The following is a 57,671-nucleotide window of genomic DNA, read 5'->3' on the forward strand; positions in this document are numbered from 1 at the left end:
CTGCCTCTTTGTAAAGCTTACTTGTCTCTTCTTGTAATTTTTGTCGACTTTCAACATCTTTGCCAGAATACTTTTTACGTAAAGCATCCATTTGTGGTTGCAACTGTTGTTGCTTACCCATGCTCTTAATTTGAAAAGCATTTAGTGGTAATAAAACGATTCGTACAATAACTGTAAAGATGATAATAGCCCATCCATAAGAATTATGTACTAAACTTGCAATCCACAAAATAAACTCAGAGACATAATACAAAACATAGCGGTCCCACCAGCCTCCACTATTATGAGAAATAGCATGAGCTTGTGAATTTGGACTAACTCCACAACCTGTAAGTGTTAGAGTTAATGCAACGAGACCTAATCCTAATATTAATCTCTTTACCTTTTTATTTGTTAAAAAGTCTTTCACCTTTAATTTTCCTCTGCTTCCGTCTTTCTGGTAGGTATCACATGTGCCAAGCTCAGCGCATGGATAAGATTTTTCCGTGTTTGAACCATATTAAAATTACGCGCATATGGCCTTGCAATAACTAAAAAATCTAAATCAGGGCTTACTTCGGCCTTTAACTCTGTCAAGGTAGCTCGAATATATCTTTTTAATCGATTTCGTGCAACAGCAGTATGCCCCACTTTTTTCCCCACAGAAATACCAACACGAAAGTGTTTTTGATCTTCTCTGGGTAACCAGTAAATTACAAAAGCTCGATTGGCCTTAGATTGCCCTTGTTTGAAAACTCTTTGAAAATCTTTTTCAGTTTTTACACGATAGGATTTTCTCAATTTGACTCATCCTAACTTAGATTAAAAAATCCACTGGGGCTCAGTGGATTAAGCAGATAAGACTTTTCTACCCTTTTTACGACGTCTTGCTAAAACTTTACGGCCGTTTGAAGTAGCCATACGCTTCATAAAACCGTGAACACGTGAACGGTGACGTTTCTTAGGTTGATAGGTTCTCTTTGTGGTCATATAGATTGCACCTCCATTTTTAATGCCTTCATGCACAATATTCTAAGTTAGAATACCATATTTATTACTAAAAACCAAGGCTTTCTCATAAAAAAAACCATTATTCTTTCTACACTTTTTAATGATAAACTTGTGTATAAGTTGTGCATAAGTCGTTTCTATAATTATTAAATTTACCTTTTCCACAATCTTTTCCACAATCTTTTCCACAATTAACAGGGTGTTATTAACTTTTTCCACACCCTGTGTAAAAGTGGCATTTAATTAATAAGATTATTGATATTAAAGCAATTATTATACACAGTACGCCTGTTGATAAGTTGCTTTTTATTTTTTAAAACTTTCTATTTTGTGGATAATTAAAAAAATATATTAACAAGCTGTTAATTTGTGGAAACTAGTTTTCAACAGGCTGTGGAAAACCAGCCTTTTTAATGCTAAAATTGTTATGACTTATTTTCTTTTTGGAGGAATTATACGTGGACTTAGAAAAATTTTGGCGTTTCTTCATCGAAGAGATGAAAAAAACTTATAATGAAGTCACCTATAATGCCTGGTTTAAAAATACGAAGCCTATTTCATTTGATCCTGAAACAAATGATATCGTTATCGGTGTAGAGTCATCCGTTTCAAAAGGATACTGGGAAAATAATCTAGGATCAGAATTAATTCAAGCAGCCTATGCTTATGCCAATATTGAACTTGTACCCCACTTTCAGGTCGTACAAGAACATTCTGAATTTGCTCCTCTTTCTTCCCAAAATCATCTACGCGAAAAACGTCCCCGTAGACGTCCAAATCCTTTTATGGACGGACTACCTTTAAACAATAAATATACTTTTGACACTTTTGTTCAAGGAGAGGGGAATAAGCTAGCAGCCGGTGCAGCTTTAGCTGCAGCTGATAATCCAGGGAGTTTCTATAACCCTTTATTTATTTTTGGGGGTGTAGGATTAGGTAAGACCCATTTGATGCAAGCTATTGGACACCATATGCTTGCCCGAAATCCTGACGCAAAGGTTCTCTACATTCAAAGTGAAACTTTTGTAAATGACTTTGTTAATTCGTTAAAAAATCAGACTCAAGCTGCTTTTAGAGAAAAGTATCGAACTTGCGATCTACTTTTAGTAGACGATGTCCAATTTTTTGCAAATAAAGAAGGGATTCAAGATGAATTTTTCCACACCTTTGAAACCCTTTATAATAATCAAAAGCAAATTGTAATGACAAGCGATCGGTTGCCTAATGAAATACCTGCACTTTCAGAACGTCTCTTGTCGAGATTTGCTTGGGGATTACAGGTTGAAATTACTCGACCAGATCTTGAAACACGAATTGCAATTTTACGAAAAAAAGCTGAAGCCGACGGCTTACTAATAGATGATCGCACTTTAAATTATATTGCGTCACATGTTAATACAAATATTCGTGAATTGGAGGGAGCGCTAGTAAAGGTACAAGCCCATGCAACTATTGAAAAAGCCGATATTAATATTCAATTAGCCCATGAAGCATTGGACGACCTAAAATTAAATCAACATCGAAGTGGACTGCAAATCTCTAAAATTCAAGAAGTGGTTGCCAATTATTTTCAACTTTCAACTGATGACCTTAAAGGTAAAAAACGAGTAAAATATATTGTGGTACCACGTCAAATTGCGATGTATCTTGCAAGAGAACTGACTGAAATCAGTCTACCGAAAATTGGAAGAGAATTTGGTGGAAAAGATCACACCACAGTTATGCATGCTTACGATAAAATTGAGCAAGGAATTCGATCTAATAATGAGCTTAAAAAGCAAGTCTCTGATCTCAAAACTATGCTGGAACACGCAAATCCTTAATTTTTATCCTCAAAGTTATCCACAACTTTTCCACAGGATATCCACAGACAATTTAGCTTAATACCAGCACATAGACCTACTTTTCCACAGAATCCACAAGACCTACTACTACTAAGTAATATATAATATAAATATATAAAAGATTTTCTCATCTAGGAGGACACAATGAAATTTACTATCAATCGAAATATGTTTTTAGAAAACTTAAATAATGCTATGCGAGCAATTTCTTCACGTACACCTCTTCCAATCTTAAATGGTATTAAATTAAATTTAACTTCCGAAGGCTTGGTATTAACTGGTAGCGATACTAACGTATCAATTGAAATTACAATTCCAGCTAATGAAGATTTGCAAATTGATACAGTTGGAGCAATTATTCTACCCGCACGTTTCTTTAGCGAAATTGTTAAAAAGTTACCTGGGAAAGAATTTACTCTTGAAGTTCAAGATGGGTTACAAACTAAAATCACATCTGAAAACACTGAATTTGTTATTAACGGTTTAGATGCAAGTGCTTATCCTACACTTCCAGAAATTCCTGAGGATAATTCGTTTGAAATCTCTGGCAAGCTTTTGCGTAATGTAATTAATGAAACTGTGTTTGCAGTTGCTTCGCAAGAAAACCGTCCAACCTTAAATGGAGTTAACTTTACTTTTAAAGATAACAAGATTAAAGCCGTGGCAACTGATAGCCACCGTCTTTCTCAGCGTGAAGTTGCTCTTAAAGATGATTCACAAGTAGATGCAACCCTTTTAATTCCTGGAACAAGTTTAGTAGAACTAGCTAGAATTATTGGGGAAAATAATCCACAAGTTCAAGTAACACCTGGGGATAACCAAGTACTTTTCACCGTGGGTAACCTTTCTTTTTACACTCGTTTACTTGAAGGTTCATATCCTGATACTGATCGTTTAATACCTACTAACTCTACAACTAGTGTGGAGTTCGATCTCTCAGAGTTAGCTAAGTCATTAGAACGTGCTAGTTTACTTACTCATGAAAGTCGCAACAATGTGGTTAAAATGTCACTTGATGTGGATAACCAAAGTGTAAAACTTCAAGGTGATTCACCAGAAATTGGTAATGTTGAAGAAGAGTTATCATTTAAGAATTTACAAGGTGATAACTTAGAAATTTCATTTAATCCTGATTATTTGCGTGATGCACTGCGCGCTTCTATTACTGAGGGTGTAGTAATGAACTTTACTCAACCATTGCGTCCATTTACTATTATCCCTGACAAGGAAGAAGTAAGTTTTGTTCAATTAATTACACCGGTAAGAACATATTAAATTCCAATCTTCATAAAAAGCCTTATTTTGAGTTATAAGGCTTTTTTATGTTTTTAGTATAAGGATATTAGGAAGAGGTAAAGCATGCTTAAAACAGGCTAAAATTGTGTTTTCTCTCAAAAAAAGTTATACTTATAGAGTATAATAGAGGTAAAATGGGGTGATGATTATCAAGAATTTTAGTGTAAAAGGTGAATATATTACTTTGGCGCAATTTTTAAAAGAAGAAAGTATCATTTCTTCTGGGGGACAGGCCAAATGGTACTTAAAAGATAATCCCGTCAAGTTGAATGATAAGTTAGAAGATCGGCGAGGAAAAAAGTTATACCCTGGTGATCGTCTAGTTGTGGAAAACCAAACATATAATTTTATTGCAGGCTAGAAGATGTACCTAGAAAATTTAGCACTGAAGAATTTTCGTAATTTTTCCCAGGAAATTGTTTCATTTAGCCCTGATGTGAACATTTTTTTAGGAGCAAATGCGCAAGGCAAAACTAACTTGCTAGAAGCAATTTATTTTTTGGGACTAACTCGGTCTCATCGCACAAGTAACGACAAGGAATTAATTAAATTTGATGAAAAATTTGCAGTACTAAATGGGAATCTCAGAAAAAATTCTGGCCAAATTTTGACAAATTTACGGCTTAATCTTTCCTCAAAAGGTAAGACAGCATTTATTAATCGCCTTGAACAAAAGAAGCTTTCGCGATATGTGGGAGAAATGAATGCAATTTTATTTTCTCCGGAAGACCTATCATTGGTAAAGGGCGGACCAGGGTTAAGACGCAAATTTATGGACTTAGAATTTAGTCAGATTAATCGCGAATACTTGTATTTTTCAACTCAGTATCAAAAAGTATTACATCAAAAAAATAATTACTTAAAACAGCTAGCTCTTGGGAAAACTAAAGATAAGGTTTTCCTCAATGTTTTATCAGAGCAATTAGCAACTATTGCCGGGGAAATAATTTGGCGCAGAATAAATTATTTGAAAAGGTTAAACAGTTATGCACAGGTTGCTCATCAGGCAATTAGTAATGCACAAGAAAAGCTAGAAATTGTCTATCAGCCATCAATTAATGAAATTTTAGATGATGATTCTGTGGAAAACATTGTGGATAAAGTAAAGGCTCAGTTTAAAAAGCTTGAACAAAGTGAACTAAAATCAGGTTTAACTCAAGTTGGTCCCCATCGTGATGATATTTATTTTTTGATAAATGGTAAAAATGCCCGTGAGTATGGGTCACAAGGGCAGCAAAGAACAGTTGCCTTAAGTTTAAAGTTGGCAGAAATCCAATTTATTTATGAACTAACAGGAGAATATCCAATTTTATTATTAGATGATGTAATGAGTGAGTTAGATCATACAAGGCAAAGTAAATTATTAAATTATATTCATGGTAAAACCCAAACTTTTATTACCACAACGGATTTAGAAGGTATTTCCTGGGAAAAGATAAAACAACCTCGAATTTTTAAACTTAACTCTGGAAAAATTAGTAAAGAGGAGAATTAAATGGCTGAAGAAACACATACTAATGAACAGGCTCAAGAATTTGAGAAGCGCGCTGATGCGTATGATGCTAGTCAAATTCAAGTATTAGGTGGTCTTGAAGCAGTTAGAAAAAGACCTGGAATGTACATTGGATCAACTAGTGCGCAAGGTCTTCACCACCTAGTTTGGGAAATTATTGATAACAGTATCGATGAACGTCTAGCAGGATTTGCGACTAAAATTGAAATTACTGTTAATGAAGATGGTAGTGTAACTGTGCAAGATGATGGACGCGGAATCCCAGTTGACATCCAAGAAAAAACTGGTCGTCCAGCTCTTGAGACTGTTTTTACTGTTTTACACGCAGGAGGAAAATTTGGCGGTGGCGGTTACAAAGTTTCTGGGGGTCTACACGGTGTAGGGGCTTCAGTTGTTAATGCACTTTCTACCAAACTTGATGCTACTGTTATGCGTGATGGTAAAAAATATAGAATTGCTTTTGATCATGGACGTGTAGTAGAGGAAATGCATGAAGTAGGAACTGTCGATTTAGGTGAACACGGAACTATCGTGCATTTTTACCCAGATGGAGATATTTTTACTGAAACAACTACCTTTGATGATAAAATTTTAAAAAACCGTATTCGTGAACTTGCCTTTTTAAATAAAGGCTTAAAACTGACTTTTACTGATAAGCGTAAGGAAACTGCAGAGACAGATGTTTACCACTACGAAGGTGGGATTAAGGAATATGTGGCTTACCTTGATCGTAACAGTGAAGTCTTATTTGATGAGCCAGTATATGTTGAAGGAGACTATGATGGGATTAATGTAGAAGTCTCTCTTCAATATACTAAAGGTTATAAAACTACATTAATGACTTTTGCTAATAATATTCACACTTATGAAGGTGGAAGTCATGAAGCAGGATTTAAGAGCGCTTTAACAAGAGTAGTAAATGACTATGCACGTCGTGCAAAAATTTTGAAAGACAATGACGACAATCTTTCTGGTGAAGATATCCGTGAAGGAATGACGGCAGTAATTTCTATTAAACACCCAACACCTCAGTTTGAAGGTCAAACTAAAACTAAGCTAGGTAATTCAGATGCAAGAGCAGCTGTGGATAAAGCTTTTTCTGAAACATTTAGTAAGTTTTTAATGGAAAATCCACAGGTTGGACGCAAAATTGTGGAAAAAGGGCAATTAGCTGCTCGAGCTCGCGTAGCTGCTAAGCGTGCACGTGAAGTTACCCGGAAAAAATCTGGATTAGAAATAGCAAACTTACCTGGGAAATTAGCTGATAATACAAGTAACGATCCAAGTATTTCGGAATTGTTTATTGTCGAAGGAAACTCAGCAGGTGGCTCAGCTAAGCAAGGACGTTCTCGTTTAACGCAAGCAATCTTACCAATTCGTGGGAAAATTTTAAATGTGGAAAAAGCCTCAATGGATAGAATTTTAGCCAATCAAGAAATTCGTTCATTATTTACTGCTTTAGGGACAGGATTTGGGTCAGACTTTGATGTTTCAAAGGCAAGATACCATAAGTTAATTATTATGACTGATGCGGATGTCGACGGGGCCCATATTAGAACTTTATTATTGACGCTCTTCTACAATTACATGCGCCCAATGATTGAAAAGGGATATGTATATATTGCTCGACCACCTTTGTATCAAGTGCGTCAAGGAAAAGTTGAAAAATACTTGGATACTGATGAAGAATTACGTGAATATTTAGGTACTCTTCAACCTAGTCCTAAGCCAGTTGTTCAACGTTACAAAGGACTTGGAGAAATGGATCCAGAACAGTTATGGGAAACAACTATGAATCCGGAAAATCGACGCTTAGATCGAGTAAGCCCTGAAATGGCAGAAGATGCAGATGAAGTTTTCCAATTGTTAATGGGTAATGAAGTTGGCCCAAGAAGAGATTTTATTGAAAAGAACGCTAAATACGTTGAAAACTTAGATGCATAGGAGGTTTAGATGGATAACGAGAATCAAACTCAAGATCGACGCATAAGGAATGTTGATCTTACACAAACCATGCGTAGCTCTTTCTTAGATTATGCAATGTCAGTTATTGTAGCTCGTGCATTACCAGATGTAAGAGATGGAATGAAGCCCGTACAACGACGTATTCTTTATGGAATGAATGAATTAGGTGTCTCACCAGATAAGCCTTACAAAAAGAGTGCGAGAATTGTTGGGGAAGTAATGGGTAAATTTCACCCCCACGGTGATTCTTCAATTTATTTAGCCATGGCGCATATGGCCCAGGACTTTAGTTATCGTTATCTTTTGGTAGATGGACACGGAAACTTTGGTTCTGTCGATGGTGATGAACCAGCTGCCATGCGTTATACGGAAGCTAGAATGAGTAAAATCGCCGTTGAAATGCTTCGTGATATTAACAAAGAAACCATTGATTGGCAACGTAACTATGATGACACTGAAAATGAACCAGTAGTTTTGCCAGCAAGAATTCCAAATTTATTAGTTAACGGTGCTAACGGAATTGCAGTAGGGATGACTACAAATATCCCTCCACATAATCTTTCCGAAGTTATTGCAGGATTACATATGTTAATGAAAAATCCAGATGTAACTACTAAGGATTTAATGCAGGCTATTCCTGGACCTGATTTTCCAACTGGTGGAATTGTAATGGGACGTAGTGGGATCTATCGTGCCTATGAAACTGGTAAAGGAAATATAATTGTTCGAGCAAAAACTAGTATTGAAGCACAAAAAAATGGTAAAGAACAAATTATCATTACTGAATTACCCTTTATGGTAAATAAAGCAGAACTTGTTAAAAAGATTGCTGATCTTGCACGTAACAAAGTGATTGATGGAATTACAGGTGTAAGGGATGAATCCGATCAAACAGGGATGCGGGTTACCATTGATGTTCGGCGTGATGCTAGTGCAAGTGTTGTCTTAAATAATCTTTTTAAAGAAACACAAATGCAAGCTAACTTTGGGATGAATATGGTAGCGATTGTAAATGGTGCGCCACACTTTTTGACATTAAAGCAAATGTTGCAGTACTACCTTGATCACCAAGAAGATGTAGTACGTAGGAGAGTTCAGTTTGATTTAAAGAAAGCTCAAAATCGTGCTCATATCCTTGAAGGATTAAGAATTGCGCTTGATCACATTGATGAAATCATTAAAATTATTCGTTCTTCAAAAACTAGTGACATTGCTAAAGCACAATTAATTCAAAATTACGGTTTAGATGATCGTCAATCACAAGCAATTTTGGATATGCGTTTAGTGCGTTTGACTGGATTAGAACGTGATAAGATTGAATCAGAATATAACGATTTACAAGCAAAGATTGCTGATTATAAAGATATTTTAGCCAAGCAAGAACGTTTAGATGATTTGATTTATAACGAATTAATCGAAATTCAAAAACGCTTTGGTGATGATAGAAGAACAGAAATTGCAGCTGGGGAAGTTGTTTCTATTGAAGATGAAGATCTTATTGAACAACAAGATGTACTATTAACTATTACTCATAATGGTTATGTAAAAAGAATGCCAGCTAGTGAATTTAAAGTACAAAATCGTGGTGGACGAGGAATTAAAGGAATGGGAATCCAAGATGACGACTTCATTAACCATTTAATTTTTACTAGCACCCATGATTACCTCTTATTCTTTACCAATAAGGGTAAGGTATATTCAAAGAAAGCTTATGAGATTCCTGAATTTGGCCGTAATGCTAAGGGACTTCCAATTATTAACCTTTTGCAACTAGAAAAAGGTGAAAACGTTCAAGCAGTAATTAATGTAGCAGCAGATGCAGATGATAATTATCTATTCTTTGTTACAAAATATGGTACAGTTAAGAGAACTAAAGTTAGTGAATTTGAAAACATTAGACGTAGTGGATTAATTGCTTTAACACTAAAAGATAACGATGAGTTAATCAATGTGTTAACTACTGATGGACAACAAAATATCTTAATTGGAACGCATTTAGGTTATGCAGTAACTTTTAATGAAAATGATGTCCGTGCTATGGGACGAAGTGCTGCTGGAGTTCGCGGAATTAATTTAAGAGAAAATGACTATGTCGTAGGAGCAGAAGTTTTACAACCAGATGATGAAGTTCTAGTAATTTCTGAAAAAGGGTATGGAAAGAGAACAGCTGCTAGCGAATATCCAGTAAAGGGACGTGGCGGAAAAGGTATTAAAACAGCTAATATCACTGAAAAGAACGGCCCACTTGCTGGAGTAACAGTAGTAAAAGGAAATGAAGATATCATGGCAATTACTGATGCAGGAGTCATGATTCGTTTCCAACTTTCTGATGTTTCTCAAACAGGACGTAGTACTTTGGGAGTAAGATTAATCAAGGTAGACGATGATGCAAAAGTTGCTAGTTTAACCAAAGTGATTGATCAAGATGACGAAGAAAATAGTGAAGAATAATTAAAAAAATTACCAAATATTTACGTAAGAAATTATGAAAAAATTTCAGGATCACGTGAATTTATTTGGTAATTTTTTATTTATTATGTTAAAATCAAACAATGTGAGTAATCCAATTACTCCTTGTTCTTGATTAAGACAAGAACCATTGAGTCCAAGAGGAGGTGCAATAATAATGGAAAAGACTAAGTACGAAGTTACTTACATCATCAAGCCTGATATTGATGAAGATTCAAAGAAAGCATTAATCGAACGTTTTGATAAGGTTGTTACCGATAACGGTGCAGAAAACCTTGAATCAAAAGATTGGGGTAAGAAACGTTTCGCTTATGAAATGGATAAATACCGTGAAGGTACTTACCACATCATGACTTTTGATGCAGAAAACGCAGATGCTGTGAACGAATTTGGTCGTCTTTCACGTATTGATAACCAAATTTTACGTTCAATGACTGTAAAATTAGACAAGTAATAATTTTTCGTGAATTAGGAAGGAGCAAACTGTATGATTAATAATGTTGTACTAGTTGGCCGATTAACACGTGACCCTGATTTACGTACTACTGGAAGTGGAATATCAGTAGCTACGTTTACTTTGGCTGTAGATAGAAATTATACTAATAGTCAGGGTGAACGCCAAACTGACTTTATCAACTGTGTTATTTGGCGTAAAGCAGCAGAAACTTTTGCTAACTTTACTTCAAAGGGTTCATTAGTTGGTGTTGAAGGTAGTATTCAAACTAGAAGTTATGATGATAAAGATGGAAAAAGAGTTTATGTTACTGAGGTAATTGTAAGTGATTTTTCATTCTTAGAATCACGCCGTGAACGTGAAAATCGTCAAGCAAATGGTGGTGGGTATCCACAACCAACTCCAAGCACAAACCAACCAAATACAAATAATTTTGGTGGTAATACTGCTCCGGGAACTGGAAATAATGGAGCATCGGCTCCACAACCACAAGATCCATTTGCTGATTCTAATGAATCTATTGATATTTCAGATAATGATCTTCCATTTTAATTTAAAAAGAAAGGATCTTTGATATGGCTCAACAAAGAAGAGGTGGCCGTCGTCGTCGTAAGGTTGACTACATTGCTGCTAACCACATCGATTACATCGACTACAAAGACGTAGATTTGTTGAAACGTTTTATCTCTGAAAGAGGTAAGATTTTACCACGTCGTGTCACTGGCACTAGCGCAAAGAATCAACGTAAGTTGACTGTTGCTATTAAGAGAGCTCGTGTAATGGGCTTATTGCCATTTGTCGCAGAAGACTAATAATCAACAAATAAAAAGCATTAATTTCACCTTGGAATTAATGCTTTTTTTGTCTTTAAGGTGTGTATAAAGAGAAATACAAGTCAGTTCAAGGGGGAAAAGCAGTGATTATTAAAGAAACTTTACCTGGTCAATATAATTTTGATTATCGTTGGTATGATATTTACAATTTAGATGAAAGAGATATTAAGGTATTGCAATCTCAATTTAAATTAACCAATGAGATTATTCAATATATTACTGACTTGCATGAACGTCCTCACTTTGATCATGATTATATTACCAATAGTGATTTGTTTGTTTATGATGTGCCGATTTGGCCAACTTCTGATGCAGACCATTTTACTACTTTGCCAATCAAATTTTTAATGGTGGATCATACGCTCTTTACTATCCATACGCCTGATACCACATATATGATTGAAGAGTTTCGCCAAAAAGGTGACGAGGATATTCATAGCCAAAAAGAACTAGTTTTTGCCATTATTTTTTCAGTGACAAAGTATTTTCAACGAGCATTAAATCAATTAAATAGCCAACGAATGGTATTGGATAATCATTTAAGTAAAGCAATTCATAATCGAGATTTACAAGAATTATCGCAGGTTGAAAAAAGTTTGGTATATCTTTCAAGTTCTATTAGAACAAACTTATTAATGCTTGAAAGCTTAAAGCACACAAAATCTGGCCTTCATATGAATAAAGCAGAAGAAGAAATGTGTGATGATATTATTATTGAAGTTCAACAATCTTCTCAAATGGTTAAGATTTATAACGAAGTTACGGAAGAGATTTCAAAAACTTCCAATAATATGTTGAATAACAATCTAAACAACACAATGCAATTTTTAACTGTTTGGTCGCTTCTTTTAACAGTGCCCACAATTGTAACAGGTTTTTTTGGAATGAATGTTGATTTACCTGTTTTTCACAATTCTTTTGATTGGGTCTTAATTATTGTCGGCTCGATTATCATCATGGCAATTCTGCTCTGGTATTTGAAAAAGCATAATATGATGTAGACACGAGGAAAACAATTCTGCGGTATAATAAAAGATAGATTGTTAGATGTTAATGTTTTGGAAAGGATCTTTATGAAAAATTGGTTTAGTAAGTTGGAATTGCCTGCTTTTATTAAAGATTCAAGATTGACAGCATCTGTTGTGATAATTAATGTTTTATCATTAATTGGTGCAATTATTGGTTTTATCTTAAGTCCGTTATATGGATTTGGAATGTTAGCACTATTTTTTTTGATAGCAGGTTTTTGTATCTATGGGACTGCTGTTTTAGCAAGAAATGCTAATAATTATGCAGCTAATCTTTCCTATCGAATTAAACGTGGTGAGCAAGAAGCCATGATTAAAATGCCCTTGGGAATTCTACTTTATGATAAAGATCGGCAAATTCAATGGGTTAATCCTTACTTACAACTTTATTTAAAGAATAAAGATGTCATTGGAATGTCCATTAAAGCGATTGATCCAGAATTAGCAGAATTAATCAATCAAGCCATTGAAAGTGATGCTAAGAAGAATCAAGTTGTAACTTGGGGTCATCATAAATTTGAAATGGTTGTTCAAAATAATCTTGGTGTCGTCTATCTTTTGGATATTACAAAATATGCTAATATCGAAGAAAAATATAAAGAACAACGCTTGGCAATTGGATTAATTTTTATTGATAATTATGATGAGCTGAGTCAATCCCTAGGGGATCAACGTGTAACTATGATGAATGGTTATATTCAAAATGCGTTGAGCGAATATACTAAAAAATACAATGTTTATTTAAAGCGGATTGATGAAGATCACTTCATCTGGTTGATGCACATGCAAGATCTAGATGAAATGGAAAAAGATAAATTCTCTATTTTGGATAAGATTCGAAAAGAAAGTAATCGTAACAATACTCCACTAACCCTATCAGTAGGAATTGCCTTTGGATCGGAAAGTTTAAATGAAATTGCCAAACAGGCTCAATCAAACTTGGACCTAGCTTTAGGGCGAGGAGGAGATCAAGTAGTAGTTAAGCAACCTGGTCAAGAAGCTCGTTTTTATGGTGGAAAATCTAATCCAATGGAAAAACGAACCCGTGTACGTGCTCGAATGGTTTCTCAGGCCCTTGAAGAGCTCTTTAAGGGGGTGGACCAGGTATTTATCCAGGGACACCGTAATCCTGATTTAGATGCAATTGGTTCTGCGATCGGTATTGCCAAAATTGCCCAAGTGCATGGCGTTAAAGCAAATGTGGTCTTAGAAGATAAAAATTTAAATTATGATGTCAAGAAGTTAATTGCTAAAATGAAAGAGGCACAAATCGATAAAGATTTATTTGTTACTCCAAGTCAAGCAATTGATCAGGCCACAAAGGATTCACTCTTGGTATTAACTGATCACTCAAAGTATTCCATTACTTATTCACCTGAAGTTTATGATGCCTTGAAAAATCGCTTAATTATTGTGGATCACCACCGGCGTGGAGAAGAATTTCCAGAAAATCCAATGTTGGTATATATTGAACCTTATGCCTCTTCAACCTGTGAGTTAGTTACTGAAATGATTGAGTATCAACCACAAGGAGGAGAAGGTGTGTTGAATCCTTTGGAAGCTTCTGCAATGTTAGCAGGGATTACGGTAGATTCAAAGGAATTTTCATTGCGAACAGGAACACGAACTTTTGATGCTGCAAGTTATTTGCGATCAATTGGAGCAGATACGAAAGTAGTTTCTGAGATCTTAAAAGAGAGTGTGGAGAGCTTTTTACAAAGAAGTCAATTGATTTCCACAATCGAAATGATAAAACCAGATATTGCCGTGATGACTGGTGCAAATGATCGAATTTATGATTCTATTGTCACTGCACAGGCAGCTGATACAGCTTTATCACTTGAAAATGTAGAAGCAAGTTTTGCAATTACGCGCAGAAGTAAAGATGTAGTGGGTATTTCGGCTCGTTCCACTGGTAACTTCAATGTACAAGTAATTATGGAAAAACTAGGTGGTGGAGGTCATTTATCTAATGCAGCTACACAATTAAATGATGTAACTGTTGAAGAAGCATTTGACAAAACGGTAGCAGCTATTGAAGAATATATTAAAGAGAATACAGAAGAGGAAGATTAATTATGAAAGTCATTTTTACAAAAGATATGAAGGGCAAAGGCAAGCGTGGACAAGTTAAAGAAGTTCCAACTGGTTATGCTCAAAACTTTTTAATAAAAAATGGATATGCAAAAGAAGCAACTAGCGCAAACTTAAATACCTTAAAACGTGTTGAAAAAGCAGAAAAAGATGCTTATGAAGCAGAAAAAGCTGAAGCTGAAAGAATTAAGGGAATTCTTGAAAAAGATGAAACTGTTGTTTCATTTAAGTCTAAAGCAGGAACTGACTCACGGTTGTTTGGCTCGATTTCAGGTAAAAAGATTGTTGAAGGTTTAGAAAAACAATATGGAATTAAAATCGACAAGCGAAAGCTTGAATTACCTGAGCCCATTAAATCACTTGGTTATACTAACGTTAAAGTCAAATTATTTAAAGGTGTAGAATCTACAATTAGTGTACATATTACGGAGCAAAATTAATATTTATGGATAATGTTGTATCACAACAAGTTCCTCACGATAGTGTAGCCGAAAAAGCGGTCCTTGGGGCCGCTTTTTTAGACCCTAGTACTTTAGGAGAAGTTAGTGGGATTATCTCAGCAGACGACTTCTATACAAGGGCAAATCAATTAGTTTTTGCAGCAATGCTTGAATTATTTGAAAATGGTGAGGGAATTGACCCGATTACTTTAAAAAATAAATTAGAACAAGAAGATCATTTAGAAGATATTGGTGGGATAAAGTATATCACGGATGTGTTAGTTACAAAGACTACCACAGTTCATAGTAACTACTATGCTAAAATTATTAAAAATAAATCCCTCCTGAGAAAGTTGATTGATACTAGCCAAACAATCATTCAAACTGCTATGGATGAAAAAGATGAAGTTGGAGATATTTTAGATGAGGCCGAAAGTTCAATCCTTAAAATATCCCAAGAAAAAAGTACCACTGACTTCAAAAAAATTGGTGAAGTAGTTAAAGAGACAATTACGCAAATTAATGAACTCTCAGAAGCAGAGGGAGGAGTAACAGGACTGCCAACTGGGTTTACAGAACTAGACAGAATGACGACAGGTTTTCATAATGATGAATTAATTATTTTGGCGGCTCGTCCAGGGGTAGGTAAAACTGCTTTTGCCTTAAATGTGGCCCAGTATGTTGGGTTGCATGCTAATAAGACAGTAGGGATGTTTTCGCTAGAAATGGGTGCTGATCAATTGGTGCAAAGAATGATTGCTTCAACTGGATTGATTGATTCCCAACATTTAAGAACTGGTAATTTATCTCAGGAAGAATATCAGAACTTTTTTTTGGCAACTGATAAATTAGCTCAAACGAACATCTACATTGATGATACTCCCGGTATAAAAATTAGTGAATTGAGTGCTAAAGCAAGAAATTTAGCTAATAAAAGTAAAGGGAACTTGGGCTTAATCGTCATTGACTATTTACAGTTAATTGAGGGTCCAAGAAGTGAAAGCCGTCAGCAAGAAGTATCAGCAATTTCGCGTCAATTAAAAAAACTTGCTAAAGAGTTACATATTCCAATTATTGCTCTTTCCCAGTTATCCCGTTCAGTGGAGCAGCGGCAAGATAAAAGACCGGTTTTGTCAGATATTCGTGAGTCTGGATCAATTGAACAAGATGCAGATATTGTTGCATTTTTATATCGTGACGATTATTATCGGGATGAACGAGAAGATGGAGAAAGCGAACCAGCACAAGAAAAAGATAGTGGTGAAGTAGAAGTAATTATTGAAAAAAAACCGTTCTGGTAGTCGTGGAACGGTTAAGCTGATGTTTTCTAAGCCGTTTAATCGTTTTTCAAATCTAGATACGCATCATCAACTAAATGAATAAAGTGTTGTAAGCGGTTAAATTATAGGATATAATAATTTTTTAGAAAGAAAAATAAAGCGAGGTACAGGAAAATGGCAGAAGAATTTTTATTAGGAAGCATTGAAGCGGGTGGAACAAAGTTTATTTTAGCGGTTGCTGATACTGAAGGAAATATTAAGGCACAAAAGCGAATTCCTACCGAAGATCCAGAAACAACTATCAAAAATACAATTGAATTTTTTAAGCAATACCCAATTAAAGCATTGGGAATTGGAACATTTGGTCCAATAGATATTGATAAAAATTCTAAAACTTATGGTTACATTTTATCGACTCCAAAACCTGGTTGGTCAAATTTTGACTTAAAGGGTAGTTTAGAACGTGGCTTAGATGTACCTGCTTATATTACAACTGATGTGAATTCTTCTGCTTATGGTGAGTATATCGCTCGTGGAAAAGATAATAACAAAACAATTGTTTATGTAACAATTGGAACAGGTGTAGGTGGTGGAATTATTCAAAATGGCCACTTTATCGGAAAAAATGCTCACCCAGAAATGGGACATATGATTGTAAAACGTCATCCAAAAGATACTTATGAAGGTTACTGCTTATTCCATGGGAGTGCTTGTGTTGAAGGGATGGCAGCTGGTCCAACTTTAAAGGCCCGGACAGGAATTCCTGGCGAAGAGTTGAAGCGGGACAATGAAGTATTCGACTTTGTTGCATATTATGTTGCTCAAATGCTTTATAACGTATATATGAGTACTAGAGCTGATGTAATGGTTGTTGGAGGCTCTGTTTTAAATGAAGAGGATTTAAAACAAGTAAGAAAATACTTTAAAGAATTTAATCATGATTATGTTGAAACTCCCGACTTAGAAAAATTAATTGTGCGTCCAGCAGTTGAAAATAATGGTTCAGCTACTTTGGGGAATTTTGCCTTAGCTAAAAAAGCATTAGAAGACTAATAAAATAAGACTCTTGAGAATTCTCAAGAGTCTTTTTGTTACACGTGAAACTATGAACCATCATAAGAGTCAAGAACAATGGGACCATTGGCAGAGTCATTAGATAAAGTTTGTAAAGCTTCAACTTTATGTACAAAGGGAATATGGACACGTGTCCGAGCAATTGCAACAACATCAGAAATGATTTTGTTGGCAATTAAACGAATTTTAGGATCTAAGGTTAAATAAGCATGGCTAAATTGAATGGCTCCCCGTAATTTATTAGCGGTTAATTGATTAAATTCAGTAATGTGTTGATCTTCTAGTGCTGAAAAAAGAGCAAGCCAGAGTGATTCACGTTGCTGACGTGGAATTTGAGTATTCCAACTAATAAAACTATGACGAATAACCCGACTAGCGGTTGTTAAGCCAGGAGCTAATACAAAACCATTTCTAGCAATTTCCCAGCGTCTAGGATCATGTTGGCTCATCATATGGGCCTTACTTTTAACTACAATCGTTCTTTCAGGGTGATCAAGCATCATACCAAAGATAGATCCTTCTGGAACATAAGTAATCATTTTAGGAATAACACGTTGAAATTCAGGCAGAGAGTATGTCTCTTTCATAAATCCAGGCCCATCAAAGCTATAAGCTTTAATTACTCGATCTTGATCTTTAATTGATAGGTTAGTAATAGAGTAACTAGCAAAATTACCACCTTTTGAGTGACCAGTAGTAATAATTTTACTATTAGGATAAAGGGAAGCGATATGGTTCAGATATTCTCCAGCAGTAGATTGACCACCGACTTCAGGTTTGTAACTCATATCAATATCTTCTGTAATTCCAATCATACTTCCATCGGTACCGCGGAAGCTGACTAAAATAACATGCGGAGCAATACGTAAGGTAGCGGCAGTGAATTGGATAGGTGGATTTTTTTGCATTTTATCTGACCAATCTAGAAAGGTAATATCCTTATAGCGATTACTAATTGGAAGAAGTTGCAGTGCTAGGTTATCATTATTACTAAATTGGTAAGGTTTAGCTCTTTTATAGTAGAGACGTTCAGCTGCTTCGCCAAGAGTGTGACCGGCAACTGATTTATCAAAAGGAAGATAGGCTAGTGTTGCAAAAAAAGCAGCATCAAGGCTATTAAATGGATCTACATCAAAAGAGAGATCCCCACGCCAGCGAACGTAGTCTAGTAGTTTTGCCATCAAACCATCCTTTCTTTAAATTTAGACTATTTATATTTAGGTCATGTCTTAATTGTATAATGCAATCGGTTGAAAAAACATCAAAAGGGCTTGTGATTTTCAATACAAAAGACCCATAACAATTGTCATGGATCTTTTGAGTTTATTTTCCGCCTCGATTATAAGTAATTTGTTCAATTGCTGGATTTTGTTCGAGGGCTAAAATGATGTTGTTTTCATCCTTTCGATTCTTAATTACTCCATCAACATGTACTACAATATTTTCTGAATTTAAATTAAGAATTTTGATAGAAACTTGTTCGACTTCGTTTTCTTCGAGTTGTTTTTTTAGATCCTCTAAAAATGTCTCGCTGTATTTTGCTTCAATTTGAACATTGAATCTAACATGAAGAATGATGAAGTTGATGAAATTATCATCGTGAAAAATAATTTGAATTACAAATAAGAAGAATGTAGTTACAACACCTAGAATATATAATCCAGCACCAATTGCCATTCCGATAGCAGCAGTAGCTAAAATACCAGCTGCTGTGGTCAAACCTGAAACTTGCTGTTTACGAACTAAAATTGTTCCGGCACAAATAAATGAGATACCAGTAACAATTTGTGCTGCAATTCTTGAGGGATTTAAGATAATGTTTTGCGTAGAAAGCAAATCATAAAATCCATATTTAGATAAAATCATGAATAAAGCAGCAGCTACAGCAACTACAATGTGGGTTCTCATCCCAGCACTTTTTCTTAAAGTGGCACGCTCATAACCAATTGCGCCTCCACAAAGGGCAGCCACAAGCAAGCGGAGTAACCAGTCTAGCTGTGTGGCCATAGGAATTAATTTATCCAAAAAATCTCACTCCTTTTCTTAGAATACTCTCTATATTGTATCCTATTTTGGAAAGTAAAAACGATTAAATTTAAAAATGGTTGTTATATAATTAAGATTTTAACAATAAAATTTAAAATTATATCTTGCAAATAATTTGGCCTTTAGATATAATATTAAATGTAAAATGTTGCTGACTTAGCTCAGTTGGCAGAGCACGTCACTAGTAATGATGAGGTCGAAGGTTCGAATCCTTTAGTCAGCACTATATAAATTAAAACTCAGTCAAATGACTGAGTTTTTTTGTATAAAAAAAGAAAAAGTAATCAAAACTACTTTTTCTTTTTCTTTTTAGCCTCTGTTCATGAAACTAAATTCTTTAAATAATTATTTTCTTGAATTAGAGCATTAATTTGTTTTCTTAACTGTTCCAGTTCAGTTCTTTCGCTAGAAGAAAGTGATTGGACAGGAGTTTGTTCAAGAGCAGGACGACCACGCTTTTTAGTGGAATTTAATAGTTCTCCCTTATTTAGAAGTCGTTGCCATTGATAAATAATTGATGGACTTGAGATACCAAATTTGAGAGCAGTTGCTTCATAAGTAGCTTCATTATCTTTCTTCCATTGAAGTACTTTTAATTTGAAGTTTTTATTGTAGCCCTTGTGGTTACGCTTTTCTTTTAGAGCACTTGCGCCATGGGCTTTATATTGTTTAACCCAAAATAGTAATTGAGCGTTAGTTCTAATATTGAGTTCATCAATTATTTTTTTACTACTTTCTCCATTTAAGTATGATTTAACGGCGCTAAGCTTTTGCTCATAACTAACTTTACTCAAGTTAAAAATCCTTTCTAAATATTTGTACTTTCTTTTCTCTATCTCTTTTATTAACTTTGAATTGAAATTGATATTATAACTTCGTTTCTTGTATGGAAGTTACTCGATATTTATAATATAAGGGACAAAGGTAAAATAAACGTAAACTTAGAAAAAATAAAAAATAAATTATGAAGATATTAATAGCAGAAGACGATAAAAATATTCAAACACTGTTGAAAGCTTATTTAGAAAATGATTATCAAATTGTACAAGCTATTGATGGTCAAGAAGCTATAAATTACTTGGAAAAGTATCCAGTTAATCTTTTAATTACAGATATCATGATGCCGAAGGTATATGGTTTTGAATTAGTAAAGAAAGTTCGTCAGGCAGGATATGATTTCCCAATTATGATGTTAACCGCTAAAGATTCAATTCAAGATAAAACAATTGGTTTTGAAAATGGTGTAGATGACTACATGACTAAGCCGATTAATTATCAAGAATTAAAGTTGCGTTTAGTGGCTTTAATTCGAAGAGCTAATATTCAACATCCCCAGCAATTAGAAATTAAAGATATAGTGATAAATAAACAAACGTATAAGTTAGTACGTGGAAAAGAAGAAGTGGAATTTTCTAAAAAGGAATTTAAATTGCTTTATAAGTTGCTTTCCTCGCCAGACCAAATTTTTACTAAGGAACAATTGTTAGACGCAGTTTGGGGAAGGGATTCATTCAGTACAGAAGATACTGTTAAAACTCACATTAGTAAATTAAGAAAATTATGCGCTTCATATGAAGATGCATTTAAAATAGTTACTGTTAGAGGATTAGGTTATAAGGGGGAAATCATTGAAAAATAAAAGTACTTCTTTCTCTTTTTTAATAGTTGTTTACTCTGCATTTCTTGCACTGGTAGTAGCACCATTATTTGGCGGTGCAGTGGGAGTATCGGTGTATACGGGTAAAAGTCCCCATATTATTGGCTGGTTAATGATTACTCTATTGTTTGTGCTAAGCTTTATTGTGAATTATCTTGTATTAACATATTTATTTACTTACGTTAATAAACTGACACAAGCAATTAAACAAGTGGCTAATGGTGATTTTAGGATAAGATTAGAAAGAAATAGATTTAATCCATTTGACTCAACTTTTTCTGACTTTAATCATATGGTTTCTGAATTAGATAGCACAAAAGTTATGAAGGAAGATTTTATTAGTAAGTTTTCTCATGAATTTAAAACTCCAATTACTTCAATTCATGGTTTTGCAGATTTACTTTTAAATCAAGAATTATCAAAACAAAAGCAAAAAGAATACTTGAAAATAATTGCAGAAGAATCGAATCGTTTAAGTCAACTTTCAACACAAATAATGAAACTAACGAATTTAGAAAATAAAAAAATAGTAACAAATAAGAAAAAAATAGAAGTTGACGAATGAAGTGCCTCATAATTGTTAGACATAGATCTAACGATTGTGAGGTATTTTTTATGACTAAATATTCTAATGGGTTCAAAATTAAGATTGTTTCTGAATTCTTTAATCATCAAGATTCAATAAAGGGATTAAGTAGAAAGTACAATATTCCTTACTCTATGGTATATAAATGGATTCATCAGGCTGATGAAAATGGCCTTGAATCTCTTAAAATTAAACATAAGAAGATGAACTATTCTCCTGAGTTTAAGTTAAATGTGGTACGCTATTATTTAAATAATCCTAATTTAGGAATAACTCCGGTAGCTGCCAAGTTCAATATAAATTCTTCTCAGGTTTACACTTGGGTTAATAAATTTAAAAAAGAAGGTATGGCTGGTTTACTTCCTAAGCAGAAAGGACATCCATCCAAAATGCCTAAGAAACCTAAAAAGAAACAAGCTCAAAAGATAAAACTTAGTGAGAAGCAAAAATATGAAGAGAAGATTATTAAACAAGAAGCGGAAATCGAAAAATTAAAACTGGAGAATCTTGTCTTAAAAAAAGTGGCTGCCCGTTATCCTCGCTATCCAACAAAGAAAAAACGCTAATTATCAAGGATATTCGGGCTAAAGTGCCAACTGTAAAGCTGAATACCTTATTTAGTCTGCTTAAGCTTAATCGAAAAACATATTATGATAACTTAAAAAATCGAATTAATAAGTGCGATAGATACGCTAAAGTTAAGAAAGAAATTAATCATATTTATTATGATGAAAGTAATGAAACATACGGTTATCGGCGTATTTGGGGCGCTTTAAAAGATACTGGTATCAATCTTGCTAAGGAAACTGTTCGTAAAATTATGCGTGATATGGGTATTAAAACCATGATTTATCATAAGAATACAGCTAAGTACAGTTCTTATAAAGGTAGCGTTGGCAAAAAGGCTCCTAATATTCTTAATCAGATCTTTGATGAGACTATCCCTTATAAGGTCTTGCATACCGATGTAACAGAATACAAATTAACTAATGGCAAAAAAGTCTATATTTCACCAATAGTTGATGAAGCATCTCTGGAAATACTGGCTTGTGCAGTTAGTTACTCTCCTGAGATGAAGACTATTTATAGGATGCTTGATGAACTTGAAGTAAATTTACCAAAAGATGCACGACCAATTTTACATTCTGATCAAGGTTTTCAATATCAAAATGCTGGTTATCAAGCCCGTCTTAAAGAAATGAATATTACACAAAGCATGTCTAGAAAAGGAAATTGTCATGATAATGCGCCAGGTGAAACTATATTCAACCTAATGAAAAGAGAATGCCTAAATCGACTTAAGATTGGCTCTCTTGAAGAGATGAAGCAAGTGTTAAGTAAGTATGTCACTTGGTTTAATAATATTCGTCGTTCCAATAAATTAAAATACACGACTCCTGTAAAATACAGAAATCGTGTATTATCAAGTATTTAAAATTTTATAAAGTGTCTAACTTTCTTATGGCACTTCAGAAGAGTTGCGAAAAGTCCTCATTTCTTTATTTGCGACTATTGAAAAAAAGAAACTTAAGTATAAGGTAAATTTAGAAAAAGTAACTTATTTTACAGATCCAGAATTGTTAAAGGGTGTCTGGGTTAATTTGTTAAATAATGCAATTAAATTTGCTCCTGAAAAAGGAACTATCTTTGTAAGTTGCTATAAAAGAGATAAGCAAGTTGAAGTAATTATTGGTAATAACGGGGAAAAGATTAATGATAAAGAAAAAGAAAAGATATTTGAAAAGTTTTATCAAGGTGATCACCCTAAGCAATCTCTTGGTTTAGGATTAGGTTTAACAGTAGTCAAGCAACTCCTAGAGATTCTAGGGGGGGAGATAGGTGTCATGTCAACATATGATGGTATAGAAGGAACATTTTTTAAGGTTAGGTTAGGATAATGATAAAGTGAAAAATAAGAAAAAATTGTATTCAAGATCAGCAATAGGATACTCAGTAATAATTGCTTTTATAGCAGTAATCATCATTGATCTACTACTATTTTTCTGGGTACTTCATGCGCCCTATGGCTTGATGCCTCCTGGTACAGCACCATTTGTAGTTGGAGCGGTGGCAACCCTTCTTTTGCTTATAGTTATTTTTATTGCAGTTTATTTAGTGCTAAATCCCCTTATTAAGGCTTTAAATAAGTTAATTAAGAGTATGCAAGAAGTAGCTGACGGTAATCTTTCAACTCGTTTAGAAACTAATTCTACTAATTTATTAAACAAGGCTTTTGAAAACTTTAATAAAATGGTAGCTGACTTAAATGGGCTAGAATTATTAAAAGAAGATTTTATTAGTAAATTTTCTCATGAATTTAAAACACCAATTGCATCAATTAATGGCTTTGCTCAATTATTAACAGATCCAAATATTCCAGTTAACAAAAAAGAAGAATATAGTAAAATTATTGCTGAAGAATCAGAGAGGTTAAGTAAATTATCTGGGCAAATAATGTTGCTTACTAACTTGGAAAATAAAACAATTATTAGTGAAAAAGAAAATGTAGAAATTGATGAGGAGCTAAGAAAGGCAGTTATTTCGCTGTTACCAAGTTTAGAAGCTAAAGAACTATCTTATGAATTAAAAGAACTATCTTATGAATTAGATGTACAAAAAGCTACTTTTTATTCGAACGCAGAATTATTAAGAGAGATATGGATTAATTTGTTAAACAATTCTATTAAATTTACGCCTAAAGGAGGAACGATTTTTATAAGTTGTAAAGAAAAAAGAGGAGGAAAAGTTAGTGTAATAATCGGTAATAATGGACCGATAATAGCTGAAAAAGAAAAAAATAAGATTTTTCAAAAGTTCTATCAAGGTAATCATGATCAGAAAAATCAAGGCTTAGGACTAGGTTTAAGTATTGTTAAACAAATTTTAGACTTAGTAGGTGGCAAAATTACCGTTAAAACTAGTTATAAAAATATCTCAGGAACTTTCTTTGAAGTAATTTTGTACTAACCATGCGAGAACTAAAAAATACAAGTCTATTTTTTAAAGTTAAAATTGCTAAAATATCCTTATAATATTTCAAAATTAAGAGAGGATTTTAACAATGGGATATTTGGAATTAGCAATTGCGATTGTAGCAGAAGTAATTGGGACAAACTTCATGAAAGCGTCAGCCGGATTTACTAAATTATGGCCTTCAGTTATTACTGTTATATCGTATTTGATATGTTTCTATGCCTTAAGTCTTTCTTTGAAAACTTTAAACCTAAGCGTAGCTTATGCGACATGGGGTGGAGTTGGAATAATTTTAACTACAATTATTGGGATTATGTTTTGGCATCAAAACATTTCTTTAGCTCAGGTAGTAGGAATTACCCTGATAGTGATTGGGGTAGTAATTACTAATCTATTTTCCACTGGACATTAAAAGCTTTAGCTTGAAAGTAAGCTAAAGCTTTTTTCATCTATTCATTTTAATTAACTGTATTTTTTGAATAGTATCTTTTTACTAAATATAAAATAGGGAGACCAATAATAACCATTCCTAGGAATAAACCAACGCCAGCTGGATCGTTGATAATTTCACTTACTATGATATAAAGACCACCAAGAATAGCAATAATTGGAACAAGAGGATAAAGAGGTGTACTAAAAGGTCGATGATTGTGTTTCTTTCTTAAAATGAAAATCCCAAAAAATGCTAATATGTAAAAGCAGTAGATAGTAAAGACACATAAATCTGAAAGATGATCTGGATCGAAAAAAATCATCATTAAAGTAGCTAGTCCGACAATCAAAGCAGTAGCTGTTAAGGGAGATTTACCCTTTGGAGTTAAGTAGGAAAGAAATTTTGAAAAAGGGATGTCTTTTCTTTCAGCCATGGCATAAACAATTCTAGGGAAGGTGATAATTTTTCCATTTAAAGTTCCCATCATTGAAACGATAATTCCTGCAGTTAGAAGTTTACCTCCAATTTCACCAAAAGCTTTGGTAGCAAGATAAGCAGTCGTATTTTCACCAAGTCTGTGGATCATATCAACAGGAATAAATCGCAAAATCCCCGCAGTAATTAATGTATAAACAATTAATACAGCGGTAATTCCCAAAATAATAGCTTTAGGTAAAACCTTTTGAGGATTTTTCATTTCACCACCCAATGTGGCAATTAAAATCCAACCATCATAACCAAAGAGAGTTGCTAAGACTGCTACCCCAAAGCCACCGCTGGTATGGTTGATTTGGCTAAGTGTTTGCCCAAAGGCGTCTTGTTTACCCCAAAAGATACCAAAAATAATGATTGCTGCAATTGGAATCATTTTCCCGATTGTCGTAATCACAGAAAAAGCAGATCCAACTTTGTTATCAAAAAAGTTAAGAATTCCAATAAAAATAATAGTAATGAGAGCTAAAGGAATACGCCAAGCACTTGAGAGACCAAAAAAGTTAGCCATTAAGATACTCATAAAACCAGCAACTGAAGCAATAATCGCAGGACCGTAGACAATCACTTGCATCCACCCTGCTAAAAATCCAGCAATACGACCGTAGAGACGCTCGATATAAACGTAAAGTCCCCCAGTGTAAGGCATTTGAGCTCCAATTTCTGCAATAGTGAGTCCGCCAGTTAAAGTAATAATTCCTCCCAAGACCCAGGCGAAGATTGTCATTGTAGAAGTTTTAGCACTATCTAAAACAGATGCTTGTTTAAAAAAGATTCCTGATCCAATAATTGTTCCAATTACAATTGATAAGGCTGACCAAAAGCCAATTGAACGCTTAAGCTTATCAGCAGGTGGTTGATTATTCATTTCGATTCCCCCTAAAAACAAAAGAAAAAGCCCAATTCACTACTTCACTTAAAGTGATGAGAGTGAGTTGGACTTAAAAAGTTATTATTTTCAGCACACCAAATCACTCAATCCCATTAGAGGAGATTGAGGAGGAAGATGAATTTACATGATTTATTGTGTAATTCATAAGTGTACCTCTTTAATTTAAAAATCTTATAAGAAAAGAATAGCATGGATGAAATTAGATTGCAATTAACAAGTTGATCTTGCTAAAAGCCCCCCACTTGTTTAAAATAAAAATACTATATAAAGGAGAAGACTAACAGGAAAGAATGAAAATACAAGAATTAATTATTAGTATAGTTGGAGCAGTAGCAGTTATAGTAGGATTAAAATCCCATGCGGCTACATATTATGACCGCATTAATCCATTTGCGGTACAAACAGTTAGCTATGCAAAAGTAGAAAAAGGCACACAAAAATATCATAATGTTCGTATTATTGATCCTGTCACTAAAAAGGTTCGTTCTTACAGTTTAAGTAATGTTGGTGGTTATGATCCAGATGAACAATACATTAAGATTAATCATAAAGGCCAATATGTAAAGGAAATTCGTTACATTTCTAAAAAAGAATTTGAAAAATAATTATGAAGTCTCACTTTCATCAAAGTGAGACTTTTGATTTGTAAAATGATAAGATATAAAAGAAAAGCGAAGATATAAATAGATATAAAAAGATATAAAAGAAAAACAAAGATATAAATAGATATAAAGGAGATACTAGTGCATAATCCATTTAATCCTAGTTTTGGGAAAATTCCCCCAGTTTTATTAGGAAGAAAGGAAATTCAAGAAGACTATTTGGAAGAGTTAGATAATCCGAATACACCGTATCAAACAGCAATTGTTTATGGAATGAGGGGGGTAGGAAAAACAACTTTTTTAACGGAAGTAAGTCAAAAATTATCTAAAAAAGAAGATTGGTTAGTAGTAGATTTAGCAATGGGTAATAACTTGTTAGAGAACTTAATTGATGATTTGTATCGAAAATCTACTAATAAAATAAAAAAGATTTTGGATACATTAAAAGGAATTAGTTTTTCAGCTGTAGGATTACAAATTTCTGCTTCTTTAGGTAAGCCGACAGTTTCAACTTATCAAGGTATCTTGCAAAGCATACTTATGACTTTAACTAATCAGGGAATACACGTATTGATTACAATTGATGAAGTGAAAGCTACAAAAGAATTACGGTCTTTTGTCGCATTTTATCAGTTATTAATTAGGAAAAATCTTTTTGTAAATTTGTTAATGACAGGCTTACCAGAAAATGTTTCTGAATTACAAAACGAAGATGTACTAACCTTTTTATTAAGAAGTCCCAGAATAGGACTTTCAGCACTAAGTCTTTTTGAAATTAATTTGGCTTATAAAAAAGTTTTTTCACAATCTGGAATTGAGTTAAGTGATGAAGTGGCAGAGATGATGACTAAAATGACTAAAGGATATTCATATGCATTTCAATTGCTTGGTTATTTGGCATGGAAAAAAGGAAAAAAAATAGGGAAAGTGACGGCTGACGTGCTGAGTGATCTTCTTCCAACTTACATAGCTGAATTAGAAAAAAATTCTTATACAAAGATTTATCAGGAGCTCTCGGAAAAAGATCAAGAATTTTTGCAAGCAATGGCAATGATGGATGAAAATGTTGTTTCAGTAACAGAAATTAGAAATAAGCTAGGAAAAAGTAGCGGTTATATTTCCATGTATCGTAGACGTTTGTTAGATGCGCAAGTAATTGAAACGAGAGGATACGGGAAAATTACCTTTACCTTGCCGTACTTTAAAGAATTTGTAAATGAGATGGAAAAATTTAAATGGTAATAGGAATAAAACTACTTACAATTCATAAGCAAAAAATTATCTTTTTTTATCATTGATGCGTTAAAGTAGTAATGTAAGATTTTACGCAAAGAAGGTAATAAAATGATTAAAGTCGGAATTATTGGTGCTTCTGGAATGGCAGGAAGTGCAATTTATAAATTAGCAAGTAAGCAAGAAAATCTTGAAGTAACTGGAATTGTTCGTAATAAGGACAAAGCAGTAAAGGTATTAGGAGCAGAAGCCAATTTATTAATTGGGGATGTATTATCAATGGATGCTGCGCTTTTACAGGATTTTGACGTATTAGTAGATGCATTTGGAACTGCCCCAGCTGATGCAGGGGAGCAAGTTACGCTTGCTAAGAAGCTGGTAGATTTAGCCAAGGATCATGATGAACGAGTAATTTTCATCTTAGGTGCAGGAAGTTTACAAACAGGCGACGATCACCACTTGCTGGTAGAAGACATTGAAAAGATGCCTGGAAGTCAAGAATGGGTAAATACACCAAAGCAACAATTAAAGGAATTAGAATACTTACGTGGTGTAAAAGATGTAGATTGGGTAGGAATTTCACCATCAATGGAATTTGAAGCTGGTGCTGAAACCAAGTTTAAGCTTGGACATGATGAATTATTATTTAACGATGCCAAAGAGTCCAAGGTAACTTCTGGAACGATGGCACGAGTAGTAGTAAATGAAATTTTAGATCCTAAGCATCATCAAGAAAGAATTACTGTAGTAAATGAATAATGGAAAAAGAAGCTGAGAGGCTTCTTTTTTAGTAGGAAAAGTAATAAAAGTATATATTAATAGTTTTATGTAAGCGGTTGCATAAAATGCGAAAAAGGAATATATTATAGTTGTCAAAGGGAAATAATTATAATATAGAGGTTTTAAGAATGAATAATAAAGGGAAAAAAGCATTACCAACACTAGCTTTTTCGTTGTTAATGTTAATGACATTTGGTAATTTAGGAACTTCGATGGCATTTGCCCTTCAAAGTTCAAACATGGGACGTATTTTTCAGACATTGGGAGCCGACCCAACAAAATTAGGGTATTTTTTCATTTTACCACCGCTTGCTGGGATGATTGTTCAGCCATTGGTAGGCTATTTTTCTGATAGAACTTGGATTCCTAAACTAGGTCGTCGTTTGCCTTATTTGATTATTGGTACAGTAGTTGCAGTGATTGTGATGTGCTTATTACCAAATTCTGGTTCTTTTGGTTTTAAAACAAGTACTGCTTTGTGGTTTGGTGCAGTATCAATTTTGTTCATGGACCTTTCTTCAAATATGTCTATGCAACCATATAAAATGATGATTTCTGATATGGTTAATGATAAGCAAAAAGATACAGCTTGGTCATGGCAAACAATTTGGGGAAATATTGGCTCAGTTGCGGCAGATTTATTCCCATTTTTCTTAACATGGGTTGGGGTAAGCAATATTGCTGCTAAAGGAGCACTTCCAAACTCAGTTAAAATTTCATTTTACTTGGGAGCATTTATTTTAGTTATTTCATCTGTCTTCACAATTATGAAAGTTGATGAGTATGATCCAGAGACTTATGCAAAATACCATGGTTTAAGCAAGGATGATAAAATTAACGAAAACTTTTTCACAATTGTTAAAAAGGCCCCAAAGGTATTTTGGACTTTAGGTGTGGTAGAATTCTTTGCTTGGGCAGCTTTCCAATACTTAACTACTTATGGTACAGGTGCAATTGCACAAAATATTTGGCATGCTTCTAATCCAGCAAGTGCTGGTTACCAAGCAGCTGGTAACTGGTTTGGTGTATTATCAGCAATTGAAGTTGGAGTAGCAATTATTTGGGGACTAGTTTTAACTAAGTTAAATGATAAGATCCGCAAGCCAGCTTATTCATTTGGAATGTTAATGGGGGCATTAGGCTTTTGGGGGTTATCAGTTGCACCAACTAAATTTTTATCTGTTGTTGCATTTATTGGAATTGGAATTTTCTGGGTTACTATTAACTCTATTCCTTTCACCATTTTAACTAATGCCTTAGATGGGAAGCATGATGGAACTTACTTAGGCTTATTTAACTGCTGGATTTGTTTACCTCAAATTGTAGCATCTGTAGTATCATCTTTACTATTTCAAGTATTTGGTAATAGTTTTTCTCACATGATCTTAGTTTCAGGTATCCTTTGCTTAATTGGTGCCTTTGCAGTTTATATTGTAAAAGAAACTTCAGTAGAAAAAGGAGATATTGAGTAATGGAGTTAGCTGGAATTTATCATCGTCCAGAAAGTGAAATGGCATTTTTGTACGCACCTAAAAAGATGCGCATTAGATTAAGGACGAGTAAAGATGATATCAAAAATGTTGAATTAATTCATGGAGATCCTTATAGTTTGAGAAGTTTGGCAGGTATTGAGCCACCTTTTTATCAAAGTACTTCACGAATGAAAAAGATCTTAAGTGATGAGCTGTATGATTACTGGCAAATTGAAGTAACAGAACCTAAAAAGCGACTGGCCTATGCTTTTAAAGTTACAGATACTGCTGGTAGTGAGTTAGTTTATACCGATCGAGGATTTATCAAAATTGATGATAAAGAGCAACTTGATGATATGAATACTTATTTTAGAATGCCATTTTTTCAAGAAATAGATATGGCTAAGGAACCAGAATGGGTTCGTAAAACTATTTGGTACCAAATTTTTCCTGAACGATTTGCGAATGGGGATGTAACTAATGATCCTCAAGATACTAAAAAATGGGATCCAAATATTAATCCAGGGCGCCAGGATTTTTATGGAGGAGATTTACAAGGAGTTTTGGACCATCTTGATTATCTTAAAGAATTAGGGATAAATGGAATTTACTTTAATCCAATTTTTAAAGCTCCATCAAATCATAAATATGACACTGAAGATTATTATCAAATTGATCCCCATTTTGGAGATAAAAAGTTATTCAAAGAACTAGTCAAGCAAGCACATAAGCGAGGAATTCGGGTAATGCTTGATGCAGTTTTTAACCATATTGGTGACAAATCTCCGCAGTGGCAAGATGTGTTAAAAAATGGTGAAAATTCTAAATATAAAGATTGGTTTCATATTAATAAATTTCCGGCTACTTATACTCCAACTAATAATTTTGAGTTTGCTTTAGATGCGACTTATGATACGTTTGACTATACACCTCATATGCCAAAATTAAATACCGCTAATCCGGAAGTACAAGAGTACTTGTTAGATATTGGGGAATACTGGGTAAAAGAATTTGATATTGATGCCTGGCGATTAGATGTAGCTAATGAAATTGATCACCATTTTTGGAGAGAATTCCATAATAAAATGATTAAATTGAAACCTGATTTCTATATTTTAGGTGAAATTTGGCATACTTCACAAGCTTGGCTTAATGGGGATGAATTTAATGGCGTGATGAATTATGCGTATACCACAGCAATTTTGCAACATTTCATTGAAAAGAAATTAACTACTACTGAATTAGTAGAGCAGTTAAGCACTCAGTTAATGAAGTATCGTGATCAAACTAATCAAATGATGTTTAATGTTTTGGATTCACATGATACAGCACGTATTAAAACTTTGGCCCATAATAATATGGATCTTGTTAGACAAATATTTACTTTTACTTTTTTACAATCGGGAACACCATCGATTTACTATGGCACAGAATACGGGATGACAGGAGAAAATGATCCAGATAGTCGTAAGCCTATGAATTGGTGGCCTAACGAAGAAGAAAAGGATATTTTCAAATTTTTTCAATTATTAATTGAGTTTCGTAAGAAAAATTGGCAACTAATTTCTGAAGGAGAAATAAAGTTTACAGTACTAGATAATGGCTTATTAAAGATAGAAAGAGTACTTAGGAATAAAAAAATTACCGGGTTATTTAATACTACAAGTAAAGAGATTAAATTGATGAAAAAAGAGAAACCAATTATCAGTCAAAATTATCAAGGTAATGCGCTTAAAAGGGATGGATTTGTTATAAGTAAAAGAAAGAGCTAGTTGGCTCTTTTTAATCTTATTTTAATAAAAAACAAAATAATTGAGAGAGAGCAAAAGAAAGTTAAAATTAAGTCAGAAAATCAATGGAAATATACAGGTTGGAGATACCAACATTAGGTAAGAAGTTATGAAAAAGTTTTGGCAGAGATATACAATAGATGCAGCAAAGCAAGTAGAGAGTAAGTATTATAAGCCGTTAGTAATCTCTTTGATTATTTCTTTTATTTTGTTTATGATTTTCACTTGTATGCCTGGAAAAATAGCGAACATGCTTGCGTGGGGATTTGATGGCTGGGTGATCTTTATGTTTGAATATACGATGACTTCATGGTTATGCAGTAAAAGGGTCGTCTTTTGGTTAAGTGCAATAATCTCATTTATCTTAATGATTATTATTGGATTACTTTCGATTGTGTGGATGGTTATTGCAGGAGGATACATAATGAATTAAGTTTTAGAAGAGAGACAGATAAGTTTCTCTTTTTTTTTAATTTATTCTTGGCAAATAAAAAATATTTTGATATACTATTATTTGTTGAAAAAATGCTGACTTAGCTCAGTTGGCAGAGCACGTCACTAGTAATGATGAGGTCGAAGGTTCGAATCCTTTAGTCAGCATTAAATAGAATATAAACTAGGATTAACCTTTATTTGTCGATAGTTTACTAAGATAAATAAAGGTTAATTTTTTGTATATATTAAAACTACAGACAATTATTGCTTAGACTTTTTGTCATAGTTTTGTCTAATTTGATGATAAGGCATCAGTTGAAAAGAAAAGAGAAAGCATGGTATTAACTAATCGTCAAAAAAGAACACAATTAGATTTAATTAGGACAATGGAAAGTTTATTAAATCGAAAAAAATTTGAGGATATTACAATCAATGATATCTGTTCAAATGCCTTAATAACACGAGGAACGTTTTATCGCTATTTTAAAGATAAATATGAATTAACTCAAGCTGTACTAGAATATATTGGTGAAAGAGATCTAAAAGATAATACAGAAGAAATATTTTTTAAAAATCTAGAAGTATTTACACAAAAAAATAGTCGCCTGATTAAAAACATCAATCCCTCGAACCAGAATCGACTAAATTTTTATAATGAATTTTTTAAAATTATTGAACAAGTAATTATAAGTTATGCAAATCAAGAAGAAAAAAGTAAGAAAGCTTTCTTAAAACCTGCCTTGAATAATACTACTAATCAAGAAAAGTTAATTAAATTTATTTCGGGAGGAATAGCGTCTTTATTAATCACTACATCAATAGCTGATGAAAAAGAAAATCTTGAATTTATAATGGATTTGATGAAAAAATTATCCAAATAATACATTTTAAGACAAATGTATTATTTTTATACAAAGACATATTTTGGAGCTGTAATTGACAATTTTTCTATATTAAAATTAAAATCAATATTTTAAGAAAGGAAAGTTGAAAATTATAGATGAATAGAATATTCAGTAAATGGGCAAAAAATATCTTTAAACATTCCAAGTTATATATTGGTATTATTGGAGCCTTAACAGTTATTTTTGGGATTGGATTAAGTAGAATTCAAATGAAAATGGGAAATGATGTTTTTGTTAGCCCTAAGTCAGCTATTTACAAAAATACTCAGACCTATCAGAAAAACTTTGGTGGGGATGCTGCCTATGTAATGTTAAGCGGTAAGCAAAAGAGAATTATTTCTCATAATACTATGCAAAAGGTAGCTACTTTTAGTAAAAATGCTAGTAAAATCAAAAATGTGAAATCCACTACTAGTGTTGTTAGCTTACTAAATGACTTAATTCAGAAATCTGATTTTTCTACTATGATGTCACAAAGTGATTCAGCTAGTAATGAAAAGCTTCAAAAAGACTTATTTGCAAATTTAAGTGATAAGCAGAAAAATGAGTTACAAAAAAATTTACAATCATCTTTGTCGAAAGCGCAACTTGCTAAAGTTCAAGCTTATACTCAGAGTCTTTTAACAACTCCACAGCAAGCTAAAATAGGTGAGCTTGTTCAAGCAGGAACTAATCAAAATCAGGCGTTGCAAGAAACTTTAACTGCTAAGCAAAATCAACAATTGCAAGCATATACGTTATCCTTATTAACTTCAAAACAAAAAAATATTATTGTGGCTAAAGTAGTTAAAATGCTACCTAGCGTGGAAAAAATGTCTACACCATTATTACGAGACATTATGCTAGATAATAATGGGAAAGTGCGTAAGGAGTTTGACCAATTATTACCTAAAAATGGTAAAAACCTTTTAATAATGGTTAACACCACTGATAAAACCAGTGATATGTCGACTAATGTACAACTTAGACAAGATCTTAAAAAGGCTCTCAAAAACACTCACTTTAATTTGGCTTATGAAGTAAATCTTGCTGGTCAACCAATCATTATGGGTGAAATTAAAACCAGTGTAATGTCAACAATGGTTAAAATGGTTATAATTGCTGTTATCTTGATGATTGCGGTTCTTACTATTTTATTTGCAGTCCGCCGTCGATTATTTTCTCTTTTCTTTGTGTTAATTGGAATGATTTGGACGTTTGGAATCATGGGATGGCTTAATATTCCAATTACTTTAGCCACTATGGCTACACTCCCAATTATTATTGGTTTAGGAACTGATTTCGGGGTGCAGTTCCATAATCGTTATGAAGAAGAGTTTCGAAAAGAACAAATTTCTGACCAAGCATCACAAACATCTGCTAAAAATATTGGGCCTGCGGTCGGTACAGCTGTAATTATGATGGCTTTAAGCTTTTTGACGATGTTGTTATCTAAAGCACCAATGATGCAGCAATTTGGGATTACTTTAGCTATTGGGGTAGTGTGTGTTTACTTAGTAGGATTTATTCTTATCTTTGCTGTCTTACCTCTTTTAGATACTAAGACAAAAGTTAAAAAGGTTAAAACTGAAAGACCTAATAAAATTGGTCAATTACTAGGTCGTTATGCCAATTTTATTATGAATCATGCTGGAGTTACATTAATTATTGGAGTCATCATTGCAATTTTCGGGTTTGCAGTTGAAGGAAAGATAACTACAGAAACCAATATGACTAAGTTGATTCCTGAAAATCTTCCCTCTTTAGTTCAAACGAAAAAGCTTCAAAAGAAAGTCGGATCAACTACATACCTAACTTATTTAGCTAAAGCTGATAATATTAAGGATAAAAACACTCTTAAGGAAATTCAAAGTATTGGAAATAAAGTAAAGAAAGACAATAAAGATGTTGAAAGTGTTCAAAGCATTTCAACAGCTTATACACAATTTGGAGGAAAATATACTACTTCTCAGGAAAACATTAATAGAATCATTAATAATTTACCTGCTTCAATGAAGGATACTTTTATTAGTCCAAACAATCATTATGCAGCAATTCAGTTTAAGATTAAAAATAATCTTTCTTCTGATGAGCAGTCGAAATTAATGAATCGAATTAATAAAGAAATTAATGGCCAGCATAAATATGTTAATATCTCAGCAGCTGGAGCTACTATGATGCAATTAGTTGGAATTAAGAATATGACTTCGAATCATTATCTAATTATCGGAGCAGGTTTAGCAATTATCTTTATAGTTTTACTTGTGGTATATAGAAACTGGAAAGTTGCACTTTACCCACTTGTTCCAATCATTATCGTTCTTGGGGCTTCACCTTTAACTTTATGGGCAAGAGGAGGACAATATAATCCAGTAACTGTAACGTTAAGTTCATTAATTTTAGGTGTTGGAATTGAATTCACGATTTTGATTTTAGAGCGCTACCAAGAGGAAATTAAAACACATGATACCAAGGAAGCTATCATAACAGCAATTTCTTCAGTGGGAGCAGCAATTACGGTATCTGGATTAACAGTAATCGTTGGATTTTCAGCAATAATTTTTGCAGATTTTCCTGCTTTAAGTGCCTTTGGGGCAAGCACAGTAACAGATACAGCCTATTCTTTAATTGCAGCTCTTACTTTCATGCCAGCAATTATCTATCTTTTTGGTAAATCTAAAAGTAAGCAGTGATACAATAAACTAATAAGTTTTATAGAGAAGAGGTACAGTAATTTGAGTTTAACCATCAATCTTTACTATACTGGAAAAAATGGTAGTGCACGTAAGTTTGTAAAGGAAATGGAAGAAAGCGGGTTGGCTGATAAGATTCGACATGAACCAGGTAACGAACGCTATGAATATTTCTACCCAGCAGATGATTTAGATACAGTACTTTTAATTGATAGTTGGATTAACCAAGAAGCTATTGATAAACACCATAAAAGTCCCATGATGGCTGAATTGGCAAAATTACGTGAAAAGTACGATCTTCACATGAAAGTTGAAAGATTTATTCCAGCTCCAAAAATTAAAAGTGATGAAAAATTTATCAGAAAGTAGCTAAAGCGAAAAGAAATAAAATAAGACAAGTCCCGTAAATGACTTGTCTTATTTTTTACCAAATATTACCGTATATGTACTTTGTGTACGCTTTCAGTATATTATGATATAAGAAAATTATAAAGTAAAACGACTTACAAGATTTCAGTTTTTTACATTGACTTATTAAAAGTAAGTAGTATTATATAAATATAAATTAAAAGCAGAAGATGTATTAAATACAGTGTAATTTAATAGGAGAAGACAAATGAAAAAATATGATGTAGCAGTTATTGGAGCAGGTCCTGGTGGAATGACTGCAGCATTATATGCTGCTAGGGCCAACTTAAAGGTTGCAATGATTGATCGAGGAGTTTATGGCGGTCAAATGAATAATACAGCTGAGGTTGAAAATTACCCTGGTTTTCCTTCAATTATGGGCCCCGAATTGGGAGAAAAAATGTACCAAAGCACTGTAAAGCAAAATGTAGAATTTGTTTATGGTGATGTAAAGGGACTTAAACTTGATGGGCAGAAGCGCATTGTTCAGATGGATCCAGAAGATATTGAAGCCACTGTGGTAATCATTGCAACAGGTTCTAATAACCGAAAATTAGAAATTCCTGGAGAACAAGAATATAGTGGCCGTGGGGTTTCTTACTGCGCAGTATGTGATGGAGCTTTCTTCAAAGATGAAGATGTAGTTGTAGTTGGCGGTGGAGACTCAGCAGTTTCTGAAGGTCTTTACTTAGCTAATGTAACTGATGATGTAAATCTAATTCATAGACGTGATCAGTTAAGAGCAGAAAAGATTCTCCAAGATCGTGCTTTTAAAAATGATAAAATGCACTTTACTTGGGATAGTGAAGTTAAAGAAATCATTGGTGATGGTGAAAAAATGACTGGTGTCAAAGTCCATAATAACCAAACTAATGAAGATACAGTGGTAAAGGCATCTGGAGCATTTATTTATATTGGAAATGTACCAAATACTGAACCATTTAAAGACTTGGACATCACTGATAAAGATGGCTGGATCATTACTAATGATCGAATGGAAACTTCTATTCCTGGTATTTATGCAATTGGAGATGTACGTCAAAAAGAACTCCGTCAAATCATTACTGCTGTTGGTGATGGTGGAGTTGCAGGACAAAATGCATTTGAATATATTGAAACCCTAAAAGTAGCCGAATAATAATTTTCGATAATATTTCTAATATCCCCCCTTATTGGAAATAACATGCTTACTAAAAGAACTTAACGATAAAGTTAAGTTCTTTTTTGTTATAAAAAGGTTATTAATATAACAATGTTATCGTTATATTAATTCGGATAAATGTTAATATATCAATACTTTTGGCGAAATAAAGAAAATTATAATTTTTTATATAACAGGTGTTGTAATATGTAATTTAAAGTGATATTATAATAAGTGAAGTGAGAGAGATAAGTAAATTTAAAAGATTGGAAAGAAGATTATTATGAAATTACGTAAAACAGTTATTAGCTTAGTAAGTTTATTATCAGTTGGAACTATGGTTGCATCAAACGTAGCAAGTGCTCAAGCTGCAACAGTAGAAGAAAGTTACCCAGCATTAGCAAAGGCAGAAGATGCTCCAACTAACCCAGCAGCAAGCCAAGCTCCAAAGGGTAAACATGTAACAAAGAAGAGTAAAAAGACTACTAAGAAGCACGCTAAAAAGCATGCTAAGAAGACTGTAAAACGTAATGTACGTAAGTAAGAAATAATAATATCTGTTGGTATTCGTAAAGAGTACTATGATTCTTAATTTTCAATTTTAAATATAAAAAAGAGGATTTGTTTTAAAACAAATCCTCTTTTTACACTAAGAGTTATTTTGAAAGAAGTTTAATTAAAGGTTAGCGTGAATATTGAATTTCTTAGTATTCTTGATGTAACGCTTTGCAACACCCATGAAGTGAACGCTAATCTTAGAGTGATCATTTGGTAAATCTGAGAAACTCATGCCAAAGTACTTAGTTGGAGCATCGTAACCCTTAAGAGAACGACAACCTAATAAGTCACCTGCGTGTTCCCATTCAGTGTAGTAAGCAGTGTTATCAGCTTGAGATTCAGTACCATAGTAACCACCGAATAACATTTGTTTAATATTGAAGTAAACTTGACGCTTTAAAGCATACATAGAACGAGTAGAACCAGAGAATTCAGAAGTAATAGGAAGACCAGATTCATCTTCGTAAACTTGACCAGCGTTCTTTAAGCCAGAAGCAACAGCAGCACGAGTAATACCTGCAACGTAGTGATCAGAATCCCAAACGCTACGACCATTGTCATGGTATTGCTTAGCAACTTTATCAGCAAAATCCATAGCAGATTTGTTTAAAACCCAAGGCTTTTTGTTAAGTTGACTACGAGCTGAGTTAATCAAGCGAAGAGCAAAACGGTTGATTTCAAGCTTTTGGCTGGAAGATAACTTAGTTACATCAACCATAACATTTTTGTCAGCATCGTCACCAACAAATTGGTTTTCTTTAACCCCTTTAACAGAAGCGTTAATTAAAGCTTTTTTGTTTTTAGCAGAAATCTTATTATTATCAACTTGAGCAATACGTTTAGCAGTGTAACCACTAGGTAAAGTAATGGAAGTTGATTCAGCTTTTACAGAAGTTGAATTAATTGAAGTAGCAACAACTAATCCAATAACAAATAAAATAATAGTAAATACATTTTTTAATAACAACTTAGTGTTTTTCATAATATTTTTACTCCTTTTGGGGTCATATAAATATAATTTTTTCTTTAATTCAATCTACAAATGCTATTATATCAGCATTAAATGACATTGCAATTTTAATAACATATTTACGGACATAAAATAACCAGTATTTACCATATTATATTAAATAAAATAAGCGCTTACATGTTATTATAATGGGATAAATAACGCATTATTATTTAAATAACATATTATAAGGATAATTTTTTAAAAATAATTTTTGAAGATATTTTTGAACAAGTGTTATTAAATAGAAACTTTACAAACAAAGAAATAAATAGTAACCTACTAATATCTCTTTGAACTAAAAATGGAGGAATTTGATGTTTTCTAAAAATGCCGTTAAAGCAAAACTTTTGGCAATTATATTGGCTTTAGTGATAGCTCTAGGAATGAGTTGGCTCGCAAGTCAACGTGTAAATGCAAGTATTAAAGAAACGGCAATGCATGGAAAGATTATTATAAAGTACTCAGGTAAGGGAAAAGTACATTTACTTAACGAGGATGGAAAGTATATTAAGAAGTATGCTAAAAAAGATTCCAAATGGAAGGTTTATGCTAAAGCAACCATTCGAAAACAATTGATGTATCGTATTGGCAAGAATACTTGGATTCCCGCAAAATATACTAAAAAAGCCTCCACTAAAACTGCAGCTAGTGCTCCAGTTCAATGGAAGGCAAAAAGTAGTGAAAAAGGTTTTTTAGTAAATACAAGTTCTGTAGGAAAAATAATTGGTAATAAAACAACTAAGAAATTTTATTTACCGGGTAAAAAAAATCATAAAATTCTATCTTTAAATATGGTATTTTTTTCTTCTAAAAAAGAAGCTGAGGATGCAGGTTATAAGTTAGCAAATTAAAAAGGTCTACCTTCAAATAAGGTAAACCTTTTTAATTGTTATTTGCTTTCGTAACCAATCATTAAACCACCATTTTCGGCATAGTAGCTACATAAACCACCGCATTTTCCAATGGTGATTTTTGCATCAGGGAATTTACTTAAAAGTAAATTCTCAATTGCTTCAGCACCGGCTAAATTATCAACATGGTCGATAGCAACTTTTCCGCCATTGTAACCATATTCAATCATTTTCTTTACAATTTGACTGTAGGTTTTTTTAGCCCCCCGTGCTTTGCCAATGGATTCAAATTTTCCCTGAACACTAGCGCGCCCGATAACATTTAATTTAAGCATCCCCATTACCTTAGCAGCAGCGCCAGATACACGCCCACTATTTACAAGATTAGTTAAATCTTGTAAGGCAAAAATTAAATTAAGATGTTCTTGGTAATCTTCAATTTTTTTGACTATTTCTTTAAAAGAGAGTCCTTCTTTAATAAGCTCACCAGTTTTTTCGGCAAGTAATTTGACTTGTGGGCCGGCTGAGTGACTATCAAAAACAAGAATTTTAGCTTTAGGGTGAGTAGTATGATATTCTGTTGCGGCTTGCTTAGCAGCATTGTAGCTTCCCGATAGTGCCCCTGAAATGGTAAAGACAAAGATTTCATCACTATCGCCAAAAGCAGTTAGCCAATCATGGATATTAGGACAGGAAGTGGTAGTTTTAACACTATTTTCACTTAGAGCTTCTTTAAGTAAAGTTGGATCAATGTGACCATCATCGCGCCAAGACTTATTTCCCACTTGAATAGTCAAAGGTACGTTTTCATGAGGAGTACCTGAACATTCAGAAGTTAAAAGATTAGCACTGGAGTCTGTAAGAATTTTAGCTGTCATGATTATCCTCACTATATTTAATCAAATTATTATACTTTTATTAATATAAGCTTAGGCAAAAAAGTGAATTGTGTCAATTAAAACGAATGTTATACTTTGTAGTAGAAAACACAAAGTAGAATGGGTAGAAAAATGAATAATCCTTGGAGTAAACTAAAACAAAATGATCTATTAAGACGTTTTTTTGTACTTTTAATAATTGGAATAATTTTATATGAAGCACGAGCGATGATTGATACAATTTTGCTGACATTCATCTTTACATATATTGTGATTCATATAATCAAAAAAGTTCAAAGTATAATTCCTCGCTTCCCGACGAAACTAATTGTGGGGATCATCTATCTTTTATTATTTGGATTGCTGTATTTTGTAGTCACTATTTATATTCCTTTGTTGGCTAAACAAATTACTAAAATTGTACGCTCAATGATTAGTTTTTATCAAAGTCATCAAATGACAGGCATATTAAAAGATATTGAAAAATATATCAACCGAGAAGAAATAGTAAGTTCAGCTCGTCATGGGATGAATTTTATTATTCATACAATTACAAATGTGGGTACTTTAACAGTTGCGTTATTGATGTCAGTATTTTTGAGTTTCTTTTATACTTTTGAATTGAAAAAAATGCATCAATTTTCAAATTTATTTGTAACAGAAGGAAGTTTTAAGTGGTTTTTTGAAGATTTAAAATTTTTAGGACAAAAATTTGCTGATACTTTTGGAGTAGTACTAGAAGCACAATTTTTTATTGCTATCTGTAATACAATTCTGACAATGATTGGACTAATTATATTGAAAATGCCGCAGATTGTGGCTTTAGGATTGATGATCTTTGTTTTAAGTTTAATTCCAGTTGCAGGAGTTATAATTTCACTGATTCCCTTAAGTCTAGTCGCATATTCAGTAGGTGGTATAAAAGATGTAGTTTATATCTTAATTTTAATTTTGATCATTCATGCTATTGAAGCCTACTTTCTTAATCCAAAATTTATGGCTAGCAAAACTCAATTACCAATTTTTTATACTTTTTTGATTCTTTTAGTGGCTGAAAAATTCTGGGGAACTTGGGGGTTAATTGTGGGTGTACCACTTTTTACTTTCTTTATTGAATTAATTGGGATTAATCCGAGAAAAGATAAAAAGAAGAAACGAAAAACAAAAATTTTCTAGTAAAAAAGATATCTGGAAAACAATGAAGTGCCATAAGAAAGTTAGACACTTTATAAAATTTTAAATACTTGATAATACACGATTTCTGTATTTTGATATGAACCCCGAAATTCGGACAAGAATTTCGAGGTTTTTTATTATGACTAAACTGTCTAAACAAGATAAAATTGATATTTATAATAATTGGAAATATTACGGTAAATCTTCTCTTCAATTAGGAAAAGAATATGGAATTACCTCTGATAGTCTTAGATACTTATTTAAATTAATCGATAAATATGGATTAGAAATCCTAGATAAGCCCTATACTTTTTATTCAATAGAATTTAAAGAAAAGGCAATTAGAAGGGTTCTTTCAGGAGACGAAACTATGTCCCAAATATCATTAGATCTTGGTTTACGTAGTAGGGCCATGCTTTACAATTGGGTTCGCAAATACAAAGAAAATGGGTATAATGTCATTAATCATAAGAAAGGTAGAAGATCTAATGCAGAACAAAGACAAACAGATTCAAGAACTTCAAAAGCAAATCAAGGACCTCAAACAAAAGAATTTAGAGCTTACTGTCGAGAACGAATTTATAAAAAAATTAGATGCCTTAGTGGCACAAAGAATCAGAAACCAAAAGCACAAGAAATAGTTTCTGCAGTCACACAGCTAAGGCAAGAACTTCATGTGACTGTGAGTTTTGTGCTTAAAGTGATCAATTCTAAACCTGACCTTCCTCACCTATCTAGGAGTAATTATTACTATGTTCAAGGACATGATGATAAAGATAGGAAAAACCAAAATATCATGGAAAGGATCAAAGAAGTATATGAAGAGCACAAACATCGCTACGGTTATAGAAGAATTACTGCACAACTTCAACGTGAAGGACTTAAAATCAATCATAAGAAAGTAAAACGTCTAATGACTAAAATGCACTTATATGGCATTGCCATTAGACGTAAGCATAAATATTCAAGCTATCGTGGAACTGTAGGTAAGATCAAAAGTAACTTGATTAAACGTAATTTCAAGTCTGTAATTCCAAATAAAAAGTGGTATTCAGATGTGACGGAATTTCATTTGAATGGTGAAAAGCTTTATCTATCCCCAATTATGGACGGTTGCACACAAGAGATTGTCTCTTATACTCTAAGTCGTCATCCTGTTTTAAAGCAAGTAATGGATATGTTAAAGCTGGCCTATAAAAAGTATCCGGCCCTTAATGGTTTAGTATTTCATACTGATCAAGGCTGGCAATATCAACATCCTCTCTTTCAATCATGGCTTAAAAATCATGGCATAACCCAAAGTATGTCACGTAAAGGTAATTCTTTAGATGATGGCATGATGGAGGGTTTCTTTGGCATACTTAAAAGAGAAATGTTTTATGGATTCGAAAATAATTTTAGTAATTTAGATGAGTTAGAAGAAGCCATCAAAGAATATATTGAATATTACAATACTAAACGAATTAAAACTGTACTAAAAAATCGCACACCGATTGAATATCGGAATGCGATTATGAATCAAAGCTAATTAATAATATGTCCTAATTTTAGGGTTCATATCATTTTACAGGAGTCGTGTATTTTAATTTATTGGAACGACGAATATTATTAAACCAAGTGACATACTTACTTAACACTTGCTTCATCTCTTCAAGAGAGCCAATCTTAAGTCGATTTAGGCATTCTCTTTTCATTAGGTTGAATATAGTTTCACCTGGCGCATTATCATGACAATTTCCTTTTCTAGACATGCTTTGTGTAATATTCATTTCTTTAAGACGGGCTTGATAACCAGCATTTTGATATTGAAAACCTTGATCAGAATGTAAAATTGGTCGTGCATCTTTTGGTAAATTTACTTCAAGTTCATCAAGCATCCTATAAATAGTCTTCATCTCAGGAGAGTAACTAACTGCACAAGCCAGTATTTCCAGAGATGCTTCATCAACTATTGGTGAAATATAGACTTTTTTGCCATTAGTTAATTTGTATTCTGTTACATCGGTATGCAAGACCTTATAAGGGATAGTCTCATCAAAGATCTGATTAAGAATATTAGGAGCCTTTTTGCCAACGCTACCTTTATAAGAACTGTACTTAGCTGTATTCTTATGATAAATCATGGTTTTAATACCCATATCACGCATAATTTTACGAACAGTTTCCTTAGCAAGATTGATACCAGTATCTTTTAAAGCGCCCCAAATACGCCGATAACCGTATGTTTCATTACTTTCATCATAATAAATATGATTAATTTCTTTCTTAACTTTAGCGTATCTATCGCACTTATTAATTCGATTTTTTAAGTTATCATAATATGTTTTTCGATTAAGCTTAAGCAGACTAAATAAGGTATTCAGCTTTACAGTTGGCACTTTAGCCCGAATATCCTTGATAATTAGCGTTTTTTCTTTGTTGGATAGCGAGGATAACGGGCAGCCACTTTTTTTAAGACAAGATTCTCCAGTTTTAATTTTTCGATTTCCGCTTCTTGTTTAATAATCTTCTCTTCATATTTTTGCTTCTCACTAAGTTTTATCTTTTGAGCTTGTTTCTTTTTAGGTTTCTTAGGCATTTTGGATGGATGTCCTTTCTGCTTAGGAAGTAAACCAGCCATACCTTCTTTTTTAAATTTATTAACCCAAGTGTAAACCTGAGAAGAATTTATATTGAACTTGGCAGCTACCGGAGTTATTCCTAAATTAGGATTATTTAAATAATAGCGTACCACATTTAACTTAAACTCAGGAGAATAGTTCATCTTCTTATGTTTAATTTTAAGAGATTCAAGGCCATTTTCATCAGCCTGATGAATCCATTTATATACCATAGAGTAAGGAATATTGTACTTTCTACTTAATCCCTTTATTGAATCTTGATGATTAAAGAATTCAGAAACAATCTTAATTTTGAACCCATTAGAATATTTAGTCATAAAAAATACCTCACAATCGTTAGATCTATGTCTAACAATTATGAGGCACTTCACAACGACCAGATATCTTTTTAGTTAGCAAAATATTTTAAAATCTTTTCTTCGGTTAAATTATTTCTTTCTTGTCCTGTAACATCTAAAACAACTTGTCCGTCCTTTAAAATTAGGGTGCGATTACCATATAATAAAGCATCTTTAAGTTGATGAGTGATCATAATACAAGTTAAATTATCTTTTTTAACTACTTTATCTGTCAATTCTAATAATCCGCGACTTGTATTGGGATCTAAAGCAGCAGTATGCTCATCGAGCAAGAGCACATCTGGCCGAGTAATAGTAGCCATTAAAAAACTAAGTGTTTGACGTTGCCCACCAGATAAATTACCTGCAAAGGTATTTAACCGATCCTGTAACCCATTAGGAAGTTGGGCGGTTTTTTCTTTGAAGAAGTCCAGCTGTTGGTCAAGTTTTCTTAACTTTAAGGTGCGGCGTTGGCCACGCTTAGTAGCTAGTAATAAGTTTTCAGCTACTGTCATTCTAGGTGCGGTTCCCATTTTCGGGTCTTGAAAAACTTGAGCAATATATTTTGTTCTTTTGACATCGTTTAAGCGAGTAATATTTTTTCCTTTAAGAAAAACTTCACCACTAGCTGGCATTAAGGAGCCATTGATAACATTTAATAAAGTAGATTTTCCTGCCCCATTAGTTCCGAGTAAGGTCACAAAGTCTCCTTGATGAAGAGTAAGATTTAAATTTTTTAGGATCTTTTTTTCATCACTGCTGCCCGCATTAACAACGGTGTTAATATTTTTAAGTTTTAAAATCTCTTGGTTCATGGCTTTTCTACTCCTTTCTTAATTGATTTACGTAAATGAAATTTATTTTCAAAAAGTGGCAACATTAAGCAAATTGCTAAAATGATTGCTGAGAGTAATTTAAAGTCATTAGTACTAAATCCGAGTTGTAAAACAATTAATAAAACAAAGCGATAAAGAATGCTACCGACGACAACAGCAATTAAACGTGCTGTTAACGAAAGATTGCGATAAAAAACTTCTCCGATGATAATTGCAGCTAGTCCAATAACAATTGTCCCGATTCCTTGGTTAACATCAGCGTAACCACTATTTTGGGCGATGAGGCCACCACTTAGCCCAATTAAACCATTTGAAATCATGAGGCCTAAAATCTTCATGTTATCAGTATTAATTCCTAGAGAACGAGCCATTTTTTCATTGTCACCAGTTGCAATAAAACTTTGTCCCAATTCTGTATTAAGAAACAAAGCAACCAAAATTACAATTACTACTGCAGCGATTAAACCAACTGTTACACTGGCAAACCCATCTGGCAAATTAGCTAAAAACTTTCCACTAAAAAGTGTGGCATGGTTTAAAAGTCCAACATTAGCTTTACCTAAAATGTGGAGGTTAACTGAGTAAATTCCTGTCATGGTCAAAATTCCTGCTAGTAAAACTGGAATTTTCCCTTTGGTATAAAGTAAACCAGTGACTGCTCCAGTGATTAAACCAGCAATAAAAGAAAGCAGGGTAGCAACCCAAGGATTAACGCCGTGGACTAAAGAACTCACACAAACAGCTGCACCAAAAGGAAAAGTTCCTTCAACAGTCATATCAGCAATATCTAAAATTCGAAAACTTAAGTAAAGACCTAAAGCTAAAATTGCCCAAATTAATCCTTGACCAATGGTTGAGGTAATTAAACTCATTTAATAATACTTCCTTTCTTTTGTGCTTGTTTAATAATTGCGGTTGGAATTTGAAGATGCAACTCATTTGCAGCTTTTTCGTTGATGATTGTGGAATAGCTGTGGATAACTTTAACTGGAATTTCGCTAGGATTTTTTCCTTTTAAAACTTCAGCAGCAATTTTTCCAGTAGCTTTTCCCATATCAAATTGGCTAACATAAGTTGCAGCAACCCCACCACTTTTTACCATTGCATCAACGGCCGGGAAAACGGGTAGGTGAGCTTGATTAGTGATTTTAATTAAGCTCGAAAATCCTGAAGCTACTGTATTATCAGTTGGGACATAAACTGCTTGAACTTGGCCAGCCATGGTTTGAGCTACTTGCTGGATATCATTGGTTGAAGTAATAGTATAGGGATGCACACGTAGCTTACGTTGCTGGGCAAGTCTTTTGAATTCTTTGAATTCTGAGGTAGAAGAATCATCACTTGAAGTATAAAGAACGCCAATGTCTTTTAATTTAGGAAGAAAAGCTTGAATTAAATCGAGTTGTTGCTTAATTGGTTGCATATCTTTAACTCCAGTAACTTTTCCACCGGGATGTTCTAGACTATGGACAAGTCCACTACCAATTGGATCACTGATTGCTCCCATAATAACTGGTGTTTTTCCTGGCTCATTAGCTAGTGCTTGAGCAGCTGGAGTAGCAATACCAATAGTAACTTTAGCGTTTTTTTGAATAAAACGGTCACTCATTGATTTTAAGTTGCTTTGATCTCCTTGGGCATTTTCAAAATCAATAGTAATGTTTTTGTGGTTAACGTACCCATCTTCTTTAAGTCCAGCAATAATTCCACGATGGATTTCATCTAAAGAGGGATGGCTAACAGTTTGTAAAATTCCCACTATTGGTTTACTAGCAGAATTATTAGTAGCATTATCGTTGGATTCAACAAAAAATGCTGTTATTAAAAATATAAATAAAAGTATGATAGTTGTGACTAATTTTTTCATATAAATAGCTCCAAGTAAAAAAGCATCCCCTGCTAATAAAACAGGAGATGCAGTAAAAGCAAAACCCGCAGCAGGGTAAAAAGATACTCTGTGCGGGTTTAAATTATAAAAGAAAATTACCAGCACAGATACGAAACCTACTTGGGTCGTATCTGTTTACCAGAAACAACCCTAATGCTGGAATTGCCAACGAAGATTTGTTTGAGCTTGCATAGTAATTTTCCTTTCTAAGAAATTGATTTAATATTTGATTTTATTATATCAATTATTTTTTTTAATTCAAATATATTTTAGACTTTAAAGCCCATCTGTTTTCTCAAACTAGCATACAGTGGACGCCCACCTAAGGTTGAAAGAACTACTGAAGCAATAAAGACAGCCATAATCATAGGTAACACTTGCTCTACGGTTCCTACGATTTCTGTCAAAAGCATGATTGCAGTAAAGGGAGCATGAAGACAGGCCCCTAGGTAGGCAGCCATCGATACAATAATAATGTTAGTATAATTTGCACTGGGAATTAAGTGAAGGTGGATTAAAATAGTAGAAAAAATTAATCCTAAAAGCGAGCCTAAAACTAAATTGGGCATAAAAATCCCACCTGGTAAGGAACTGGCATAACAAATCATTGAAAAAATAAAACGTAAAATGAAGAAAATAATTGGAATTAATAACCAGGTCAGATCACCTAAACGTTCTTGTTTAACAATGATGGGATTGTGGTAGAGAATATCGATTAAAGAATGGGATCCTCCTAAGGTCCGAGGAAAAATTAATCCGATGGGGATAACTAAAAGAAAAGGAATAATACTATGATATTGACGTGGAATGATTTTTAATTTGCTAAAAATCCATTTAGCATTGAGCAAACTCCACTGGTATGAATAAGCCAGAAGACCAGCCCCAATTCCTACTAATACTAATGACCAATAAGAAGAAACAGGTAATTTATGGGCGATGGGCAAATAGAGTACGGGGCGATTTCCAAAGAAAATCAAAGTAACTAAATCAGCAGAGGCAGCCGCAGCTAGTGCAGTCAGTACTTCTTTGGGTTTAAACGAAGAAGAAATTTCTTCAACTAAGAAGAAAACACCTGCAAAAGGAGCACTAACAGCTGCACTTAAACCAGCTGCAATTCCAGCATATTGCAGAATTTTAGTATCTTGCGGCGGATTAGTATAAAAGAAATCATTTGCATAACCAGTCGCAATCATTGCTCCCATTTCAATACAAGGACCTTCACGACCTAAGAATAATCCAGGTGCAAGGGCTAAAAGAGTCCCAATAAATTTGCGCCAAAGAATTGTAAACCAAGGCATGGAATTTTCATCTAAGAGCATGGCTTGAAGTTGGGGAATTCCTGAACCAGCCAAATTATTAATTTGTGGCTTAATAATTTGTCCCACTACAAAACAGAGCAAGATGGTAAAGATAATGAATGGAAGTATCCAAACTGGGTGGGAAGATAAATAAGGATACAAAACATACAATAATTTGATACTGTGATCTAATAGAATTCTAAAAATGCTGACAACAAGTCCAATACTCAAACCTATGAAAATACCTTGGCCTAATATTCTTAATATAGTAGAGGTAAAAGGCTTAGCGAGAATTTTTTTCGCAGGTAACACAAAATTCCTCTTTTCTAATGAAATACTTAGAATATTATATAGCGACACCTGTTTCATATGAAACTATTTTTTAAAATAATACTTATTATTTTATTTTTTCAAGTAAGGGTGGTATTGTAAAGATGAAGGCAGAAAGATAAACCTTTTTCCTTCCTATTACAAGCTAGTAATAGTTCATATTTAGATAGAATCCAACTATCTTATTCATATTATTTTCCCCCAAAAAATTACTTTCCTAGTTATACTTAATTAACTATGAAAAAAGGTACTATCAAATCAGATTGATAGTGCCTTTTCATTTGAAATTATAAAATTAATTTTCCCAGTAAGAAGATTACTAAAATAATAAGTAGGGGAACTAAAATATAAGCTGCTATAGAAAAAATTATAATCGCAGCAATTATAAAAAAGACAATTTTAATGATACCAATTCCCAGCTTAAGCAAGAGCCAGATGATCAAAATTGCAAGTAAAAATGATAAAAGAGAAATCATGAATAACTCCTTCTAAATAATGATTTTAAGTTTATTATACAAAAATAGATAGAAAAAAGTTTTAGAAAAAGAAAATTTAGGGCTTTTTAAATATATATCCATAAAAGCATCTCATATATTTTTAATAGATTAAGGAATTCGTAAGAAGCTATAATTAAATGCATATAAATTCCTTAGTTGACTAGAATTAGGTAATATTAAGATACAGACAAACAGAAAAAGAAATATGGAAGGAAAATAATTTATGAATAAAGATTCGGGCTTAAAAGACAAATTAAAAGGCAAAGCAAAAGAAGTTGAAGGAAAGGCACAACAACTTAAAGGGAAAGCAAAAGAAAAAGCAGAGAAGCTTAAAGCAGATTTAGAAAAGAAAAAAGCAGAATTGGAAGAGAAATAATAGATAATTTAAAATTAAAAATTTAAAGGAGGTTCACTATGTTACATTGGATTTGGGTACTAATTGTTGGAGGTCTGATTGGAGTAATTGCAGGAGCAATTACTCACAAAGGTGGCTCAATGAATTGGATTTTGAATATTATTGCTGGTTTAATTGGGTCTTCGGTAGGTGAATGGTTACTTGGTGCATGGGGACCTCAATTAGCAGGAATGGCAATTATTCCTTCGATATTAGGAGCAGTAATTTTGGTAATAGTTGTATCATGGATTTTGAATATAGCTAGAAAGTAGCTGAAAGGCTGCTTTTTAATTTGGAGAAAAAGAATTTCTATTTTTCTATTCTGCGCTAAGAAAAAATAACGAGTATAATATTTTTGAAAGAATTGAAATAAAGTAGGTAAAAATAATGATTTTAATTTCATGGAATATTGATTCTCTAAATGCTGCATTAACCAGTGATTCAGATAGAGCTAAAGAAACACGTAAAGTTTTACAAACTATTACTGCTAATAATCCCGATGTAATTGCAATTCAAGAAACAAAATTACGTTCTACTGGTCCTACAAAAAAACATCAAGAAATTTTGGGACAAATGTTTCCAGAATATAATTATGTCTGGCGCTCATCGGAAGAACCAGCTAGAAAAGGTTATGCTGGAACAATGTTTTTATATAAAAATACTTATACACCGCAAGCCTCTTATCCAGTAATTGATGCGCCAGATACAATGGATTATGAAGGAAGAATTTTAACTTTAGAATTTGAAAAGTTTTTTGTGACGCAAGTGTATACTCCTAATTCTGGTAATGAATTAAAACGCTTAGAGGATCGACAAATTTGGGATCGGCAATATACTGAGTATTTAAAAAAACTTGATGCTCAAAAGCCGGTTATTGCAAGTGGTGACTATAATGTGGCCCATGAAGAGATTGATTTGAAGCATCCCGCAAACAATCATCATAATGCTGGCTTTACTGATGAAGAACGTTCAGGCTTTCATAAATTATTGGAAGCTGGCTTTACTGATACCTTTAGAAAAGTTAATGGAAAAGTGGAAGGACAGTATACTTGGTGGGCACAAAGAGTTCGTACTAGTAAACAAAATAATTCAGGGTGGCGGATTGATTATTACCTCGTTTCTAACCGAATTGCTGATAATATTAAACGCTCAGAAATGATTGACAGTGGTGAAAGAAAAGATCACTGTCCAATTTTATTAGAAATTGAAATATAAGGGAGTAATAAAATGAAAAAAATTGATAGTTTTGCCCATATTTTACCTAAAAATTATTATCAAGAGATGCTAAAAATTGATAAAACGATTCCTCAGAAGTTCCCTTTTATTAATATTCCAGCACTAGTCGATTTAGATGAAAGAATAAAAACATGGCCAGCTAAAGATATAAAACAGGTACTTTCTTTTGCAAATATTAATGCTGAAGATTTTACAGAACCTAATGAAGCAGCACAGTTAGCTCAAGCAGGTAATCGAGAACTGGCAAAGATTATTGAAAAATTTCCGGATTATTTTGAAAGTGGAGTAGGAATGTTGGCCTTAAATAATGTAAAGGCTAGTTGTGACATTTTAGAAGAGATTGCACATTCCTCTTCTTTGGTGGGAGCTCAAATTTTCACTCGTCATTTAGGTAAAAGTATTGCTGCACCTGAATATGAGCCAATTTTTGCAACTGCTGCTAAATTAAATGTGCCACTTTGGCTACATCCAGTATTTGACGTGCGTAAACCAGATAATAATTTAGTATTTTCTTGGGAATATGAATTATCGCAAGCAATGCTGCAATTGGTACAGGCAAATATTTTTGAAAAATATCCCACAATAAAAATTATTATCCATCATGCTGGAGCAATGGTACCATTTTTTGCTGGAAGAATTAATCATATTTTGCCTCAAGAGCAGGCAGTAGATTTTAAAAAATTCTATGTTGATACTGCTATTTTGGGTAATGCGCCAGCTCTTAAATTAGCATTAGATTACTATGGAAGTGATCATGTACTGTTTGGGACTGATGCCCCATTTGGGGTAAAACCAGCAGGTGCAACTAAGATTATTGTAGATGCACTTGAAGAGTTAAACTTACCAGTTACCAAGATGGAGGATATTTTTTATAAAAATTATCAAAAGCTGGTTAGTGGTGAATAGTAATGAAGAAAAAAATATTTTTGCTTAGTTTACTAACTACTATATTAGCTATTTTAACAACTGGTTGTGGAAATCAAAATTTATCAGCTAAAACTACCAAAGTTACTGCAACACCAACATTATTTTTTCATGGTGGAGGTAGCTCTTATCATGCTGAAGAGCAGATGGTTCAAGCTGCAGAAAAAGCGGGAGTTACTCATTCAGTAATTCGAGCAAATGTTGATAAAAAGGGCAAAGTCTCTTTAATTGGTACTTGGTCAAAAAATGCAAAAAATCCGATTGTCGAAGTAAATTATGAAAATAACCGCAATATGAATTTTAAAGTGTACGGACAATATGCTACAAATGTGGTAAAGACATTACAAAAGACATATGGTATTAAAAAGATGAATATGGTTGGACATTCTGCAGGAAATATTTCAATTATCTACTATATGTTACAAAATGGTCAAAATAAAAAAATGCCGCAGCTACAAAAACAAGTAGATATTGCAGGACATTTTGCAGGACTTGATTTTGCTCGGGCTCCTAAGAGTATTCGTCAACCAGCTAACTTGAAGCTAAATAGTGCAGGTAAACCAAATAAGATGAATGCATCGTATAAAGAAATGACAAAAGTTAGAAAAATTTATCCTAAAAACCAGGTTGCCGTTTTGAATATTATTGGTGATATTGGTGGAAAAACAGATGGAACTGTACCTAATGTATCTTCTTTATCATTAAAGTATTTAGTAGCAACTAGAGCAAAATCATATAAAGTTGTTAAGTTTACAGGAAAAAACGCCCAACATTCAAAATTACATGAAAATAAACAAGTCGATAAAGTATTGATAAAATTTTTATGGAATAAATAAAGTGAAATCTCAACTACAGAAAAAGTAGTTGAGGTTTTTTAGAAAGAGACAAGGCTATGGGACAAAAAGATGAATTACTATTAAATACTAACAAGCAAAACATTTGGACTCGTATCAAAGAAGAGCTAAAAGCGGCTAGTTCATTTACTTGGGTAGTAGCATTTATTAGTGAAAATATGCTGACACCACTTAAGGTAATCTTGGAAGATTTAGCCGAAAATAACGTAACAGGCACACTGATTACTGGTAGTTATTTAAATTTCAATAGTCCTAAAGTATTTGAAGAATTACAAAAAATTCCCAATTTAACTGTAAAAATTGCTCAAGAAGATGGTTTTCACGCAAAAGGCTACTTATTTGATCATCCGAATCGACAAACCATAATTATTGGCAGTGCCAACTTTACGCGCAGCGCCTTACTAAAAAATTATGAATGGTCACTAAAAGTAGATTCGTTAGAAAACGAAGTGCTAACCCAGCAACTAAAACAGGAAATACTAAATCTATCGCAAACTTCTATTCCCCTAACAACTAAATGGCTTAAAGAGTATGCACGTAATTGGCAACCGATAAAACAAGTAGCTTTGTCTAAACATACTGAAAAAATTACTCCTAATGCTATGCAACAAGCAGCCTTAGAAAAATTAACTGAGTTAATGAAACAAAAGAAAAATAAAGCTTTGATTGTTTCAGCTACAGGAACAGGGAAAACATATCTAGGAGCTTTTGCAGTCAAAAAATTTCAACCACAAAAATTTTTATACCTTGTTCATCGCCAACAAATTGCAGAAAAATCTCTAACTAGTTTTGAAAAAGTGCTGGATGAAACTAAAGAAAAATTTGGGATTTTTAGCGGAACTAGTCATGATTTAAGTAAAAAATATACTTTTGCGACTGTGCAAAGTATGAGCCAAGATGAAATCTTAGCAAAAATTCCTCCTGAAACGTATGACTATATTTTAATTGATGAAGCGCATCGGACGGCGGCGCCGAGCTACCAAAAAATTATGCGGCATTTTAAACCGAAATTTTGGTTAGGGATGACAGCAACTCCTGAACGAATGGATGAACAAAATATTTTTGAAATATTTGATTATAATTTAGCTTTTGAAATTAGATTAGCAGATGCTTTAAAGCAAGGAATGTTAACTCCATTTCATTATGTGGGAGTACAGGATTATGAGGCTAATGATGAAGTAATTACTGAAACTAGTAATTTGCGTAAGTTAACTTCAGAGGCGCGAGTAAATTATCTATTAAAGGAAATTCAATACTATGGCTATTCAGGAGAAAAAGCAAGAGGTCTAGTTTTTTGTAGTAAGCTTGACGAAGCAGCAGAGTTAGCAAAACTTTTTACACAAAATGGTCACCCAGCATTCGCTTTAACAAATGCTGATAGCAACAAAAGACGTCAAGAGGTTGTTAACCAACTAAAATCAGGAGCGATAGAATATATTTTTACGGTGGATTTGTTTAATGAAGGAATCGATATTCCAGAATTAAATCAAATTATTATGCTCCGCAACACGCAGTCGAGCATCGTTTTTTTGCAACAGCTTGGAAGAGGATTACGTAAATACCCCAAAAAAGATTTTGTAACGGTAATTGACTTTATTGGAAATTATAAAAATAATTATCTAATTCCGATGACATTTAATGAAAAAGCGCAGTTGGATAAAGATCGATTGCGTAATAAGGTGCGTTTTCCAGAAACAATTGATGTCTCGACGATTAACTTTACGCAAATAGCAAGTCAAAAAATTTTAAACTCTTTAGCAAAAATTAAACTAGATTCAATTGCAAATTTACGCCAGCAATATTTAGAAGTTAAAAATCGCCTTGGGCGGGTGCCATATTTGCAGGATCTCTATCAAGTGCAACCATCCCTGCCAATGTTATATGCAAATAATAAATTGTTAAACCACTACGGAGACTTTTTACAAAAAATGGGTGAAGAAGTACTACTAACTGATTGGCAGAATCAGGTATTAACTTTTCTAACTAAAGAATTACTAAATGGAAAAAGAATTCATGAGTTATTGTTGTTAAAAATGCTATTGAAAAATAAGATGGTCGAGTTGGCGGAATTCAAAGCTGAACTTAAAAAAGCCCCAGCTTACTACAATGAAGAAATTTTATCGTCGATAATACACATCTTGTCGCTTAATTTTTTTGATGTCAAACAAGGCAAAACTACTAAAAAACAACAGTATGGCAATCAAAGCTTGATAGAGTTTAGTAAAAATAACTTCTCTTTAAACAAGGAATTAAATGCCAGTTTAAAAAATCCAGAATTTAAAAAATTATTTCAGGATGTAGTAGAAACAGGACTACTATTGAGTAAGGATTATCACCAAACTCAACAATTTACTTTATATCAAAAATATTCACGCAAAGATGTTTGTCGCTTGCTAAATTGGCCAAAAGATGTTTCTGCACCAATGTATGGCTATCGTGTAGATGAAAAAGAGACCCCAATTTTTGTTACTTATCAAAAACAAGATGAGACTAAGAGAAATGCTGTTTATAAAAATAATTTAAGTGATGGCAAAAGATTGCGTTGGTATACTCGCAGTCCGCGGCATTTAAATTCACCAGAGGTTGATAAATTGCTGAATACGCCTAATATGAAAATTCATGTTTTTATTAAAGAAAGTGATGCTTGGGGAAAGCAATTTAGTTATTTGGGACAAGCCACAATAGATAGAGAAACGATCAAAGAAGAAGTAATTGGGCCAAAGAAAAAATCAGTGGTAGGAATGGACTTACTATTAGCGACTCCTTTAACCGAAAGCAAAAAAGAAGAAGTATTGGGAGAAAATTAATAATTTAAAAACACTAACTAAAAATTAGTGTTTTTTATTGCAAAAAAGGTAAAATTATTGAATAATGTATCTATAATTGATACATTTAAATTGGAAAGAAATAATATGAATGATATTAAATTCTCAGTAGCTATTCACATTTTAGTGATGGTAGCTACAAGCTCTAAACCATTAAATTCAGAAGATTTAGCTAAAAGTATTGGGACTAATGCAAGTTATGTTAGAAAAGTTTTAGCCTTATTAAAAAAGGGAGAACTTGTTGAAAGTCACCGGGGGAAGTCTGGAATTAATTTAATAAAGAATCCAGCTGAAATATCACTTTTGGAAATTTATGAAACAGTGGAGCAAAAGAAACCAACATTCTTTGAAATTCACCAAAATTCTAATCCTGAGTGTATAGTTGGAAAAAATATTAAAGAAGTAGTTTTCCCAATTGAAAGTAATTTGGAAAAACAAATTGCCCAAAGTTTAGCTGCAGAAAACTTAGTTGATGTAATAAATCGTTTAAAAGTAATAGTAAAGGATGAAAAAAATGGAAACTAAAGCCGCAAAATTATTTAAAGTTAGTAAAACCAACCCAATTATCAAAATAGTTGAAACACAAGTAAAACCAGTTCAAGCAGATGAAGTCTTAGTGAAAGTACTTAATGCTGGTGTAAATCCAGTTGATAATTTGATTGCTCATGATATTAGTATGAAGATCGCCATGCCTTACAAGTTACCCCAAACTTTGGGTAATGAGTTCGTGGGTGAAATAGAGCAAGTTGGTAGTCAAGTAACAGATTTTAAAGTTGGTGATCGAATTTTTGCTCGTAATCCTTTGGATGATATTGGGGCCTTTACGCAAAAATTAGTTATTAAGCAAAACGCTATTGCAAAAGTTCCAGAATATTTAACCAATTCTGAAGCTGCTGCCGTTCCATTAACCGCGTTGACTGCAATGCAAGCATTAGAATTAATGGATGTTAAACCGGGTCAAAGTTTATTTATTGCTGGTGGAACAGGAAGTTTTGGCGCAATGGCAATTCCACTTGCAGTAGCAAAAGGCTTAAAAGTAATTGTTAATGGTAGTAGCGCTAAAAAAGCAGAAGTTGAAAAGCTTGGTGTAAGTCAATTTATTGATTATAAAAAAGAAAATTATTGGGATGTATTATCCAATGTTGATTTTGTAATTGATGCCTTAGGTGGAGATAATATTGAAAAAGAAATGAGTATTATGAAACCAGGTGGAGTATTAGTTTCGCTCATTGGAACACCGAATAAGGCTTTTGCTAAGTCAATGGGGATTGGGAAAATTAAGACTTTCTTGTTAGGAGCTGCTGGAGCAAAAATGGATCGCTTGGCTAAAAAATATGGTGTTAGTTATCGCTTTATTT

56 protein-coding genes, 2 tRNA genes and 1 pseudogene (2 of these 59 cut by a window edge) are annotated in these 57,671 nt (G+C 33.2%); 44 read left to right on the forward strand and 15 right to left on the reverse strand.

Annotated features, from left to right (window positions below; translation table 11 throughout):
• The 3 genes in view from FP433_RS00270 to rpmH are tightly spaced (at most 48 nt apart) and all read right to left on the reverse strand, a layout consistent with a single transcriptional unit that may run on beyond the window.
• Nucleotides 1-409, reverse strand: the beginning of a protein-coding gene (locus tag FP433_RS00270; RefSeq protein ID WP_265486745.1) for a YidC/Oxa1 family membrane protein insertase. Its footprint begins 467 nt before the window's first position; 409 of the gene's 876 nt are visible here — the first part of the coding sequence; the start codon lies at nucleotides 407-409; its stop codon lies beyond the left edge, outside the window.
• Between the two features lie 2 nt (nucleotides 410-411).
• Nucleotides 412-780, reverse strand: a complete 369-nt coding sequence (gene rnpA, locus FP433_RS00275) for a ribonuclease P protein component (protein ID WP_265483766.1) — start codon at nucleotides 778-780, stop codon at nucleotides 412-414.
• Nucleotides 781-828: 48 nt separating this feature from the next.
• Nucleotides 829-969, reverse strand: coding sequence for a 50S ribosomal protein L34 (rpmH, locus tag FP433_RS00280; protein ID WP_117118249.1), 141 nt, complete (start codon nucleotides 967-969; stop codon nucleotides 829-831).
• Between the two features lie 518 nt (nucleotides 970-1,487).
• Here rpmH and dnaA point away from each other — a divergent pair.
• From dnaA to FP433_RS00350, 14 genes and pseudogenes are all read left to right on the forward strand, one after another.
• Nucleotides 1,488-2,813 carry a chromosomal replication initiator protein DnaA gene (gene dnaA / locus FP433_RS00285; RefSeq protein WP_265487272.1) on the forward strand — a complete coding sequence of 442 codons (1,326 nt, stop codon included), beginning with the start codon at nucleotides 1,488-1,490 and terminating at the stop codon, nucleotides 2,811-2,813.
• Nucleotides 2,814-2,978: 165 nt separating this feature from the next.
• The gene (gene dnaN, locus FP433_RS00290; RefSeq protein WP_265486746.1) at nucleotides 2,979-4,109 is read left to right on the forward strand and encodes a DNA polymerase III subunit beta; all 1,131 of its coding nucleotides are present in this window, start codon (nucleotides 2,979-2,981) and stop codon (nucleotides 4,107-4,109) included.
• Nucleotides 4,110-4,272: 163 nt separating this feature from the next.
• Nucleotides 4,273-4,491, forward strand: a complete 219-nt coding sequence (gene yaaA, locus FP433_RS00295; RefSeq protein WP_265487273.1) for a S4 domain-containing protein YaaA — start codon at nucleotides 4,273-4,275, stop codon at nucleotides 4,489-4,491.
• Between the two features lie 3 nt (nucleotides 4,492-4,494).
• Nucleotides 4,495-5,625 carry a DNA replication/repair protein RecF gene (gene recF, locus FP433_RS00300; protein ID WP_265483764.1) on the forward strand — a complete coding sequence of 377 codons (1,131 nt, stop codon included), beginning with the start codon at nucleotides 4,495-4,497 and terminating at the stop codon, nucleotides 5,623-5,625.
• Entirely contained in the window at nucleotides 5,626-7,587 is a 1,962-nt protein-coding gene (gene gyrB, locus FP433_RS00305) for a DNA topoisomerase (ATP-hydrolyzing) subunit B (RefSeq protein WP_265486747.1), read from the forward strand.
• Nucleotides 7,588-7,596: 9 nt separating this feature from the next.
• Nucleotides 7,597-10,059: a DNA gyrase subunit A gene (gyrA, locus tag FP433_RS00310; RefSeq protein WP_265486748.1), complete on the forward strand. Its 2,463-nt coding sequence runs from the start codon at nucleotides 7,597-7,599 to the stop codon at nucleotides 10,057-10,059.
• 175 nt (nucleotides 10,060-10,234) lie between these two features.
• A complete protein-coding gene (gene rpsF, locus FP433_RS00315; protein WP_265486749.1) occupies nucleotides 10,235-10,531 on the forward strand; it encodes a 30S ribosomal protein S6 in 297 nt (98 codons plus the stop codon).
• A gap of 33 nt (nucleotides 10,532-10,564) precedes the next feature.
• Nucleotides 10,565-11,083: a single-stranded DNA-binding protein gene (ssb, locus tag FP433_RS00320; protein ID WP_265483760.1), complete on the forward strand. Its 519-nt coding sequence runs from the start codon at nucleotides 10,565-10,567 to the stop codon at nucleotides 11,081-11,083.
• Nucleotides 11,084-11,106: 23 nt separating this feature from the next.
• A complete protein-coding gene (rpsR, locus tag FP433_RS00325) occupies nucleotides 11,107-11,343 on the forward strand; it encodes a 30S ribosomal protein S18 (RefSeq protein WP_008471430.1) in 237 nt (78 codons plus the stop codon).
• Nucleotides 11,344-11,447: 104 nt separating this feature from the next.
• Nucleotides 11,448-12,365 carry a magnesium transporter CorA family protein gene (locus FP433_RS00330; protein ID WP_265483759.1) on the forward strand — a complete coding sequence of 306 codons (918 nt, stop codon included), beginning with the start codon at nucleotides 11,448-11,450 and terminating at the stop codon, nucleotides 12,363-12,365.
• 72 nt (nucleotides 12,366-12,437) lie between these two features.
• A complete protein-coding gene (locus FP433_RS00335) occupies nucleotides 12,438-14,468 on the forward strand; it encodes a DHH family phosphoesterase (protein WP_265486750.1) in 2,031 nt (676 codons plus the stop codon).
• 2 nt (nucleotides 14,469-14,470) lie between these two features.
• Nucleotides 14,471-14,926: a 50S ribosomal protein L9 gene (gene rplI / locus FP433_RS00340; RefSeq protein ID WP_265483758.1), complete on the forward strand. Its 456-nt coding sequence runs from the start codon at nucleotides 14,471-14,473 to the stop codon at nucleotides 14,924-14,926.
• A gap of 5 nt (nucleotides 14,927-14,931) precedes the next feature.
• Nucleotides 14,932-16,309: pseudogene (gene dnaB, locus FP433_RS00345) on the forward strand (replicative DNA helicase).
• Between the two features lie 71 nt (nucleotides 16,310-16,380).
• Entirely contained in the window at nucleotides 16,381-17,259 is an 879-nt protein-coding gene (locus FP433_RS00350) for an ROK family protein (protein ID WP_265486751.1), read from the forward strand.
• 50 nt (nucleotides 17,260-17,309) lie between these two features.
• Here the strand turns inward: FP433_RS00350 and FP433_RS00355 are convergent, their stop codons facing one another.
• Together FP433_RS00355 and FP433_RS00360 are read right to left on the reverse strand one after the other, a co-directional pair.
• Nucleotides 17,310-18,461 (reverse strand): Mbeg1-like protein, encoded by a 1,152-nt coding sequence (locus FP433_RS00355; RefSeq protein WP_265483755.1) that lies wholly within the window; start codon nucleotides 18,459-18,461, stop codon nucleotides 17,310-17,312.
• A 142-nt stretch (nucleotides 18,462-18,603) separates the two neighbouring features.
• The gene (locus tag FP433_RS00360) at nucleotides 18,604-19,287 is read right to left on the reverse strand and encodes an MgtC/SapB family protein (protein WP_265484659.1); all 684 of its coding nucleotides are present in this window, start codon (nucleotides 19,285-19,287) and stop codon (nucleotides 18,604-18,606) included.
• A gap of 189 nt (nucleotides 19,288-19,476) precedes the next feature.
• Here FP433_RS00360 and FP433_RS00365 point away from each other — a divergent pair.
• Nucleotides 19,477-19,549 (forward strand) — tRNA-Thr (locus FP433_RS00365).
• 97 nt (nucleotides 19,550-19,646) lie between these two features.
• Here the strand turns inward: FP433_RS00365 and FP433_RS00370 are convergent.
• Nucleotides 19,647-20,120 (reverse strand): helix-turn-helix domain-containing protein, encoded by a 474-nt coding sequence (locus tag FP433_RS00370; RefSeq protein ID WP_265483754.1) that lies wholly within the window; start codon nucleotides 20,118-20,120, stop codon nucleotides 19,647-19,649.
• Between the two features lie 170 nt (nucleotides 20,121-20,290).
• Between FP433_RS00370 and FP433_RS00375 the strand changes: the two genes are divergently transcribed.
• The 6 genes from FP433_RS00375 to FP433_RS00400 all read left to right on the forward strand — a co-directional run bounded on the left by FP433_RS00375 (nucleotide 20,291) and on the right by FP433_RS00400 (nucleotide 24,954).
• Entirely contained in the window at nucleotides 20,291-20,965 is a 675-nt protein-coding gene (locus FP433_RS00375; protein WP_265486752.1) for a response regulator transcription factor, read from the forward strand.
• On the forward strand, nucleotides 20,955-21,548 hold the full coding sequence (locus FP433_RS00380; protein ID WP_265486753.1) for a histidine kinase dimerization/phospho-acceptor domain-containing protein: 594 nt from the start codon (nucleotides 20,955-20,957) through the stop codon (nucleotides 21,546-21,548). The genes FP433_RS00375 and FP433_RS00380 overlap by 11 nt, the downstream gene beginning before the upstream one ends.
• Before the next feature lie 50 nt (nucleotides 21,549-21,598).
• Nucleotides 21,599-23,004, forward strand: a protein-coding gene (locus FP433_RS00385) for an IS3 family transposase (protein ID WP_265486670.1) whose coding sequence is annotated in 2 segments (ribosomal slippage) — nucleotides 21,599-22,079 and nucleotides 22,079-23,004 — 1,407 coding nt in all. Because the reading frame shifts where the segments join, the coding sequence is not laid out codon by codon here.
• A 43-nt stretch (nucleotides 23,005-23,047) separates the two neighbouring features.
• The gene (locus tag FP433_RS00390) at nucleotides 23,048-23,467 is read left to right on the forward strand and encodes a sensor histidine kinase (RefSeq protein ID WP_265486754.1); all 420 of its coding nucleotides are present in this window, start codon (nucleotides 23,048-23,050) and stop codon (nucleotides 23,465-23,467) included.
• 7 nt (nucleotides 23,468-23,474) lie between these two features.
• Nucleotides 23,475-24,536 (forward strand): sensor histidine kinase, encoded by a 1,062-nt coding sequence (locus tag FP433_RS00395; protein WP_265486755.1) that lies wholly within the window; start codon nucleotides 23,475-23,477, stop codon nucleotides 24,534-24,536.
• Nucleotides 24,537-24,630: 94 nt separating this feature from the next.
• A complete protein-coding gene (locus tag FP433_RS00400; RefSeq protein WP_265486756.1) occupies nucleotides 24,631-24,954 on the forward strand; it encodes a DMT family transporter in 324 nt (107 codons plus the stop codon).
• 46 nt (nucleotides 24,955-25,000) lie between these two features.
• Here the strand turns inward: FP433_RS00400 and FP433_RS00405 are convergent, their stop codons facing one another.
• Complete coding sequence (locus FP433_RS00405; RefSeq protein ID WP_265486757.1) at nucleotides 25,001-26,335, reverse strand: APC family permease; 1,335 nt, start codon at nucleotides 26,333-26,335, stop codon at nucleotides 25,001-25,003.
• 314 nt (nucleotides 26,336-26,649) lie between these two features.
• On the opposite strand from FP433_RS00405, the gene FP433_RS00410 reads away from it, so the two are divergent.
• The 12 genes from FP433_RS00410 to FP433_RS00465 all read left to right on the forward strand — a co-directional run bounded on the left by FP433_RS00410 (nucleotide 26,650) and on the right by FP433_RS00465 (nucleotide 38,341).
• A complete protein-coding gene (locus tag FP433_RS00410) occupies nucleotides 26,650-26,964 on the forward strand; it encodes a hypothetical protein (RefSeq protein ID WP_265486758.1) in 315 nt (104 codons plus the stop codon).
• Between the two features lie 138 nt (nucleotides 26,965-27,102).
• Complete coding sequence (locus tag FP433_RS00415; RefSeq protein WP_265486759.1) at nucleotides 27,103-28,203, forward strand: ATP-binding protein; 1,101 nt, start codon at nucleotides 27,103-27,105, stop codon at nucleotides 28,201-28,203.
• Between the two features lie 102 nt (nucleotides 28,204-28,305).
• Nucleotides 28,306-28,953, forward strand: a complete 648-nt coding sequence (locus tag FP433_RS00420; RefSeq protein WP_265486760.1) for an NAD(P)-dependent oxidoreductase — start codon at nucleotides 28,306-28,308, stop codon at nucleotides 28,951-28,953.
• Between the two features lie 149 nt (nucleotides 28,954-29,102).
• Nucleotides 29,103-30,446: an SLC45 family MFS transporter gene (locus FP433_RS00425; protein ID WP_265486761.1), complete on the forward strand. Its 1,344-nt coding sequence runs from the start codon at nucleotides 29,103-29,105 to the stop codon at nucleotides 30,444-30,446.
• A complete protein-coding gene (locus tag FP433_RS00430) occupies nucleotides 30,446-32,218 on the forward strand; it encodes a glycoside hydrolase family 13 protein (protein ID WP_265486762.1) in 1,773 nt (590 codons plus the stop codon). The genes FP433_RS00425 and FP433_RS00430 overlap by 1 nt, the downstream gene beginning before the upstream one ends.
• A gap of 247 nt (nucleotides 32,219-32,465) precedes the next feature.
• Nucleotides 32,466-32,669, forward strand: a complete 204-nt coding sequence (locus FP433_RS00435) for a hypothetical protein (protein WP_265483745.1) — start codon at nucleotides 32,466-32,468, stop codon at nucleotides 32,667-32,669.
• A 94-nt stretch (nucleotides 32,670-32,763) separates the two neighbouring features.
• A tRNA-Thr gene (locus tag FP433_RS00440) sits at nucleotides 32,764-32,836 on the forward strand.
• A gap of 170 nt (nucleotides 32,837-33,006) precedes the next feature.
• Complete coding sequence (locus FP433_RS00445) at nucleotides 33,007-33,552, forward strand: TetR/AcrR family transcriptional regulator (protein WP_265486763.1); 546 nt, start codon at nucleotides 33,007-33,009, stop codon at nucleotides 33,550-33,552.
• A 119-nt stretch (nucleotides 33,553-33,671) separates the two neighbouring features.
• Nucleotides 33,672-36,248, forward strand: a complete 2,577-nt coding sequence (locus tag FP433_RS00450) for a hydrophobe/amphiphile efflux-3 (HAE3) family transporter (protein WP_265486764.1) — start codon at nucleotides 33,672-33,674, stop codon at nucleotides 36,246-36,248.
• A 42-nt stretch (nucleotides 36,249-36,290) separates the two neighbouring features.
• The gene (locus FP433_RS00455) at nucleotides 36,291-36,617 is read left to right on the forward strand and encodes a putative quinol monooxygenase (RefSeq protein ID WP_265483740.1); all 327 of its coding nucleotides are present in this window, start codon (nucleotides 36,291-36,293) and stop codon (nucleotides 36,615-36,617) included.
• A 247-nt stretch (nucleotides 36,618-36,864) separates the two neighbouring features.
• Nucleotides 36,865-37,794 (forward strand): thioredoxin-disulfide reductase, encoded by a 930-nt coding sequence (trxB, locus tag FP433_RS00460; RefSeq protein WP_265483739.1) that lies wholly within the window; start codon nucleotides 36,865-36,867, stop codon nucleotides 37,792-37,794.
• Between the two features lie 286 nt (nucleotides 37,795-38,080).
• Complete coding sequence (locus FP433_RS00465; protein WP_265486765.1) at nucleotides 38,081-38,341, forward strand: hypothetical protein; 261 nt, start codon at nucleotides 38,081-38,083, stop codon at nucleotides 38,339-38,341.
• 132 nt (nucleotides 38,342-38,473) lie between these two features.
• On the opposite strand, the gene FP433_RS00470 is transcribed toward FP433_RS00465, so the two are convergent.
• The gene (locus tag FP433_RS00470) at nucleotides 38,474-39,337 is read right to left on the reverse strand and encodes an SEC10/PgrA surface exclusion domain-containing protein (protein ID WP_265486766.1); all 864 of its coding nucleotides are present in this window, start codon (nucleotides 39,335-39,337) and stop codon (nucleotides 38,474-38,476) included.
• A gap of 344 nt (nucleotides 39,338-39,681) precedes the next feature.
• On the opposite strand from FP433_RS00470, the gene FP433_RS00475 reads away from it, so the two are divergent.
• Complete coding sequence (locus tag FP433_RS00475; RefSeq protein WP_265486767.1) at nucleotides 39,682-40,218, forward strand: SLAP domain-containing protein; 537 nt, start codon at nucleotides 39,682-39,684, stop codon at nucleotides 40,216-40,218.
• A 38-nt stretch (nucleotides 40,219-40,256) separates the two neighbouring features.
• Here the strand turns inward: FP433_RS00475 and FP433_RS00480 are convergent, their stop codons facing one another.
• Nucleotides 40,257-41,096, reverse strand: a complete 840-nt coding sequence (locus FP433_RS00480; RefSeq protein WP_265486768.1) for a DegV family protein — start codon at nucleotides 41,094-41,096, stop codon at nucleotides 40,257-40,259.
• A gap of 132 nt (nucleotides 41,097-41,228) precedes the next feature.
• Here FP433_RS00480 and FP433_RS00485 point away from each other — a divergent pair, with 132 nt between their 5' ends.
• Together FP433_RS00485 and FP433_RS00490 are read left to right on the forward strand one after the other, a co-directional pair.
• The gene (locus FP433_RS00485; RefSeq protein WP_265486769.1) at nucleotides 41,229-42,272 is read left to right on the forward strand and encodes an AI-2E family transporter; all 1,044 of its coding nucleotides are present in this window, start codon (nucleotides 41,229-41,231) and stop codon (nucleotides 42,270-42,272) included.
• Nucleotides 42,273-42,411: 139 nt separating this feature from the next.
• Nucleotides 42,412-43,800, forward strand: coding sequence for an IS3 family transposase (locus FP433_RS00490; RefSeq protein ID WP_265482988.1), 1,389 nt, complete (start codon nucleotides 42,412-42,414; stop codon nucleotides 43,798-43,800).
• Between the two features lie 31 nt (nucleotides 43,801-43,831).
• Here the strand turns inward: FP433_RS00490 and FP433_RS00495 are convergent.
• From FP433_RS00495 to FP433_RS00520, 6 genes are all read right to left on the reverse strand, one after another.
• A protein-coding gene (locus tag FP433_RS00495; RefSeq protein WP_265486770.1) for an IS3 family transposase occupies nucleotides 43,832-45,210 on the reverse strand; the annotation gives its coding sequence in 2 pieces (ribosomal slippage) (nucleotides 43,832-44,730 and nucleotides 44,730-45,210; 1,380 coding nt in all).
• Between the two features lie 71 nt (nucleotides 45,211-45,281).
• A complete protein-coding gene (locus FP433_RS00500) occupies nucleotides 45,282-46,046 on the reverse strand; it encodes an ABC transporter ATP-binding protein (protein ID WP_265486771.1) in 765 nt (254 codons plus the stop codon).
• Nucleotides 46,043-46,939: an ABC transporter permease gene (locus FP433_RS00505; protein ID WP_265483731.1), complete on the reverse strand. Its 897-nt coding sequence runs from the start codon at nucleotides 46,937-46,939 to the stop codon at nucleotides 46,043-46,045. Before FP433_RS00505 ends, FP433_RS00500 begins: the two co-directional genes overlap by 4 nt.
• Nucleotides 46,936-47,934 (reverse strand): tryptophan ABC transporter substrate-binding protein, encoded by a 999-nt coding sequence (gene trpX, locus FP433_RS00510; RefSeq protein WP_265486772.1) that lies wholly within the window; start codon nucleotides 47,932-47,934, stop codon nucleotides 46,936-46,938. The genes FP433_RS00505 and trpX overlap by 4 nt, the downstream gene beginning before the upstream one ends.
• A 290-nt stretch (nucleotides 47,935-48,224) precedes the next feature.
• Entirely contained in the window at nucleotides 48,225-49,565 is a 1,341-nt protein-coding gene (locus FP433_RS00515; protein ID WP_265486773.1) for a ClC family H(+)/Cl(-) exchange transporter, read from the reverse strand.
• A gap of 305 nt (nucleotides 49,566-49,870) precedes the next feature.
• Nucleotides 49,871-50,059 (reverse strand): hypothetical protein, encoded by a 189-nt coding sequence (locus FP433_RS00520; RefSeq protein WP_265486774.1) that lies wholly within the window; start codon nucleotides 50,057-50,059, stop codon nucleotides 49,871-49,873.
• Between the two features lie 244 nt (nucleotides 50,060-50,303).
• Here FP433_RS00520 and FP433_RS00525 point away from each other — a divergent pair, with 244 nt between their 5' ends.
• The 8 genes from FP433_RS00525 to FP433_RS00560 all read left to right on the forward strand — a co-directional run.
• Complete coding sequence (locus FP433_RS00525) at nucleotides 50,304-50,456, forward strand: CsbD family protein (RefSeq protein ID WP_265486775.1); 153 nt, start codon at nucleotides 50,304-50,306, stop codon at nucleotides 50,454-50,456.
• 38 nt (nucleotides 50,457-50,494) lie between these two features.
• On the forward strand, nucleotides 50,495-50,746 hold the full coding sequence (locus FP433_RS00530) for a GlsB/YeaQ/YmgE family stress response membrane protein (protein WP_265486776.1): 252 nt from the start codon (nucleotides 50,495-50,497) through the stop codon (nucleotides 50,744-50,746).
• 115 nt (nucleotides 50,747-50,861) lie between these two features.
• On the forward strand, nucleotides 50,862-51,689 hold the full coding sequence (locus FP433_RS00535; protein ID WP_265486777.1) for an exodeoxyribonuclease III: 828 nt from the start codon (nucleotides 50,862-50,864) through the stop codon (nucleotides 51,687-51,689).
• A 12-nt stretch (nucleotides 51,690-51,701) separates the two neighbouring features.
• Nucleotides 51,702-52,616, forward strand: coding sequence for an amidohydrolase family protein (locus tag FP433_RS00540; RefSeq protein ID WP_265486778.1), 915 nt, complete (start codon nucleotides 51,702-51,704; stop codon nucleotides 52,614-52,616).
• A 2-nt stretch (nucleotides 52,617-52,618) separates the two neighbouring features.
• Nucleotides 52,619-53,470 (forward strand): alpha/beta hydrolase, encoded by an 852-nt coding sequence (locus FP433_RS00545; RefSeq protein ID WP_265483722.1) that lies wholly within the window; start codon nucleotides 52,619-52,621, stop codon nucleotides 53,468-53,470.
• Between the two features lie 56 nt (nucleotides 53,471-53,526).
• The gene (locus FP433_RS00550) at nucleotides 53,527-56,295 is read left to right on the forward strand and encodes a DEAD/DEAH box helicase (RefSeq protein WP_265483721.1); all 2,769 of its coding nucleotides are present in this window, start codon (nucleotides 53,527-53,529) and stop codon (nucleotides 56,293-56,295) included.
• Nucleotides 56,296-56,400: 105 nt separating this feature from the next.
• Nucleotides 56,401-56,838, forward strand: coding sequence for an Rrf2 family transcriptional regulator (locus FP433_RS00555; RefSeq protein WP_265483720.1), 438 nt, complete (start codon nucleotides 56,401-56,403; stop codon nucleotides 56,836-56,838).
• A protein-coding gene (locus FP433_RS00560; protein WP_265483719.1) for an NADP-dependent oxidoreductase crosses the window boundary here: on the forward strand, nucleotides 56,828-57,671 show its 5' portion. It continues 170 nt past the right edge of the window; the window shows 844 of its 1,014 coding nt (coding positions 1-844); its start codon is at nucleotides 56,828-56,830; its stop codon lies beyond the right edge, outside the window. Before FP433_RS00555 ends, FP433_RS00560 begins: the two co-directional genes overlap by 11 nt.

The organism is Lactobacillus sp. PV012 (assembly GCF_014522325.1).
GTDB lineage: Bacteria > Bacillota > Bacilli > Lactobacillales > Lactobacillaceae > Lactobacillus.

Bases quoted from the DNA above. Each gene is read 5' to 3' on its own strand.
- rpmH (WP_117118249.1), bottom strand. From the start codon at position 969: ATGACCACAAAGAGAACCTATCAACCTAAGAAACGTCACCGTTCACGT.
- dnaA (WP_265487272.1), top strand. From the start codon at position 1,488: ATGAAAAAAACTTATAATGAAGTCACCTATAATGCCTGGTTTAAAAAT.
- dnaN (WP_265486746.1), top strand. From the start codon at position 2,979: ATGAAATTTACTATCAATCGAAATATGTTTTTAGAAAACTTAAATAAT.
- yaaA (WP_265487273.1), top strand. From the start codon at position 4,273: ATGATTATCAAGAATTTTAGTGTAAAAGGTGAATATATTACTTTGGCG.
- recF (WP_265483764.1), top strand. From the start codon at position 4,495: ATGTACCTAGAAAATTTAGCACTGAAGAATTTTCGTAATTTTTCCCAG.
- gyrB (WP_265486747.1), top strand. From the start codon at position 5,626: ATGGCTGAAGAAACACATACTAATGAACAGGCTCAAGAATTTGAGAAG.
- gyrA (WP_265486748.1), top strand. From the start codon at position 7,597: ATGGATAACGAGAATCAAACTCAAGATCGACGCATAAGGAATGTTGAT.
- rpsF (WP_265486749.1), top strand. From the start codon at position 10,235: ATGGAAAAGACTAAGTACGAAGTTACTTACATCATCAAGCCTGATATT.
- ssb (WP_265483760.1), top strand. From the start codon at position 10,565: ATGATTAATAATGTTGTACTAGTTGGCCGATTAACACGTGACCCTGAT.
- rpsR (WP_008471430.1), top strand. From the start codon at position 11,107: ATGGCTCAACAAAGAAGAGGTGGCCGTCGTCGTCGTAAGGTTGACTAC.
- FP433_RS00335 (WP_265486750.1), top strand. From the start codon at position 12,438: ATGAAAAATTGGTTTAGTAAGTTGGAATTGCCTGCTTTTATTAAAGAT.
- rplI (WP_265483758.1), top strand. From the start codon at position 14,471: ATGAAAGTCATTTTTACAAAAGATATGAAGGGCAAAGGCAAGCGTGGA.
- FP433_RS00350 (WP_265486751.1), top strand. From the start codon at position 16,381: ATGGCAGAAGAATTTTTATTAGGAAGCATTGAAGCGGGTGGAACAAAG.
- FP433_RS00355 (WP_265483755.1), bottom strand. From the start codon at position 18,461: ATGGCAAAACTACTAGACTACGTTCGCTGGCGTGGGGATCTCTCTTTT.
- FP433_RS00360 (WP_265484659.1), bottom strand. From the start codon at position 19,287: ATGGCCACACAGCTAGACTGGTTACTCCGCTTGCTTGTGGCTGCCCTT.
- FP433_RS00375 (WP_265486752.1), top strand. From the start codon at position 20,291: ATGAAGATATTAATAGCAGAAGACGATAAAAATATTCAAACACTGTTG.
- FP433_RS00400 (WP_265486756.1), top strand. From the start codon at position 24,631: ATGGGATATTTGGAATTAGCAATTGCGATTGTAGCAGAAGTAATTGGG.
- FP433_RS00405 (WP_265486757.1), bottom strand. From the start codon at position 26,335: ATGAATAATCAACCACCTGCTGATAAGCTTAAGCGTTCAATTGGCTTT.
- FP433_RS00410 (WP_265486758.1), top strand. From the start codon at position 26,650: ATGAAAATACAAGAATTAATTATTAGTATAGTTGGAGCAGTAGCAGTT.
- FP433_RS00420 (WP_265486760.1), top strand. From the start codon at position 28,306: ATGATTAAAGTCGGAATTATTGGTGCTTCTGGAATGGCAGGAAGTGCA.
- FP433_RS00425 (WP_265486761.1), top strand. From the start codon at position 29,103: ATGAATAATAAAGGGAAAAAAGCATTACCAACACTAGCTTTTTCGTTG.
- FP433_RS00430 (WP_265486762.1), top strand. From the start codon at position 30,446: ATGGAGTTAGCTGGAATTTATCATCGTCCAGAAAGTGAAATGGCATTT.
- FP433_RS00435 (WP_265483745.1), top strand. From the start codon at position 32,466: ATGCCTGGAAAAATAGCGAACATGCTTGCGTGGGGATTTGATGGCTGG.
- FP433_RS00445 (WP_265486763.1), top strand. From the start codon at position 33,007: ATGGTATTAACTAATCGTCAAAAAAGAACACAATTAGATTTAATTAGG.
- FP433_RS00450 (WP_265486764.1), top strand. From the start codon at position 33,672: ATGAATAGAATATTCAGTAAATGGGCAAAAAATATCTTTAAACATTCC.
- trxB (WP_265483739.1), top strand. From the start codon at position 36,865: ATGAAAAAATATGATGTAGCAGTTATTGGAGCAGGTCCTGGTGGAATG.
- FP433_RS00465 (WP_265486765.1), top strand. From the start codon at position 38,081: ATGAAATTACGTAAAACAGTTATTAGCTTAGTAAGTTTATTATCAGTT.
- FP433_RS00470 (WP_265486766.1), bottom strand. From the start codon at position 39,337: ATGAAAAACACTAAGTTGTTATTAAAAAATGTATTTACTATTATTTTA.
- FP433_RS00475 (WP_265486767.1), top strand. From the start codon at position 39,682: ATGTTTTCTAAAAATGCCGTTAAAGCAAAACTTTTGGCAATTATATTG.
- FP433_RS00480 (WP_265486768.1), bottom strand. From the start codon at position 41,096: ATGACAGCTAAAATTCTTACAGACTCCAGTGCTAATCTTTTAACTTCT.
- FP433_RS00485 (WP_265486769.1), top strand. From the start codon at position 41,229: ATGAATAATCCTTGGAGTAAACTAAAACAAAATGATCTATTAAGACGT.
- FP433_RS00490 (WP_265482988.1), top strand. From the start codon at position 42,412: ATGACTAAACTGTCTAAACAAGATAAAATTGATATTTATAATAATTGG.
- FP433_RS00500 (WP_265486771.1), bottom strand. From the start codon at position 46,046: ATGAACCAAGAGATTTTAAAACTTAAAAATATTAACACCGTTGTTAAT.
- FP433_RS00505 (WP_265483731.1), bottom strand. From the start codon at position 46,939: ATGAGTTTAATTACCTCAACCATTGGTCAAGGATTAATTTGGGCAATT.
- trpX (WP_265486772.1), bottom strand. From the start codon at position 47,934: ATGAAAAAATTAGTCACAACTATCATACTTTTATTTATATTTTTAATA.
- FP433_RS00520 (WP_265486774.1), bottom strand. From the start codon at position 50,059: ATGATTTCTCTTTTATCATTTTTACTTGCAATTTTGATCATCTGGCTC.
- FP433_RS00525 (WP_265486775.1), top strand. From the start codon at position 50,304: ATGAATAAAGATTCGGGCTTAAAAGACAAATTAAAAGGCAAAGCAAAA.
- FP433_RS00530 (WP_265486776.1), top strand. From the start codon at position 50,495: ATGTTACATTGGATTTGGGTACTAATTGTTGGAGGTCTGATTGGAGTA.
- FP433_RS00535 (WP_265486777.1), top strand. From the start codon at position 50,862: ATGATTTTAATTTCATGGAATATTGATTCTCTAAATGCTGCATTAACC.
- FP433_RS00540 (WP_265486778.1), top strand. From the start codon at position 51,702: ATGAAAAAAATTGATAGTTTTGCCCATATTTTACCTAAAAATTATTAT.
- FP433_RS00545 (WP_265483722.1), top strand. From the start codon at position 52,619: ATGAAGAAAAAAATATTTTTGCTTAGTTTACTAACTACTATATTAGCT.
- FP433_RS00550 (WP_265483721.1), top strand. From the start codon at position 53,527: ATGGGACAAAAAGATGAATTACTATTAAATACTAACAAGCAAAACATT.
- FP433_RS00555 (WP_265483720.1), top strand. From the start codon at position 56,401: ATGAATGATATTAAATTCTCAGTAGCTATTCACATTTTAGTGATGGTA.